General features: G+C 61.9%; 44 protein-coding genes and 1 pseudogene (1 of these 45 cut by a window edge). 17 read left to right on the top strand and 28 right to left on the bottom strand.

Annotated elements, in window-relative coordinates; all coding sequences use genetic code 11:
* Positions 1–173: 173 nt before the first annotated feature.
* Positions 174–374 (bottom strand): oxidoreductase-like domain-containing protein, encoded by a 201-nt coding sequence (locus ACYVHK_RS02290; protein WP_460527162.1) that lies wholly within the window; start codon positions 372–374, stop codon positions 174–176.
* Between the two features lie 61 nt (positions 375–435).
* Between ACYVHK_RS02290 and dnaX the strand changes: the two genes are divergently transcribed.
* The 8 genes from dnaX (at position 436) to ACYVHK_RS02250 (ending at position 7,499) form a co-directional block, all read left to right on the top strand.
* Positions 436–2,250 (top strand): DNA polymerase III subunit gamma/tau, encoded by a 1,815-nt coding sequence (dnaX, locus tag ACYVHK_RS02285; protein ID WP_460527159.1) that lies wholly within the window; start codon positions 436–438, stop codon positions 2,248–2,250.
* Positions 2,251–2,289: 39 nt separating this feature from the next.
* Positions 2,290–2,622: a YbaB/EbfC family nucleoid-associated protein gene (locus ACYVHK_RS02280; RefSeq protein WP_460527157.1), complete on the top strand. Its 333-nt coding sequence runs from the start codon at positions 2,290–2,292 to the stop codon at positions 2,620–2,622.
* Positions 2,623–2,647: 25 nt separating this feature from the next.
* A complete protein-coding gene (locus tag ACYVHK_RS02275; protein WP_460527155.1) occupies positions 2,648–3,100 on the top strand; it encodes a hypothetical protein in 453 nt (150 codons plus the stop codon).
* Entirely contained in the window at positions 3,097–3,693 is a 597-nt protein-coding gene (recR, locus tag ACYVHK_RS02270; protein WP_460527153.1) for a recombination mediator RecR, read from the top strand. The genes ACYVHK_RS02275 and recR overlap by 4 nt, the downstream gene beginning before the upstream one ends.
* A gap of 135 nt (positions 3,694–3,828) precedes the next feature.
* Complete coding sequence (gene minC, locus ACYVHK_RS02265) at positions 3,829–4,569, top strand: septum site-determining protein MinC (protein WP_460527151.1); 741 nt, start codon at positions 3,829–3,831, stop codon at positions 4,567–4,569.
* Positions 4,570–4,599: 30 nt separating this feature from the next.
* A complete protein-coding gene (gene minD, locus ACYVHK_RS02260; protein WP_460527149.1) occupies positions 4,600–5,409 on the top strand; it encodes a septum site-determining protein MinD in 810 nt (269 codons plus the stop codon).
* A 3-nt stretch (positions 5,410–5,412) separates the two neighbouring features.
* Positions 5,413–5,673 carry a cell division topological specificity factor MinE gene (gene minE / locus ACYVHK_RS02255; RefSeq protein WP_460527147.1) on the top strand — a complete coding sequence of 87 codons (261 nt, stop codon included), beginning with the start codon at positions 5,413–5,415 and terminating at the stop codon, positions 5,671–5,673.
* 89 nt (positions 5,674–5,762) lie between these two features.
* A complete protein-coding gene (locus ACYVHK_RS02250; RefSeq protein WP_460527144.1) occupies positions 5,763–7,499 on the top strand; it encodes a tetratricopeptide repeat protein in 1,737 nt (578 codons plus the stop codon).
* A 15-nt stretch (positions 7,500–7,514) separates the two neighbouring features.
* Here the strand turns inward: ACYVHK_RS02250 and ACYVHK_RS02245 are convergent, their stop codons facing one another.
* The 6 genes from ACYVHK_RS02245 to ACYVHK_RS02220 form a co-directional block, all read right to left on the bottom strand.
* Positions 7,515–8,066, bottom strand: a complete 552-nt coding sequence (locus tag ACYVHK_RS02245) for a DUF2799 domain-containing protein (RefSeq protein ID WP_460527142.1) — start codon at positions 8,064–8,066, stop codon at positions 7,515–7,517.
* A gap of 261 nt (positions 8,067–8,327) precedes the next feature.
* Complete coding sequence (locus tag ACYVHK_RS02240; protein WP_460527140.1) at positions 8,328–9,545, bottom strand: argininosuccinate synthase; 1,218 nt, start codon at positions 9,543–9,545, stop codon at positions 8,328–8,330.
* A gap of 20 nt (positions 9,546–9,565) precedes the next feature.
* Positions 9,566–9,940: a 5-carboxymethyl-2-hydroxymuconate Delta-isomerase gene (locus tag ACYVHK_RS02235; RefSeq protein ID WP_460527138.1), complete on the bottom strand. Its 375-nt coding sequence runs from the start codon at positions 9,938–9,940 to the stop codon at positions 9,566–9,568.
* Between the two features lie 144 nt (positions 9,941–10,084).
* Entirely contained in the window at positions 10,085–11,005 is a 921-nt protein-coding gene (gene argF / locus ACYVHK_RS02230) for an ornithine carbamoyltransferase (RefSeq protein ID WP_460527136.1), read from the bottom strand.
* 106 nt (positions 11,006–11,111) lie between these two features.
* A complete protein-coding gene (locus tag ACYVHK_RS02225; RefSeq protein WP_460527134.1) occupies positions 11,112–12,881 on the bottom strand; it encodes a diguanylate cyclase in 1,770 nt (589 codons plus the stop codon).
* A 59-nt stretch (positions 12,882–12,940) separates the two neighbouring features.
* Positions 12,941–14,935 carry an aminotransferase class I/II-fold pyridoxal phosphate-dependent enzyme gene (locus ACYVHK_RS02220; RefSeq protein ID WP_460527132.1) on the bottom strand — a complete coding sequence of 665 codons (1,995 nt, stop codon included), beginning with the start codon at positions 14,933–14,935 and terminating at the stop codon, positions 12,941–12,943.
* A gap of 83 nt (positions 14,936–15,018) precedes the next feature.
* On the opposite strand from ACYVHK_RS02220, the pseudogene ACYVHK_RS02215 reads away from it, so the two are divergent.
* A pseudogene (locus ACYVHK_RS02215) lies at positions 15,019–15,306 on the top strand (DUF3579 domain-containing protein); the annotation flags it as partial.
* A 214-nt stretch (positions 15,307–15,520) separates the two neighbouring features.
* On the opposite strand, the gene ACYVHK_RS02210 reads toward ACYVHK_RS02215, so the two are convergent.
* The 10 genes from ACYVHK_RS02210 to ACYVHK_RS02165 all read right to left on the bottom strand — a co-directional run bounded on the left by ACYVHK_RS02210 (position 15,521) and on the right by ACYVHK_RS02165 (position 27,876).
* Entirely contained in the window at positions 15,521–16,534 is a 1,014-nt protein-coding gene (locus tag ACYVHK_RS02210) for a DUF475 domain-containing protein (RefSeq protein ID WP_460527130.1), read from the bottom strand.
* A 75-nt stretch (positions 16,535–16,609) separates the two neighbouring features.
* On the bottom strand, positions 16,610–18,133 hold the full coding sequence (gene ubiD, locus ACYVHK_RS02205) for a UbiD family decarboxylase (RefSeq protein WP_460527128.1): 1,524 nt from the start codon (positions 18,131–18,133) through the stop codon (positions 16,610–16,612).
* Between the two features lie 102 nt (positions 18,134–18,235).
* The gene (gene dacB / locus ACYVHK_RS02200; protein ID WP_460527126.1) at positions 18,236–19,666 is read right to left on the bottom strand and encodes a D-alanyl-D-alanine carboxypeptidase/D-alanyl-D-alanine endopeptidase; all 1,431 of its coding nucleotides are present in this window, start codon (positions 19,664–19,666) and stop codon (positions 18,236–18,238) included.
* Positions 19,667–19,668: 2 nt separating this feature from the next.
* Positions 19,669–20,925: a hypothetical protein gene (locus ACYVHK_RS02195; RefSeq protein WP_460527124.1), complete on the bottom strand. Its 1,257-nt coding sequence runs from the start codon at positions 20,923–20,925 to the stop codon at positions 19,669–19,671.
* A 78-nt stretch (positions 20,926–21,003) separates the two neighbouring features.
* On the bottom strand, positions 21,004–21,411 hold the full coding sequence (locus ACYVHK_RS02190; protein ID WP_460527122.1) for a hypothetical protein: 408 nt from the start codon (positions 21,409–21,411) through the stop codon (positions 21,004–21,006).
* Between the two features lie 51 nt (positions 21,412–21,462).
* Positions 21,463–23,622 (bottom strand): primosomal protein N', encoded by a 2,160-nt coding sequence (locus ACYVHK_RS02185; protein ID WP_460527120.1) that lies wholly within the window; start codon positions 23,620–23,622, stop codon positions 21,463–21,465.
* 398 nt (positions 23,623–24,020) lie between these two features.
* Positions 24,021–25,088 carry a uroporphyrinogen decarboxylase gene (gene hemE / locus ACYVHK_RS02180; protein WP_460527118.1) on the bottom strand — a complete coding sequence of 356 codons (1,068 nt, stop codon included), beginning with the start codon at positions 25,086–25,088 and terminating at the stop codon, positions 24,021–24,023.
* 40 nt (positions 25,089–25,128) lie between these two features.
* On the bottom strand, positions 25,129–25,710 hold the full coding sequence (locus ACYVHK_RS02175) for an HD domain-containing protein (RefSeq protein ID WP_460527116.1): 582 nt from the start codon (positions 25,708–25,710) through the stop codon (positions 25,129–25,131).
* Complete coding sequence (locus tag ACYVHK_RS02170; protein ID WP_460527114.1) at positions 25,710–27,419, bottom strand: glutamine--tRNA ligase; 1,710 nt, start codon at positions 27,417–27,419, stop codon at positions 25,710–25,712. Before ACYVHK_RS02170 ends, ACYVHK_RS02175 begins: the two co-directional genes overlap by 1 nt.
* Before the next feature lie 103 nt (positions 27,420–27,522).
* Positions 27,523–27,876: a DMT family protein gene (locus ACYVHK_RS02165; protein ID WP_460527112.1), complete on the bottom strand. Its 354-nt coding sequence runs from the start codon at positions 27,874–27,876 to the stop codon at positions 27,523–27,525.
* A 75-nt stretch (positions 27,877–27,951) separates the two neighbouring features.
* On the opposite strand from ACYVHK_RS02165, the gene ACYVHK_RS02160 reads away from it, so the two are divergent.
* Together ACYVHK_RS02160 and ACYVHK_RS02155 are read left to right on the top strand one after the other, a co-directional pair.
* A complete protein-coding gene (locus ACYVHK_RS02160) occupies positions 27,952–29,148 on the top strand; it encodes a tetratricopeptide repeat protein (protein WP_460527109.1) in 1,197 nt (398 codons plus the stop codon).
* Positions 29,149–29,154: 6 nt separating this feature from the next.
* Positions 29,155–30,414 carry a L,D-transpeptidase family protein gene (locus ACYVHK_RS02155; protein WP_460527107.1) on the top strand — a complete coding sequence of 420 codons (1,260 nt, stop codon included), beginning with the start codon at positions 29,155–29,157 and terminating at the stop codon, positions 30,412–30,414.
* A 72-nt stretch (positions 30,415–30,486) separates the two neighbouring features.
* On the opposite strand, the gene ACYVHK_RS02150 is transcribed toward ACYVHK_RS02155, so the two are convergent.
* On the bottom strand, positions 30,487–31,227 hold the full coding sequence (locus ACYVHK_RS02150) for a beta-ketoacyl-ACP reductase (RefSeq protein ID WP_460527105.1): 741 nt from the start codon (positions 31,225–31,227) through the stop codon (positions 30,487–30,489).
* Between the two features lie 325 nt (positions 31,228–31,552).
* Positions 31,553–33,157 carry an ABC-F family ATPase gene (locus ACYVHK_RS02145; protein WP_460527103.1) on the bottom strand — a complete coding sequence of 535 codons (1,605 nt, stop codon included), beginning with the start codon at positions 33,155–33,157 and terminating at the stop codon, positions 31,553–31,555.
* A 159-nt stretch (positions 33,158–33,316) separates the two neighbouring features.
* Between ACYVHK_RS02145 and ACYVHK_RS02140 the strand changes: the two genes are divergently transcribed.
* Entirely contained in the window at positions 33,317–34,804 is a 1,488-nt protein-coding gene (locus tag ACYVHK_RS02140; RefSeq protein ID WP_460527101.1) for a hypothetical protein, read from the top strand.
* A gap of 115 nt (positions 34,805–34,919) precedes the next feature.
* Entirely contained in the window at positions 34,920–38,873 is a 3,954-nt protein-coding gene (purL, locus tag ACYVHK_RS02135) for a phosphoribosylformylglycinamidine synthase (RefSeq protein WP_460527099.1), read from the top strand.
* Positions 38,874–38,933: 60 nt separating this feature from the next.
* Here the strand turns inward: purL and ACYVHK_RS02130 are convergent, their stop codons facing one another.
* Genes ACYVHK_RS02130 through cutA form a run of 3 tightly spaced genes read right to left on the bottom strand, consistent with a single transcriptional unit; the run spans position 38,934 to position 41,589 of the window.
* A complete protein-coding gene (locus ACYVHK_RS02130) occupies positions 38,934–39,482 on the bottom strand; it encodes a TlpA family protein disulfide reductase (RefSeq protein WP_460527097.1) in 549 nt (182 codons plus the stop codon).
* Positions 39,483–39,502: 20 nt separating this feature from the next.
* Positions 39,503–41,254 (bottom strand): protein-disulfide reductase DsbD, encoded by a 1,752-nt coding sequence (gene dsbD, locus ACYVHK_RS02125; protein WP_460527095.1) that lies wholly within the window; start codon positions 41,252–41,254, stop codon positions 39,503–39,505.
* Positions 41,251–41,589 (bottom strand): divalent-cation tolerance protein CutA, encoded by a 339-nt coding sequence (gene cutA / locus ACYVHK_RS02120; protein ID WP_460527093.1) that lies wholly within the window; start codon positions 41,587–41,589, stop codon positions 41,251–41,253. The genes dsbD and cutA overlap by 4 nt, the downstream gene beginning before the upstream one ends.
* Here cutA and ACYVHK_RS02115 point away from each other — a divergent pair.
* Positions 41,588–42,028 (top strand): FxsA family protein, encoded by a 441-nt coding sequence (locus ACYVHK_RS02115; RefSeq protein WP_460527091.1) that lies wholly within the window; start codon positions 41,588–41,590, stop codon positions 42,026–42,028. The two genes, cutA and ACYVHK_RS02115, sit on opposite strands and share 2 nt — an antisense overlap.
* A gap of 36 nt (positions 42,029–42,064) precedes the next feature.
* Entirely contained in the window at positions 42,065–42,460 is a 396-nt protein-coding gene (locus tag ACYVHK_RS02110; RefSeq protein ID WP_460527089.1) for a RidA family protein, read from the top strand.
* Here the strand turns inward: ACYVHK_RS02110 and ACYVHK_RS02105 are convergent.
* Genes ACYVHK_RS02105 through ACYVHK_RS02085 form a run of 5 tightly spaced genes read right to left on the bottom strand, consistent with a single transcriptional unit; the run spans position 42,457 to position 45,463 of the window.
* Positions 42,457–42,750 carry a DUF167 domain-containing protein gene (locus tag ACYVHK_RS02105; protein ID WP_460527087.1) on the bottom strand — a complete coding sequence of 98 codons (294 nt, stop codon included), beginning with the start codon at positions 42,748–42,750 and terminating at the stop codon, positions 42,457–42,459. The two genes, ACYVHK_RS02110 and ACYVHK_RS02105, sit on opposite strands and share 4 nt — an antisense overlap.
* Positions 42,751–42,755: 5 nt before the next feature.
* Positions 42,756–43,340 (bottom strand): YggT family protein, encoded by a 585-nt coding sequence (locus ACYVHK_RS02100; RefSeq protein ID WP_460527085.1) that lies wholly within the window; start codon positions 43,338–43,340, stop codon positions 42,756–42,758.
* 30 nt (positions 43,341–43,370) lie between these two features.
* Positions 43,371–44,186, bottom strand: a complete 816-nt coding sequence (proC, locus tag ACYVHK_RS02095) for a pyrroline-5-carboxylate reductase (RefSeq protein WP_460527083.1) — start codon at positions 44,184–44,186, stop codon at positions 43,371–43,373.
* Positions 44,183–44,752 (bottom strand): hypothetical protein, encoded by a 570-nt coding sequence (locus ACYVHK_RS02090; protein ID WP_460527081.1) that lies wholly within the window; start codon positions 44,750–44,752, stop codon positions 44,183–44,185. The genes proC and ACYVHK_RS02090 overlap by 4 nt, the downstream gene beginning before the upstream one ends.
* Before the next feature lie 12 nt (positions 44,753–44,764).
* Positions 44,765–45,463, bottom strand: coding sequence for a pyridoxal phosphate-binding protein (locus ACYVHK_RS02085; RefSeq protein WP_460527079.1), 699 nt, complete (start codon positions 45,461–45,463; stop codon positions 44,765–44,767).
* A 65-nt stretch (positions 45,464–45,528) separates the two neighbouring features.
* Between ACYVHK_RS02085 and ACYVHK_RS02080 the strand changes: the two genes are divergently transcribed.
* Positions 45,529–46,569 (top strand): type IV pilus twitching motility protein PilT, encoded by a 1,041-nt coding sequence (locus ACYVHK_RS02080; protein WP_460527077.1) that lies wholly within the window; start codon positions 45,529–45,531, stop codon positions 46,567–46,569.
* Positions 46,570–46,608: 39 nt separating this feature from the next.
* The gene (locus ACYVHK_RS02075; RefSeq protein WP_460527075.1) at positions 46,609–47,745 is read left to right on the top strand and encodes a PilT/PilU family type 4a pilus ATPase; all 1,137 of its coding nucleotides are present in this window, start codon (positions 46,609–46,611) and stop codon (positions 47,743–47,745) included.
* Between the two features lie 73 nt (positions 47,746–47,818).
* Here ACYVHK_RS02075 and ACYVHK_RS02070 read toward each other — a convergent pair whose 3' ends face one another.
* Positions 47,819–48,126 carry the final stretch of a cyclic nucleotide-binding domain-containing protein gene (locus tag ACYVHK_RS02070; protein ID WP_460527073.1) on the bottom strand. The gene runs 1,201 nt beyond the window's last position, so 308 of the gene's 1,509 nt are visible here — the last part of the coding sequence; its start codon lies beyond the right edge, outside the window — the gene reads right to left on this strand; the stop codon is at positions 47,819–47,821.

The raw sequence follows: 48,126 nt of genomic DNA, 5'->3' as shown, positions 1-48,126 counted from the left end.
GCTCCGCGCTGACTACCTACAGCGGCGATTGAAATCAGCGCAGAAAACCCCAAAAAACCCCAAACCCCATGCAAAACGCCCCGCAAGCGGGGCGTTCCTGGTGCGATCAGCGGGTAGATTCCTTAAAGACCGCACTCGAAGACGGGGCGTAACGCTATGGGATCGAAAATTCGCTATATAAGTTTAGTGCCCTGCCTGGCTGCCTGCCGCTGCTCCCATTCCAGCAACCGCCGCCGGTATAGCTGCAGTTCGTCAGCATAGAAATCAAAGATGCAAGGGTCGCAGCCACTCCCGCAGCATGCCTCCGGCTCCGGAGAGATCGGCGCCTCCGGCGGTGGGTCATCCAAGGGCCAGTCTGTTTGCTGGTTCGACATATCTCTAGTTCCCTACTCCTAATCGCCGGATGCCGCGAGTCCTTCTGCTAGAATCGCCGGCATGACTTACCAAGTTCTCGCCAGGAAGTGGCGTCCAAAATCCTTTGCTACGCTAGTGGGCCAGGAGCATGTGGTCAAGGCACTCAGCAACGCGCTCGAGAACCAGCGCCTGCACCATGCCTACCTGCTGACCGGTACCCGCGGCGTCGGCAAGACTACCATCGCCCGTATTCTGGCAAAGTCGCTCAATTGCGAGACCGGCCTGACCGCCTCGCCCTGCGGCGTCTGTGATGCCTGCCGGCAGATCGACGCCGGCCGTTTTGTCGACCTGCTGGAGATCGATGCTGCCTCCAACACCGGCATCGACAATATCCGCGAGGTATTGGACAACGCGCAGTACGCGCCGACACAGGGTCGCTTCAAGGTCTACATCATCGACGAAGTGCACATGCTCTCCAAGAGCGCCTTCAATGCGATGCTGAAGACGCTGGAGGAGCCGCCCGGCCACGTCAAGTTCATCCTGGCCACCACCGACCCCCAGAAGGTGCCGGTGACTGTCCTGTCCCGCTGTCTGCAGTTTTCGCTGCGGCAGATGCTGCCGCAGCAAGTCAGCGGCCATCTGCAGCATGTGCTGGATGCCGAGGGAATCAGCTACGAAGCAGGCGCCCTGACCCTGCTTGGTCATGCCGCCGCAGGCAGTATGCGCGATGCCCTTTCCCTGCTGGACCAGGCCATTGCCTACGGTGCCGGCAAGGTCGAAGAGGCTGGTGTACGCGCCATGCTGGGAGCGGTTGATCAAAGCTATCTCCACCAGTTGCTCGAGCGCCTGGCAGAACATGATGGCCCGGGCCTGATGGCCGCGGCAGAAAGCCTCGCCACCCGTGGCGTCGGCAGTGATGCAGCCCTGCAGGAACTGGCGTCGCTACTGCACCAGCTGGCCTTGCTGCAATCGGTACCCAGCGCGATCGCCACCGACCATCCGCAGTACGCGGCGCTAGTTCGCCTGGTGCAACTGTTCAGCGCAGAAGACCTGCAACTCTTTTACCAGATCGCCCTGCACGGTCGCCGCGACCTGGCGCTGGCACCGGACGAGTTCGCCGGCCTGAGCATGGCGCTGCTGCGCATGCTGGCCTTTGCCCCGACCCGCCAGTCCTTGCCGGCCCTGGCCACACAGGCAGCACCAACGGGACAGGCAGGCAGCCTGCCGACCGCAACACCGGCCCAAGCGGCACCTGCACCTGCACCGATAACCACGGCCGAACCACCTGCCGCAACGATGGCCACGCCCATCGCCGCACCCGTAGCCGAAGCACCGACCCCAACAGCGCCAGCGACACCCGAACCGCCGCTCGAAACCGAAGTGGTGATGTCATCGGCCGAGGACGATATCCCGCCCTGGCATCCACCAGAGGACAGCGTACCGGCGAACAACCGGGAAACCGCCCCTTGGGAAGATGCGCCCGCCGAACCCAGCGGTCCCGTTACCTTTGATGGCGACTGGGCGGCGCTGGTCGGCCGGCTCAAGGCCGGCGGGTTCGCCGGCATGCTGGCCCAACACGCCGAGCTGCACAGCCACGATGGTCTGCGCTTCAACCTGATCGTCCCGGACGCACACAGGGTGGTTGCCGGGCCTGACTATCGCGACAAGCTGGAACAACTACTGAGCCAGCATTTCGGCGAACGGGCCCATGTCAGCATTACCGTCGGTGGATCGAGCGATGCCACGCCGGCCGCACAGCAGCAGCGTGAGCGGCAGGCACGCCTCGCTGACGCCACCACCGCCATCAATAACGACCCGTTCGTACAGAACCTGATCTCGGAATTCGACGCCACCGTCCTTCCCGACTCGATCCAGGCACGTACCGATACGGTCTAAACACGTATTTCCCCTCTCATTCGTATCAAGGAGTAGCCAATGTTCAACAAAGGCGGCCTGGGCGGCCTGATGAAGCAAGCCCAACAAATGCAGGACAACATGAAGAAGGCTCAGGACGAGCTGGCCAATGTCGATGTCGAAGGCCAATCCGGTGCCGGCATGGTCAAGATCGTCATGAACTGCCATCACCTGGTCCGCCGCATCACCATCGACCCGAGTGTGATCGACGGCGATGACAAGGAAATGCTGGAAGACCTGATCGCTGCAGCGTTCAACGATGCACTGCGCAAGGCCGAGCAAACCTCGCAGGAAAAGATGGCCAGCTTCACCGCCGGCCTGAACCTGCCACCAGGCATGAAGCTGCCCTTCTAAGCTCATGGGAGGAGAACGCTGCCAGTTGCACTTCAGTTCCACACTGGCGGCCAGCGTCCAACAGGTGCGGGCCGAGCAACTGACCGTCGCCGGGGGTAACTTCGAGCTGTCCCCCTGGCTGCGGATGCGCTTCCCCTCCCGTCATTGGCAATCCCTGCTCGAGCTACCTTGCGACGTCGTGCTCGGTCGCTACTGGTTGTGGCTGTTTGGCTGCCTGCCTGTCGACTACGACGAACTTTGCTTCGAACAGATAGGCCAGGATGGCTTCGTGGAACGTTCCAGCCTGCCGAGCCAGGTCGTCTGGCGCCACGAGCGACGCATTGTTGGCAAAGACAACACCTGTACCCTCAACGATAGTGTCAGCTTTACGCCACGACGTGGTGTGCCAGGCTGGCTGAGCCGACGTATCATCCACGCCCTTTTCCAGTGGCGCCATCGGCGGCTGCGGGAACGCTACCAGGTGCCTGCCCACGCATGAAAACCCCCTCCTCGCTCAATCAACTGGTCGATGCCCTGCGGGTACTGCCCGGCGTCGGGCCGAAGTCTGCCCAGCGCATGGCGTATCACCTGTTGCAGCATAACCAGGCCGGTGCCGCGGGCCTGGCCCACGCCCTGGCCGATGCCCTGGCCCGACTCAAGCACTGCGAGCGTTGCAATACCTTTACCGAACTGGATCTGTGCGAACTGTGCGCCGATAGCGCGCGCGATAGTGAACAGCTGTGCGTGGTGGAGATGCCGGCCGACCTGCTGCGCATGGAGCAGACACTGGCCTTCAAGGGCTACTACTTTGTCCTGATGGGTCGGCTGTCACCCCTCGATGGCATCGGCCCCGCCGATATCTATTTCGACAAACTACTGGCGCGTGCCCAGGATGGCCGGGTGCAGGAGGTGATCCTGTCGACCAACTTTACCGTCGAAGGCGAAGCCACCGCGCACTACCTGGCTGAGCTGCTGCAAGCGCAAGGGCTGCGGGTCAGCCGCATAGCACGCGGCCTGCCCTCGGGCGGGGAGCTGGAGCATGTGGACAGCAGCACGCTGGCGCAAGCCATGATCGAACGCCGCAGCCTTTAGACCCAAGAACAATTGAGTAGCTTTCGCTGATATTCAAATACTCAGCCAAAAGCATGCCAGTTGTTGAAGCATGCGCGCCGAACCGAGTAAACTCGGCAGCAATTTTGTCACTTACGCCGCCCACGAGCGCCCTCAATGACCGCTTCCGTCAAGCCGGCCCCTTCTCGCAGCAATACGCTCTTCGAAATCAAGAGCGCAGCACTCAACCTGATCGCTTTCGCGCCCAAAACCGCCAACCTCGCCGAACTGGAAGCCGCACTGGACCAGAAGCTGGGCGGCCGTGCCGATTTCTTTGGTGGCGATGCCGTCGTGGTTGATCTGGCCGACTGGCCGGGCGAGGCGACCGTGCTCGACGTCTCCGGCCTGGTGGCGCTGTTGCGCAAGGCGGGCCTGCAACCGATCGCCGCCCGAGGCGGCCAGCCGGCGGCACGCACCGCAGCCAGCGGTGCCGGCTTGGTACTGCTGCCGGATGCACCACTGCGCGAAGCCACCCCGGAGCCTGCCGACGCCAAGCCGGCGGCCCCGGCCGTTATCGCGCAGACGACACTGATCATCGACAAGCCGGTACGCAGCGGGCAGCAGGTCTACGCCCGCGGTGGCGATCTCATCGTGCTGGCTCTGGTCAGCCACGGCGCAGAAGTCATCGCCGACGGCAATATTCATGTCTATGCCCCCTTGCGTGGCCGCGCCCTGGCGGGTGCCCGTGGCAACACCGAAGCCCGTATCCTGACGCATTGCATGGAAGCCGAGCTGCTGTCGGTAGCAGGGGTATACCGCGCTATCGACGAGCCCCTTCCGGCCAGCATCAAAGGTCGAGCCGCCCAGGTGCGGCTGGACGGTAACAAACTGGTCATCGAAGCGCTGACGCTGGACTGACAACCGATTCATAAAACTCAGGAAAATACCGTGACCAAAATTGTCGTTGTGACCTCCGGCAAAGGGGGCGTAGGCAAGACCACCACCAGTGCAAGCTTTGCATCGGGTCTGGCACTGCGAGGCCACAAGGTCGCCGTGATCGATTTCGACGTCGGCCTGCGTAACCTTGACCTGATCATGGGTTGCGAGCGCCGCGTGGTGTACGACTTCGTCAACGTGATCCAGGGCGAAGCGAAGCTTAGCCAGGCACTGATCAAGGACAAGCACTGCGACAACCTGTTCGTCCTGCCTGCCTCCCAGACCCGTGACAAGGAAGCCCTCACGCGCGACGGCGTGGAGCGGGTGCTGAAGGAACTGGAAGCCGACGGCTTCGACTACATCATCTGCGATTCGCCTGCCGGTATCGAAACCGGTGCCCTGCTGGCACTGTACTTCGCCGACGAAGCACTGGTCGTCACCAATCCGGAAGTCTCCTCGGTACGCGATTCGGACCGCATCCTCGGCATCCTGGATGCCAAGTCGCGCAAGGCGGAACAAGGCCAGAGCATCAAGGCGCACCTGCTGATCACCCGCTATTCGCCAAAGCGCGTCGACGCCGGCGAGATGCTGTCGCTCGACGATATCAAGCATTTGTTGCGTATTCCGCTGATCGGGGTCATACCTGAATCGGAGTCGGTGTTGCAGGCGTCCAACAGCGGCACCCCCGCCGTCCACCTGGAAGGCTCGGAAGTTGCCGATGCATACAAGGACGTCGTGTCGCGTTTCCTGGGCGAAGATCGGCCGCTGCGCTTTATCGAGGCCCCCAAGCAAGGCTGGCTCAAACGCCTGTTCGGAGGATAAAGCATGTCCTTTCTCGACTATCTGCTCGGTAACAAGAAGAAGTCCGCCTCGGTGGCACGGGAGCGGTTGCAGATCATCCTGGCCCACGAGCGGGCCGGCCGCGGTGGTCCGGACTACCTGCCGGCCCTGCAACAGGAGCTGATCGCCGTCATCTCCAAGTACGTCTCGGTTGGCCAGGACGACATCAAGGTATCGCTGGAGCGTCAGGATGACTACGATGTGTTGGAGGTGAACATCGTGCTGCCGGAAGCCGCCAAGCGCTGATCGTTATCAAGCCGGGTTCCATCCCGGCTTTTTGCTGCCATAATCGCTGCCAAGCCCGCCACAGAGCAGGGATATAACGATCCACCACCATGAACGACACCACAGAAGCCATCACCCAGACAGAGCGTTCGATCCAGCTCGACAAATTCCTCAGCCAGCGCGACACAGAGCGCTGGTGCAAGCGTTTGTCCGCGGACTATCCGGCAGCCGACTACTGGCTCTGCCACGAGGCACGCATCCTGCAGGGTTTCCAGCGCGACCAGCGTTACGCTGCGCGCTTTGTGGGTGTGGACCTCGACCGGCGCGCGCTGGTGCTCGAGGCCGATGGACATCCGCTCACACACTGGCTGGCGACACCGGTCGGTGAGCTGGAACACCCATTCCAACGCTCCAGCGACCTGGTCAGGCTGATCCTGGCCGCCCTGCGAGCCCTTGCGCATCTGAGCCGCGCCGGACTGGTACACGGTGGCCTACGGCCCGATACCATCGTGCTGCGCCAGAACGACAAGCAGGAAATCGACTTCGACAGCCTGAAACTGATCGACTTCGGCGTGGCTCGCAGCAGCCAGCAGCGTATCGAGAAACCCCTGTTTATCGATCTGGCCAGCCCCGATGCCAGCTATTTGGCGCCGCAGATGCGCGAAGCCATACAGCGTGACTGGCAGATCTACGCCAAATTGGTTGGCGAAGCTGGCAAGAGCAGCTGGTATGAATTGTCCGACGCAGCCCGTCGCCAGTACGACAGCGTGCTGATGCCCGACCTTGCGATCAACAATCTGGACTGGCGGGTCGATCTGTACGCACTGGGGCACTGGTTCAAGCAGATTTCCCTGCATCGCATCGACTATTACAAGGATGCCCACCAGGAAAGCCTGCCCGCCCTGGTCAAGAAAATGCAGAAGCCCGTGCTGCACGGTGGCTTCACCAGCCTCGACGCCTGCATCAAGGCTTTCGAGAGCCTGGAAGTGGACAGCCGTAGCCTCGCCATTACCGAACCGCCACAGACATCGGGCGTGTTCACGATGCAGCCTAGCCCGGTCCTGCACCCGGCCGGCCATGTGCACGCCCCGTTCACGCCGCGCCTTGATGACGAATTCTCGCCCAGCCCGATCGGCATGACGGGGCGTCGTGACAGCAAGCAGGAGACGCCGGGTAGCCGCGGTAAGCTGGTGGGCATCGGCCTGGGGCTGATCGTGGTGGCCGCCGTGGGCGCCGCCCTGCTCAGCTCCAAGGAACAGCACGCCAGTCCGGGCCAGCCAGCCCTGCCTGTCGATCCGGCACCACTGCCCCAGGCGGCGGAACCGGTCAGCGAGGCCAGCGTGGCCCAGCCGGTCAGCATGGAAGCGCCGGCACCGCAGGCGCCCGATGCCAGCGCCCTGGCAGGTCTGGCACTGGCCGACTTGCGCAAGGCGGCGGAGGGTGGCGATGCGGCTGCGCAGACGCAACTCGGACTGCGCTATCGCAAGGGACTGGGGGTATCGCCGGACAATCAGTTGGCCGTCGACTGGTATCGCAAGGCGGCCGACCAGAATCATGCCGAGGCACAGGCCTACCTTGGCTTCATGTACATGACCGGCCGGGGCGTCAAGAAGGATGACAATCAGGCCGTCAGGTATTCGCGCCTGTCCGCCGAGCAGGGCAACAGCATCGGCCAGTACAACCTCGCCCTGCTGTATCTCGCCGGTCGCGGCGTACCGCTTGATAATCTTGAAGCGTATCGCTGGCTGAAAAAGGCCGCCCAGCAGGATAACGCTGCGCAAGGCCGCATGGCCGAAGTGAAGCGCCTGCTGACCCCTGCGCAACTGAGCGCAGCCGACGCTTCCTGATGCTTGCCAGGGCGACTAGTCGCCCTGGACCAGCCAGCGGGCGCGCAACACCGTCAACCTGACCTGGCCGTCGCGCCGCTGCCGCTCGTAGCTATCCCTATCCCGCCGAAGCTTGTTGCGCTCATCGTCCGACTGCGCCTTGCTGATCTGCTCGTTCAGGCGATCGATCTGTCGGCCCCAGCTTTGCAGATTGCTTTCCAGATTGGCGATGTCCTGCTGCAACTCATAGCGCACGCGACCCTGTTCATACTCGCGCAAAAAACCGTCCTGCAGCTCGGGGGCGCAGACATTGCGGTAGCTCTGGCCTTCCCTACCGACCCGGTAGCCATTGGCAGGCGTGCAGTACGCCATCAGGCCACGCTCCCGCCCACGGGAATACTCACCGGGATTGGGTAGTACACCCGTCTTCTGGCAAGCCTCTGCATAATCACCCAGCCTGTCCTTCTGACCATCCCGACCGTCTTTCTCCCCGACCCCATACCAATCCCCGGTACGACACTCTGCCTCGCTCATGGCGGCACAGCCGCCCAGCAGTATCGTCGCACCCAGCAAGGCGATCATCTTCATTTTCTGGCTCCCTGGCTCAATGTGCACTCAGTCTAGAAGTCGGCAGTTGAATCCGCCCTGAATAAGCGCCTAGCGCACGCGATTGGCGAATGCATAAGGGATAGCTGCAACGAAAACGCCCGGGAGACCCGGGCGTTGGCGAAGGGTTAGCCCCAACAAAGTGGCGCTTCCCTGATTGAATCCCTGCCCCTCCGCCCCGCCCGCCGGCGGGGAGCCTCGCTGCGCTCGTCAGCACATTGACACCGGGGTAGTGCGGGCAGATCAGCCACGTTTGGCTGCGGCAATCCGCATCCGCAGCGCGTTGAGCTTGATGAAGCCTTCAGCATCCTTCTGGTTGTAGGCGCCGCCGTCATCATCAAAGGTCGCGATGGTCTGGTCGAACAGCGAATCCTTGGAGTCGCGGCTGATCACGGTCACGCTACCCTTGTACAGCTTGACCCGCACCCAGCCGTTGACGCGTTCCTGGGTCTGGTCGATCAGCGCCTGGATGGCACGGCGCTCCGGGCTCCACCAGTAGCCGTTGTAGATCACCTCGGCGTAGCGTGGCATCAGGTTGTCCTTCAGATGCGCCACTTCGCGGTCCAGCGTGATCGATTCGATACCGCGGTGGGCCTTCAGCAGGATGGTGCCACCCGGGGTTTCATAGCAGCCGCGCGACTTCATGCCGACGTAGCGGTTTTCGACCAGGTCCAGGCGGCCGATGCCGTGCTTGCCACCCAGCTCGTTGAGCTTGGCCAAGAGTTCATGCGGCTTGGCCCGCACGCCGTTGACGGCGACCACATCGCCACGCTCGAACTCGAGGTCCACATACTCGGCCGCGTCCGGTGCCGCTTCCGGCGACACGGTCCAGCGCCACATGCTTTCTTCGGCCTCGGCCTTCGGGTCCTCGAGGTGGCGGCCTTCGAAGCTGATATGCAGCAGGTTGGCATCCATGGAGTACGGCGCGCCACCGGCCTTGTGCTTCATTTCAATCGGAATGCCCGCCTTCTCGGCGTAATCCAGCAGCTTTTCACGGCTCAGCAGATCCCATTCGCGCCACGGCGCAATCACCTTCACACCGGGCTTGAGGGCGTAGTAACCCAGCTCGAAACGAACCTGGTCGTTACCTTTGCCGGTTGCGCCATGGCTGACGGCATCAGCGCCGGTCAGGTTGGCGATCTCGATCTGGCGCTTGCTGATCAGCGGACGGGCGATCGAGGTACCAAGCAGGTATTCGCCTTCATAGATGGTGTTGGCGCGGAACATCGGGAACACGAAATCGCGCACGAACTCTTCGCGCAGATCCTCGATATAGATGTTTTCGGGCTTGATGCCCAGCTTGATGGCTTTGGCGCGGGCGGGTTCCAGCTCTTCGCCCTGACCGATATCGGCCGTGAAGGTGACCACTTCGGTCTGGTAGACATCCTGTAACCACTTGAGGATGACGGAGGTATCCAGGCCTCCGGAATAGGCGAGGACGACTTTCTTGATATCGGACATGGCGACTTACCTGCTTCGGTTCAATTCAGGGAGGGGGAAACAATCTTGGCGTAGAACGCACCGCGTATATCGAGCAGCTCGAAGCACAGCTGGCAGTCACGCTCGGCGAGCGAACGCGCATAGTGACTGGCCACGACGGGCTGAAGCACGGACAAGGCCTGGCGCTTGAAGTCGTCGGTGCGTCGATCAATCATATAAAGCTTGAGATGGACAAAGGCGTGGCTGGCACTGCCATCACCCACGTACCAATCTTCGAGCTTGATCGCACGGCTCTTGATATCGCTGAGTTTGACATCCTCCAGCGTCACCAGCGCAGCATGCAGCTCGGCAAAAAGCTGTTTGAAGTCCGGCTGATCCGGGAGGTTGTCGGTGTATTCGAGTACGAGATGCGGCATGGTACGAGGCAATCTGAGGGTAGGAAGTGCAATCTTATTCCGGTCCGGATCGATCACAAAGGCATGTGGATCAATCCAGGCAGATGGACAGCGGTGAGTGGGCGCCCTGCCTGCGCGAGGCAAATCACCCACCCCGATACAGGGTTAGTTGCTGACCTTGCCCAGCAGCAGGTACTCGACCAGCGCCTTCTGGGTATGCATGCGGTTCTCCGCTTCATCCCATACCAGCGACTGCGGGCCATCGAGCACGTCCGGATCGACTTCCTCACCGCGATGAGCCGGCAGACAGTGCATGAACACCGCCTCCTTGTCCGCCAGTTTCATCAGCTCATTGCTGACCTTGTAGCTCAGGAAATCAACACGTCGCTGCAGGCTTTCGCGCTCGAAACCCATGGAGACGCAGACATCGGTGGACACCAAGTCAGCACCGTCGACAGCCTCGCGCGGATCGTTGGTTTGCTCGAAGTGACCGGCACCGTAGTCGATCCCGTCCAGTACCTTCATTTCATAGCCCTTGGGGCAGGCCAGGCGCAGCTTGAAATTGAAGATCCTGGCCGCCTGCAACCAGGTGCGGGAGATATTGTTCGAATCCCCGATCCAGGCCACCGTCTTGCCCTCGATACTGCCGCGGTGCTCGATATAGGTGAAGATATCCGCCAGGGTCTGGCAGGGATGGTATTCATTGGTCAGGCCATTGATCACCGGTGCCCGCGAGTAGTGGGCAAAGGTATCGACGATGGTCTGCTCATAGGTGCGCAACATGACGATATCGCACATGCGGCCGATGACCCGCGCGACATCCTCGATCGGCTCACCACGGCCCAGCTGGGTGTCCTTGGATGCCAGGAACATGGCGTGGCCACCAAGCTGATTCATGCCTGCCTCGAAGGAGACCCGGGTACGGGTAGAGCTCTTCTCGAAGATCATGGCCAGGGTCTTGCCGGCCAGTGGCTGGTAGAGCTCCCCTCGGCGCAGGCGTTCCTTCAGCACTCGGCTACGGACGAACAGGTGCTCGTATTCGTCACGGGTGAAGTCGGTGAACTGGAGGAAGTGCTTGACCGTCATGCTGGGGTCCTTGTGCGTTGCGGAAAAGCTTTGAGCTTCTCCGAGCACGCCGCGCCGGTCAAGCAGGATTTTCGCCTATGCGACACCGATTTATGGAATATCGACATCAACCTGCGTCGAATACTCGGTCCCTTCCACATGCCTTGGCGCGATACAGCGCGCCGTCCGCCGCCGATAGCAGGCTGCCCGGTTCCTGGCCATGCCGGGGGTATTCGGCGATACCGGCGGAAAAGGTTAGCTTGTCGATCTGCTGCTCGCCGGCGACCACGACCAGGGCATGGAAGTGCTCAAGCAGCTCCCTGACCCGGATCTGCGCCAGGGCCAGATTCATGTCGGGCAGCACCAGGCAAAACTCCTCGCCACCGAAGCGGCAGGCAAAGTCCGAGCCGCGGATATTGCCGTGCAGCATCCTCGCCATCTCGACCAGCACCTTGTCCCCCATGGGGTGGCCGTAACGGTCGTTGACTGCCTTGAAATGGTCCAGGTCGATCAGCACCACGCAGATCGGATACTGCCGCCGTGCCGCCAGCAGGATCTGGTTGGACAGCTCTTCCTGCAGATAGCGGCGATTGTAGAGTTCAGTCAGCGGATCACGGATCGCCTGGTCGCGCAGCTTGGCCTGCAAGCGCTCGATCTCCCCCATCTTGGTGGCGAGCTGTCGGTTCAGTTTTTCCATCTCGGCGCGGGCATTTTCAGCCTCGGCCTGCTTGAGCAGGGCAAAGTCGCGCTCGCGCTCGGCCTCGGCCAGTTCACTCTGGATGCGAGTGATCTGGGTCCGAGCCCGGGCGGCACTGCCCAGGGAGCGCTGGTACAGCAACTGATGCTGCTCAAGACTATCGTAGGCTTCCTGCCAGCGCCCCAGATCGGCATAGGTTTGCGCCAGTTCACGCATGACCTGGACCGGGTAGTAGGGGTCCTTGATCTTGCCCAGCCTGGCTTCGGCTTCCTTGAGGAACCGTAGCGCTTCATCGGCCTTGCCTTGCCCTCTCGCTACCAGCCCCAACACCCAGAAGCAATGGGTGACGACCCGCAGCTCCCCTGCCGCCTCGGCCGCCGCCAGGGCGCGCTCCGCCATGCTGGCAGCCTCCGCCCACTTGCCATGGGCTGTGTAGGTGTGCGCCGCGATGGTCTGAAAGAAAGCGGCATCGGCCTTGCCGATACGGATCGTGTCGTTCTCGAGTTCCAGATAAGGTTGTATGGTCTCGTAGGCGGCTTCGTGAGCACCAATGGCAATCTGGCAGAGGGCCAGGTTGCTGGAAACCAGCGGCGCCAGCGCCGCGAGGTGCGATCTGGCGACCATCTCATCCGCCTCGATCAGGAAGCGAATGGCGTCTTCGTAGTTCCCTACCCCGTGCTGTATGTCGCCCAGGTTGGACAGGATCAGCGCCAGGTGATCGGGAGAGTCGAGCAGACGGGCCGAGGTCAGCGCCCTGTAGCAATGGCGCATGCCTTCGTCGAGCTGTCCCGCTTCGATGCTGGACAGCCCGAGGGCGTTGTAGATGACGAAGGAATCGACCGGTTCGGCGCCCTCGAGGTAGGACAGGAAGCCGATCAGCTCGGCATAGGCCTCGTCTGACAGGCCCTCCCGCGACAGCAGCACCGAAATGCCAAAGCAGGCGCGCATCAGGCCACGCAGGTCTTGCTCATCTTCGAAATAGCGTTTCAGCGCCTGGAATTCGCTGCGCGCCAGGTGCTGGTCGCCGTGCCGCATTTCAAAGCAGGCCAGCGAGACCCGCGCATAGGCAGCACCGGCGGCATCCCCATCCTGGCCTGCCAACGCCAGGGCCTGTTCGGCCAGGGCGCGCGCACGCTGAGGATCGCCATACTGGAGTAGCCACGCTTCGGCATTCAGCGTGGCTACTTCCTTGGCGTCCATTTTCTTATCGGTGAGAGGGACTTGAGCCACCCGGGTCATGGTGCACAAGCATGCGCGATTCAGGTAGCGGAGTCCAGCGGCCGCAGGCCGGCAGTGTCTTCATCGGTCAGTACCCGGATACACGGCAACCAGCCATCAAAAACCACGCCGTGCAGCTCGACCTGCTTCTGGCTGCGCAACAGGTTGACGAGATAGCTGATGATTTCCGGCGTGATGACCTGGCCGGGCACTAGTACCGGTATGCCAGGGGGATAGGGCACGATCTGGTCGGCACTAATACAGCCGGCCAGTTTCTGGTTGACCTGGTCGGCTTCGTCCAGCAGCGGTGCGAGTTGTCCACCGCAGTAGAAGGCGTCACGCGGCAGATACTTGAGGCTGGTGAAGTGCGGGATGGCCGGTGTGCGGTACAGCCGACGCGGCGCCCGCGTCTCGCGACTGATACGCATCAGGGCGTCGTATAGACGCGACACTTTGCTCTTGGTGGTCCCGATGGTCAGCAGCAGGGTGATGGTATTGAAGGTCGATTTTTCGATCTGGATGTTATAGCGCTCGAACAAGAGCTTTTGCAGCTCATCCACCGTATAACCGCAGGCGGAGATATCCACCGTCACCTTGGTCGGATCAAGCCGCACGCCGTCCTGCTTCACTTCCTCCGGCAGCAGGTCTTCGAGCTCCAGCACCCGGAACACGCCGGTCGAGTTGATCAGTTCCTTCAGTTCGGCCGCCAAGCCCAGCGTACGGCTCAAGAGCTTGTAGCCTTCCATGCTCATCTGCCGGCGCGCGACATCGAGGCTGGCGATCATGCTGTACTGCGGGCTGGTGGACGTGTGCATGTTGTAGTTCTCGCGGAACACATGCTCGTTGAACTCGGCATCGTTGACATGGATCATCGACGCTTGCGAGAACGCACTCATGACCTTGTGGGTCGACTGGGTCGCGAAGTCCGCGCCGGCTTCCAGCGCCGTCGGCCGGAACTCCGGATGGAAACGACCGTGGCCGTACCAGGCTTCGTCGATGATGACCTTGATGCCGTGCTTGTGCGCGGCTTCGATGATGGGTTTGAGATCGTAGCGCAGGCCGTCGTAGGTACACGAGGTCAGGATCATCGCCGCGGCATCGGGGTTGTCCTCGATGGTCTTGTAGATCACCGCCTTGGGCACCGGCCCGAACAGGCCGTACTCGAGATTGGTGCTCGAATCCAGGTAGACCGGCAGCGCGCCGGAGATCACAACGCCATGGTGCACCGACTTGTGGCAGTTACGATCCAGCAGCAGCTTGTCGCCCGGTGCCAGCAGCGTCTGCAGGATCACCTTGTTGGCGGTGGAGGTGCCGTTGGTGGCGAAGAAGGTGCGGCGGGCACCGAAGGCCTTGGCAGCCAGTTGCTGCGCGTCTTCGATGATGCCGGTGGGGTGCAGCAGGGAATCGAGCATGGGGACCGACACCGACAGGTCACCCTTGAACATGTGCTCACCCATGAAATCGTAGAAGTCTTCGGCCCAAGGGCTGCCGCGCAGGCTATCGCCGGAGCTGTGGCCCGGGGTATGCCAGGCATCCTTGGCCATGAAGACGTATTGCTTGAGCTTGTCGTAGAACGGCGTCTGCGCACGTTCCTGCAACTGGGCGTTCAGAATCCGGTACCAGCCCAGATAGTCCGGGTCGTCGCGATAAAAGTAGCCGTCTACCGTCTCGCAAAGCAGGGTGTTGACCACCTCGTCCTCGTCCTGCTGGGCGATCAGGACGTAGACATCCACCTCTGGCCGCAGCTCGTGGATGGCGTGAACCAGCTCCAGCGCGGACATCTGCAGCTTCTTGCTGCCGGCCTTGCCCTTGGCAGCTTCACCGAGCCGGTGGAGTTGATCGTCTACAATGACAGCTTGTATTTCGCCATCGTCACGGATGGCGGCGAGTGCCTCGCGTGCGGTCTCCACACAGGCAAAGCTAACGCCTAGCGGGTTCTCCAATTGTCGCGCTGCAGCATTTAATCCTTTTACCAGCGCTTTGAGCACCTGCTGCTCGTCGTTTACCAGTAAAATACGGCTTATCGGTTTTGGCACGGTCTCTTCCTATTCTTTTATTAGATATCGGATGGGGTCAGCATCCAAGCCCGCAAGAATAATCCAAGCCCAAGCGTACTGCGATGATTTGCAACCCATACGAAGTCATCATCCAAGGCCTTACCCGCAATGGCCGTGAATTCCGCCCGTCTGACTGGGCGGAACGACTGGCAGGCATCCTATCGAGTTTCGGTACGGACCAGAAGCTGTCATACGCACCGTATGTCCGCCCCATGGTCATGGAAAACGTCCGCTGCGTCGCCATCGACAAGCAGCTCGAAAAGATAGATCCGCGCGTGTACGGTTTTTTGATGAGTTTTGCCAAGGACAACGACCTTCGCGTTGTCGACTGCCGCCAACTACTTGAAGAGCACTACCCTAGCCAGTTCTTGGGTTAGTTCTCTGCAAACCCACCTGCCATCTGCAGGCAGTTGAGTCCCTGCGACCTCGACTGAGCAAAAGCTCCAATCCATAGTTTCATCGCCGCCTTCGGGTCGGCAAAGCCGTCCGTGGATGCGGTAACAGACAAAAGGCACGCCTCTGACGGAGCGTGCCTTTTGTTATTTGTACCTGTGGCAGGTGTGGTCAGGTGGCGACACGTTTGTTATGTCGCAGCGAGGACCAGAATGCGAGCCCGATGAAACCCGCGCCGATCAGGCCGGTCACCACTTCGGAAATCTCGTAGAAGGTACCGACGAACATGATGGTGGCGAGCGCACCGATCGCATAGAAGGCACCGTGCTCAAGGTAGCGGAACGCGTCGAGCGTGCCCTTCTCGACGAACATGATGGTCAGGGAGCGTACGAACATCGCCCCGATGCCCAAGCCAATCGCGATGATGAAGATATTGTTGGACAGGGCGAACGCGCCGATCACGCCATCGAAGCTGAAGCTGGCATCCAGTACTTCCAGGTAGAGGAAGGCAGACAGGCCGGTGCGTGCCACCATGCCGCTATCGCCATGCTCCTCGGTCTCCAGCAAGGCTGCGAAGCCATCGACCACGATATAGGTAATCAGGCCCGCAACCGCCGCCAGCAGGAATGAGAGCTGCTCATGGGCATGCAGCAGGGTGGACATGATGTAGACCACGGCCAGGCAGACAGCGATCGCGACCGACTCCATCTTGCCCAGCTTGCTCAGCGGCACTTCGATCAGACGTACCCAGTGCACGTCCTTTTCCTTGTCCAGGAAGAACTTCAGGAAGACCATCATCAGGAAGGCACCACCATACCCGGCGACCACGACATGGGCCGAGGTCAGGGTGGCGGCGTACTTCTCGGGCTGGCCGACGGCCAGCATCAGTGCCGACCAGGGATCGAGCCCGGCAATCACCGCGACGATCAGGACCGGGAACACGACGCGCATGCCGAACACGGCGATCAGCATGCCCCAGGTCATGAAGCGCTGGCGCCACTTGGCATCCATGTCCTTGAGCACGGTAGCATTCACCACGGCATTGTCGAACGACAGTGATACTTCCAGCACCGACAGGATGGCGGCGATGAAGGCCGCCTTGGGGCCGCCGAGCAGGTAGGCGATGACCAGGCCGGCCATGGTGACGATGATGGAACTCTTGAAGAATTTGAACAGTGTGGCCATGGGCCTCCCTAAATCGGTTTTATTGTCTTGCGGCTTGCGTGGGGCAAGCCTGGTTGTGGTGGTATCGGAGGCAGGCTAGAGACCCAGCTCCGTCCATATCTGGTCGACCCGGGCGCTGACCGCGGCATCCTTGGTGATCGGTACGCCCCACTCGCGGTCGGTCTCGCCCGGCCACTTGTTGGTCGCATCGAGCCCCATCTTGGAGCCCAGGCCCGATACCGGCGAGGCAAAGTCGAGATAGTCGATCGGGGTGCTGTCCACCAGGACCGTGTCGCGCGAAGGGTCCATGCGGGTGGTGATTGCCCAGATGACTTCTTTCCAGTCGCGGGTGTTGACGTCGTCATCCACCACCACGATGAACTTGGTATACATGAACTGGCGCAGGAAGCTCCAGACGCCGAACATCACGCGCTTGGAATGACCCGGGTAGGCCTTCTTCATGCTCACGATGGCCATGCGGTAGGAACATCCCTCGGGCGGCAGGTAGAAATCCGTGATCTCGGGAAACTGCTTTTGCAGGATGGGCACGAACACCTCGTTCAGCGCCACGCCGAGAACGGCCGGCTCATCCGGTGGTTTGCCAGTATAGGTGCTGTGGTAGATCGGGTCGGGACGGGTGGTAATGCGGTCCACCGTATAGACCGGGAACCAGTCCTGCTCGTTGTAGTAGCCGGTATGGTCGCCGTAGGGGCCTTCCAGCGCATGCAGGTAGCCGCCAATTTCCTTCATCGGGATGCCCGCTTCGCTGACACCGGTCCAGCCTGGCTCGGCCGGCGCGATATGGCCTTCCAACACGATCTCGGCACTGGCCGGCACCTGCAGCTCGTTTCCCAGGCATTTCACCAGCTCGGTCTTGCTGCCGCGCAGCAGGCCGGCGAACTGATACTCGCTCAGTGCATCCGGCACCGGCGTGACCGCGCCGAGGATGGTGGCGGGATCGCAGCCCAGCACCACCGAAATCGGGAAAGGCTGACCGGGATGACGAATGGCATGCTCGCGAAAATCCAGCGCGCCGCCACGATGGGCCAGCCAGCGCATGATCAGCTGCTTGCGACCGATCAATTGTTGGCGGTAGATGCCGAGATTCTGCCGCGGCTTGTGCGGCCCACGGGTGACCACCAGGCCCCAGGTGATCAGTGGCGCTACATCACCAGGCCAGCAATGCTGGATCGGAATACGGCCCAGATCAACCTGCTCGCCCTCCCACACCACATCCTGGCAGGGCGCGCGCTTGACCACCTTGGGCGCCATGTTCAGCACCTGCTTGAGGATGGGCCATTTCTCCCATGCGTCCTTTAGGCCCTTGGGCGGCTCCGGCTCCTTGAGGTAGGCCAGGAGCTTGCCGATCTCCCGCAGTGCGCCGACCTCCTCTGCCCCCATACCGAGCGCCACCCGCCTGGGGGTGCCGAACAGATTGCCCAGGACCGGCATGTCATGGCCTGGTACATTTTCAAACAGCAGCGCCGGTCCACCCGCGCGCAGTACGCGATCGCAGATTTCGGTCATCTCAAGGTGGGACGACACCGGGGTCTTGATGCGCTTGAGTTCGCCCATGGCTTCCAACTGGGCAATAAAGTCGCGTAGATCGTTATATTTCATGCAGGAGGCATCCAGGCCCACCTTGCACCAGCAAGGCAGGCCAGCTTGTCGTATCTCAGAATGGCGCCGGCGGACGCCGGCCAAAGCATAAGTATACGGTTGTCAGGATGCGGGCGCCTGCCCCACCCATTCGATCAGGGCATCAAGCGCCGCCTGACCGGCCTCGGCGCGGGCGTGATTGAGGATGCCCACCACGATCCAGTCGTGGCCGGCCGCATCGCGCACATAGCCCGCCACCGCCTTGACGTCGTCCAGCGTACCGGTCTTGATGCGGGCCGATCCGGCCAGGGCGCTATCGGTCAGGCGCTTGCGCATGGTGCCGTCCAGGCCGACGATTGGCAGACTGGCCGCATACTCCGGCGCATAGGCACTGCGATGACCGGCCAGCAGCACGGCAGCCAGGTGGCGTGGACTGATGCGGGCCGTGCGTGAGAGACCCGCGCCGTTGTCCATCACCAATTCCGGGAAAACCAGGCCGTGCCGGCCCAGCCAGTCATGGACAGCCAGATCGGCCGCCTGCTGGCTGGTCAGTGCTGCGGCTTCCGGATGGCTGCGGGCATATTCGGCTCCCAGCGTCAGGTAGACCGCCCTTGCCATCGTGTTGTTGGAGAGCTTGTTGATATCGCGAACCTGTTCGGCCAGGGTAGGCGATATCGTTTCGGCCAGCCGGCGCATTCCGGGCGGCGTACTGCCTTCCACCGTCTTGCCGGTGATCTCGCCGCCCAGCTCGGTCCAGAGGCCGCGCGTCAACCGGCTGGCAAACTCAGGCGCATCGAACACGCCCAGATAACGGCTGGCACGGCAGTTTTTCGGGAAGCGCCCCTGCAGGCTGACGCTGACCCGGCCATCGGCCTGGGTACGGATCTCCGGGCGCGCCCAGCCCTGGTTCCAGGTGGCGCAGTCGGTGTTGACGAGCTTCATGCGGCTATCCGCACTGACCCCCGCCAGCGGCGGTTCGATACGTACCGACATGGTGGCGCCATCGCTCTCCATGTCGAAGCGCAGCGCCTTGAAGTTCATCAGCAAGGCATCGGGCACCACGTTGTAGGCTCGCTCTGGTTGTTCGTCGAAACTGCCGGCAGGCTCCTCCGGCGGCAAGCGGAAATAGCTGCGGTCCAGTACTAGCTCACCGGTGATCTGGCGTATGCCACGGGCACGCAGGTCACGCAGCAACAGCCAGGTTCGCTCGAACGTCAGTTTGGGATCGCCACTGCCCTGCAGGTAGAGATCGCCCTTCAGCTTGTCGCCTTCAATGGTGCCATCACCATATAAGCCGGTACGCCATTGAAAGCTCGGCCCCAGGGTCTCCAATGCGCTCAAGGTGCTCAGTAGTTTGAGGGTGGACGCCGGATTGAACAGGCCATCCGCGTGGTGTTCCAGCCTGGCAGTTCCCCCGTCCACCGGCAGCACCATCACGCCCAGCGCGGTATCCGGCAGCTTGGCGGCCTTCAGCCGGGCAGAAACCGTCTCCGGCAAGGCGGCGTGCGCCAACTGGCAGGCGGCCAGTCCCGCCAGCATCCATCGTATTTGCATCCTCACTCCACCGTCACGGGCCACAACGGCCCCCAATCACCTGGCGCGCTGTAGACCGTTGGTCTGGCCTGCAGGCGCCACTCACCCTTCTGCTCCGGCAGAAACCGGAAGCCGTTGCCCCCACTACGCAGCGGTTCACCGGCAAATAGCACGCGGCTGGTTTGTTCCAGCCGGATGTCGTCCAGGTACCAACCGACCCGATCATCATCCGGCGGGTAGAAATCACCTTGCGCGAACTGATAGCGAAAACGCAGCTCGATCAATTTACCCGCATAGTCCCCCAGGTCCACGCGCTGCTCGCTGAACTGCTTGTCGGCATTGGCTGTCTGACCATTTGCGCGGCGCTGGTAGAGTGCCTCCCATGCGTCGCTCCCTACCACTCTCGCTTCCACTCTCGCCTCTTCGCCCGTACCTGCTATGCCGAGGCGCTGTTTGAAGCGCAGGCTGGCGCGCGGCCCGGGAGCCAGTTGTCCCACCAGCGTCAGCATTTCATCGCCGATATGGTTGTGAGCCAGCCGGAATGCCTGCTTACCGCTGGCCAGCACGCGCTGCTGCAGCACTGGATAATCATTGCTGCCGCTATAGGAAAACGCACCATACCCGGCTTCCGCGCCTTCATCGAGCGGGAAATCGGCCAGTTTCAGGGCGCGCCATTGTGCACCGGTGGCCCCCGTCGGTAGCGAGATGGTGAATGCCCCGCCCTCGACGGGAATCCGCGCGAGCCCCTGTACGCGGGCCTCCTGCGGGCCAGCGGGGCCATCCTGCGCGGGGTCGAAGACATGGACCTCGTAGGCAATCTGCCGGGGGCGACCAGCCTGGCTGATGCCGCCTATCTCCACCCGGTAATGGCTGTCCCCGCGGGGCTGCGGCCAAGCCGCCTCGGCTGCCAGATTGATCGGCCGCCAGACCAGGGTGGGTTCGCCGGCGCCACGCTCGTTCACCTCCTGCAGCAGCGGGATGCTGACGCCGTCCAGGCTGAGGCTGACCTTGGCAGCACTGAAGTCGGCATCAGGCAATGACAGGGACCACCGTGCGAACACCAGGGCATAGGGTACCCACCCTGGCGGTGGCCAGGCGACGAATTCGTCGCGAACGGGCGGCCGGTTACCTGCGTACAGCCCGTCGTAGGCGCTGAAGCCACTGGCAGCAAGGCGCTTGTCCACCTGCGGTATGTCCCCGAGGCCGACAAAGCGGGTCTGCGGATACAGCAACCAGCGCCGGTGATTGACCCCGGCATTCTGGATACCGGGATCACGCATGAAACTGGTCACCGCCTCCGGCCCGGTCTCACCCGAGCTGAGCAAGCCATTGCTGGCGCCTTCGCGCGCCTCCTCGCTTTAGCAACGCCAGTTGCCATCTATCTGGTGGACGATACGGCCATTGGCGGCGACCGCCAGTGCCGCGGCCTGCATCTTGCGACTGGTCGCCAAGTCTTCTTCGAGATCCGCCGGGACGCCAGCCATGGCGCGAAACCAGTTGATCCGGTCCAGCATGGCGTTGCGATGGCTCGGCAGAAGCTCACCGGGTTGGCAATCGGCCAAACTGCCGCGCCAGTAGCCGGAAGCCGGGCTGGCCTTGTAGCGGACCTGATAGAACAGGCGCACCGCTTCACGCTGGCTGATATCCGGCCGCCAACCCGCACGGGCGCCGGCAACGGCGCCGGGCTCGAAGGCGTCCGGCTCGGCTGGCGTGGCAGCGAACAAGGGCAGGCTACTGATCAATAACAACAGGCTGGGCAGGCGCATGGTGACGAGCAGCGGAGGTGTCTGCCCACAGGATAGTCTGAGCCGACGGCTTCAGATATCGAGCGGGTCCACATCCAGCGACCAGCGGACCTTGCCAGCCCGGATCTGTCGCAAGGCTGCCATCCACTCGGCCAGGAACCCTGTCAGCCGGGCTCGGCCATGGGACTGCACCAACAGCTGGGCGCGCTCGCGGTTGGCCAGGCGCATCATGCTGGCCGGCACCGGGTCCCATACCGTGACGGCTTCATCCAGCGGGGCCAGGGTCAGCGCCTGCCGCAGGAAATCCAGGGCGTCGTTCACGCCGTCCGCTTCAGCACGCAGGACCGCCTGGTGCAGAAAGGGCGGGAAGTCTGCCAGCTTGCGTTCATCTAGCTCGGCGCTGGCAAAGGCCGCGTAGTCATCCGCCAGCAAGGCCTCGTAAAGCGGATGTTCGGGAAAGTCGGTCTGCAGCAACACTTCACCCGGCTTATCCGCCCGACCGGCCCGGCCGGCGACCTGGGCCAACTGCGCATACAGCCGCTCACTGGCGCGGAAATCGGCCGAGTAAAGGCCGCTGTCGGCACCGATCACCGCGACCAGCGTGAGCTCGGGGAAATCATGTCCCTTGGCCAGCATTTGCGTACCGACCAGGATATCGGCCTCACCCGCATGGATGGTCTTGAGTGCCGCCTCGAAACTGCCCTTGAGCCGCATGCTGTCGCGGTCGATACGCAACACGCGCGCCTTGGGGAAACGTTCGGCCAGCATGGTCTCCAGCCTTTGGGTGCCCTGCCCCAGCGGCTTCATGTCGCTGTTGCCGCAGCCCGGACAGGCGGGCGGAAAGCGTTCTTCCCAGCCACAGTGGTGGCAACGCAGCCGGTGTTCCCGCAGGTGGACCGTCAGCCTGGCCGAACAACGGGTACAGGCCGACATCCAGCCGCACTCGCTGCAATGCATGACCGGCGCGTACCCGCGACGGTTGAGGAAGATCAGGCTCTGCTCACCTCGCGCCAGGCGTGCCTCGATGGCAGCCAGGGTGAAAGTGTGCAAGCCGTCCTGCAACGGCTGCCGCCGGGTCGGCACCAGAATCCATCTGGGTGGCTGGGCGCCGGCAACCGCGCGTTGCCGCAATGGCAGGCGGGTGTATCGGCCAGCCACCGCGTTCTGCCAGGTCTCCAGGCTGGGCGTGGCCGAGCCCAGCACGATGGGCACCGCCGCCTGCCGGGCGCGGTAGACGGCGATGTCGCGGGCCGAGTAGCGCAGGCCATCCTGCTGCTTGAAGCTGCCATCATGCTCTTCGTCCACCACGACCAGACCCAGCTTGGGCATCGGCGTAAAGACCGACAATCGGGTACCGAGCACGATGTGCGCTTCACCGCGGGCGGCGTGAACCCAGCCTCGGGCACGCTCGCCATCGGCGACGCCACTATGCAGTGCCACGATCTCCGCACCGGGAAAACGCTGATGAAAGCGCGCCTGCAGCTGTGGCGTCAGATTGATTTCCGGCACCAGCACCAGTGCCTGCCGGCCTTGGGCCAGGGTGGCGGCAATCGCGTGCAGGTAGACCTCGGTCTTACCGCTGCCGGTGATGCCGTTCAGCAGGAAGCTGCCATAACCTTCGGCGGACCGGATGGCGGCCACGGCGGTGGCCTGCTCCTCGTTCAGGTCAGGCCCTGCTGCCGGCTGCGGCGCGACGGCATGGATCGCGATGGCTCGCACCAGCCCGGCCGCCTGCCAGTCACGGCAGAGCTTCCAGGCCGATGCCGACACCGCCTTGATCTCTCCCTCGCTGCACGGCACGGCCAGCAGGTTAGCCAGTCGACGCTGCATGGCCGCCCGTCCGGACAGGCTGGCCAGCAGGGCTTCTGCATCCATTGCCTGGTAAGCACACGGAACCGGCACCTGCAGCGGTGCGATTTCCCGGAAGCGACCCGGCAGAGCGGTGTGAACCACCTGCCCTATCGGGTGCTGGTAATAGTCGGAACAGAAGCGCAACAAGGCGAGTACATCGGGCGTCAGCGCCGGCAGGTCATCCAGGATGGATTCGACCGGCTTGATGGCGATGCCGATGTCGGCCTGCTCCGCCGCCACCTCCATGACCAGGCCCACCAGGCGGCGACTGCCAAACGGCACGATGACTCGCTTGCCCACATCGTCCGAGGTGGCGTGAGCGGCTTCATAGTCGAACAACCTGGCCAGAGGCACGTCGAGCGCAACGCGGAGGTAGGGCATGTCAAGAAAACAATTTTCAGCGTCGTTGAAGCAGGCTAAAGCCGTGTCGCAACAGGGATTTTCGGGCTGTCCACAATTCCTGTGGATAACTTTGTGGGCAAGTTTAGGGAAATACGCTAAACCCCGGATACATCAGGCGCTTTATTGGCTTGCCTAAAAAACAGGCAAAAGATTTTTATTTTATAAATCAAAGGCTTAACTAAAGTGTACTGATTTCAAGCCTGTTTGCATGGCGCTTGACAAGTCAACAGACAGCACCTGCCATCTCTGTGAATAACTTAGGCTTTATTCCCATTCCAGCACTTCAAGATCAGCTTGCAAGCAGCTGTTTTTATTGGGAATTTCAAAAACGTTCCGACAGTGCCATTCCTTGCCGGAATGGCACCTGTTTGGTGCACTCAGTCGGCACTATGGTATGGACGCGACAAACGGTGCACGCTGTCCACCAGCGCCGTCACATGCTCCGGCTGGGTGAATTGCGAAATGCCGTGACCCAGATTGAAGACGTGACCGCTGCCCGAACCATAGCTGGCCAACAGACGGGCGACTTCCGTCTCGATAGCCGCAGGCTGGGCAAACAGCGCAACCGGGTCGAAATTACCCTGCAGCGCGACCTTGTCTCCGACGCGACGCCGGGCGTCCGCCAGATCAACGGTCCAGTCCAAGCCGATGGCATCGCAACCACATTCGGCGATGTCTTCCAGCCACAGCCCACCACCCTTGGTGAAGACGATGACCGGTACGCGGCGACCATCCTTCTCGCGCTTGAGGCCGGTAACGATCTGCTTCATATACTGCAGCGAGAACTCCTGGTACTTGCCATAGGCCAGTGCGCCACCCCAGCTGTCGAATATCTGCACGGCCTGCGCACCCGCGTCAATCTGGGCATTCAGGTACTCGATCACCGTCAGGGCATTGATGCGCAGGATGTGGTGCATCAGGTCGGGCCGGTCGTACATCAGGGTCTTAATGCGGCTGAAGGTATCGGTGCCGCCCCCTTCGATCATGTAGCTGGCCAGCGTGAACGGGCTGCCGGAGAAGCCGATCAGCGGCACGCGGCCGTTCAAGGCCTTGCGGATGGAGGCCACGGCATCGAATACATACTGCAGCTCGCTCATGTCCGGCACGGCCAGGGCCTTGATGGCGGCTTCGTCACGCAGGGGACGCTCGAACTTGGGGCCTTCACCCTCGGCGAAGTACAGGCCCAGGCCCATCGCGTCCGGTACGGTCAGAATGTCCGAGAACAGGATGGCGGCATCCAGCGGAAAGCGCTCCAGCGGCTGTAGCGTGACTTCGGTCGCCAGATCGGTCGACTTGCACAGATCCAGGAAGCTGCCTGCCCGCTGGCGGGTGGCGCGGTATTCCGGCAGGTAGCGGCCGGCCTGGCGCATCAGCCAGAGCGGTGTGTAGTCGGTCGGTTCACGCAGCAAGGCGCGCAGGAAGGTATCGTTCTGAAGTTCGGACATCGGGTTCTTTCAACAGCTATGGAGCATATGCCAGCGGCGCTCAGGCCAGCCAGCCGGCTTGCTGCGCGGCTTCGAGGCGCGGGTGGACGTATTGCCAGAGTGCGGGCGCGGCATCGTTGATGGGCAGGTTCTTGCGGATGACCTGCTCGTACCGGACCGCATTTTCCTGCCAGCTCTGCCCCCGGTTGGCCAGGTTCTGCAGCATGGGCAGCAGACGGTCGCAGGCATAGGCAAAGCGGCCTTCCGGCGTCAGCCTGTCCTCGTACTCCCGCCACAACGCCATGAATTCGGCACCCTGCTCCGGCGGCAGCATGCCGAACAGGCGCTCTGCCGCTGCCATCTCCTTGCCGGCCTTGGCCAGCGCCGCGGCTTCGTCGTAGAGAAAGGTATCGTCGGCATCGATCTCGACGATATCGTGCAGCAGCAGGATCTTGACCACGCGACCGACATCGACCGCCGGTTCGGCGTGCTCAGCCAGCAGCATGGCCATCAGGGCCACGTGCCAACTGTGCTCGGCAGAATTCTCGTAACGGCTGAACCCGATCGGGCGCGTGCGGCGCAGGATGGCCTTGAGCTTGTCGAGTTCAAGCAGGAAGGCCAACTGGCTGGCGAGCTTGTCCATTATTTGGTCCAGCTGTCCTTGAGCCCAACCGTACGGTTGAACACCGGGCGACCACCCGCAACATGCTCCTTGCGATCGGTCACGAAGTAACCCAGCCGCTCGAACTGATAACGGGTCTCGGGCGCCGCATCCTTGACGCAGGCCTCGACGTAACCGGTGACGGTGCGCAGGGACTCAGGGTTCACGAACTGGCGAAAATCTTCGTACTGCCCGTCGACACCGCGTACGGCATCAGGCCGCTCGACGGTGAACAGCCTGTCGTACAGGCGCACATCGGCCTCGATGGCATGCTCGGCCGAGATCCAGTGGATTACGCCCTTGACCTTGCGGCCTACCGGATTCTGGCCCAGCGTCGCAGGATCGAGGGAGCACTTCAGTTCCACGACCTTGCCGTCGGCGTCCTTGATGACTTCGTCACACTTGATCACATAGCTGTAGCGCAGGCGGACTTCACCACCTGGCGTAAGACGCTGCCAGCCTTCGGGCGCCACTTCGGCGAAATCGTCCCGTTCGACATAGATCTGCGCCGCGAGCGGCACCTCACGCTCGCCCAGCTCGGGGTGGTGCGGGTGGAAGGGCGCGCTGCGCGAACCGGTCACACCGGGCTCGAAATTGGTCAAGGTCACCTTGACCGGGTCCAGTACCGCCATCACGCGCGGGGCTTCGGTTTCCAGCATCTCGCGTACTGCGCCTTCGAGCACGCTGTAGTCGATGATGTTTTCGCTCTTGGACACACCACAACGCTGCGCAAACAGACGGACGCCGGCCGGCGAGTAGCCACGACGACGCATGCCGGACACGGTAGGCATACGCGGGTCATCCCAGCCGGTTACCGAACCATCCACCACCAGTTGGTTGAGCTTGCGCTTCGAGGTGATGGCGTGCAGCAGTTCCAGACGGGAAAACTCGATTTGTTGCGGGTGGGTCGCGATGGTGATGTTGTCGAGTACCCAGTCGTACAGCGGACGATGGTCTTCAAACTCCAGCGAGCACAGGGAGTGCGTCACGCCTTCGATCGCGTCCGAGATGCAGTGGGTATAGTCGTACATTGGGTAGATGCACCACTTGTCGCCGGTACGGATATGGTGGGCACGCCGGATACGGTAGATGACCGGATCACGCAGGTTCAGGTTGGGCGAGGCCATGTCGATCTTGAGGCGCAAGGTCTTGCTGCCATCGGCGAACTCACCGGCGCGCATGGCGCGGAACAGGCCCAGGTTTTCCTCAACCGTGCGGTTACGGTAGGGGCTGTTGCGACCCGGATTGGCGAAGTCGCCACGGTATTCGCGCATTTCCTCGGCATTCAGCTCACAGACGAAGGCCTTGCCCGCCTGGATCAGCTCCTCGGCGTAGCCATACAAGGCGTCGAAATAGTCCGACGCCCAGCGCACCTCGCCATCCCACTCAAAGCCCAGCCAGCGCACATCCTCCTGGAAGGCCAGCGCGTATTCTTGGGATTCCTTCTCCGGATTGGTATCGTCAAAGCGCAGGTTGCATTCGCTGGCGTAACCCTTGGCCTTGTAGTCTTCCTTGATGCCGAAATTGATACAGATCGCCTTGGCATGACCGATGTGGGCATAGCCGTTGGGCTCGGGCGGGAAGCGGGTGACCGTGCGCTGATGCTTGCCGGAGGCAAGGTCGGCATCGATGATGTTGCGGATGAAGTTGGACGCGACAGGCGCGTTGCTCTCGGGATTAGGCTTGGACATTGGCGCAGCGAGGCTTTGTATTTAGACAATAGGGCGATTTTACCCGATTCCCGCCCCGCCGCCCCTAACGTACGCAGCCAAGACCACCTTGATCACCGATGAACTAGGTCCGGAACATGAAGTAGACCGCCCCGAGCAGGCACAGACCGGCCCAGACGAAATCCCATTTGAACGGCTGGTTCATATAGAACACGGCGAACGGGACAAATACCGACAGGGTGATGACCTCCTGCATGATCTTGAGCTGCGCCAGGTTGTAGACCTGGAAGCCGATGCGATTGGCGGGCACCTGCAACAGGTACTCGAACAGGGCGATGCCCCAACTGGCAAAAGCCGCGACATACCAGGGCTTGGCGGCCATGTCGCGCAAGTGGGCGTACCAGGCAAAGGTCATGAATACGTTGGAGCAAACCAGCAACAGGGTGGCAAGGATGCCGGGGGGGATATTGGCAAACATGGTTTAGGGCGCAGTCCACTTAACGTATCTGATAAAATGGGAAGTTTGTATTCAAGCCCACCCACCGTCCAGTCGATGTTTGCTTCCCGTTTGTTCATGATGTTGTTGAGCACCGCCGCACTGGTGGGTGTAGAGGCCGGCGAAGCCGAGGATATTGCCGCCAGTCTTGGGCGCGGCCAGGCAGATAGTGCCTTGCAGGCGGCCGACCAGGCGTTGGCAAAAACACCGCGCGATGCCCGGCTCCGCTTGCTGCGTGGCAATGCACTGGCGCAACTGGGCAGGACGACGGAGGCCGTGCAGGTTTTTACCGCACTGACCACCGACTACCCCAACCTGCCCGAACCGTATAACAATCTGGCAGCGCTTTATGCGCAGCAGGGCCAGCTCGACAAGGCACGGGTTGCACTGCAGATGGCCTTGCAGACCAACCCGGCCTACGCCACTGCGCACGCCAATCTTTCCGACGTTTACGCCAAGCTCGCCGCCCAGGCCTATGAGAAGGCCCTGCAGCGGGACGTGGTTGAGCGGCAAAGCGGGCAATCGGTTGCTGCCGTGAGTTCCGCGTCACCGCGTCTTGCCATGGTTCAAGACCTGGTCAGCGGCCGCGGCGCGCCCAGCAGTGCCAGCAAGCCACTGGTCGTCGCGCAGGCCGCAACGCCGGCTCGCGCACCGGCGACGGCACCGCCGCCGGTCGCCAAGCCTGTCGACAAGCCGCCGGTTCCGGCCGTCGTTCCAGCCCCGGTCGCCCCTCCCGTGCTTGCCAGCAAGCCGGCCGTGAGCACGCCGCCGGTAACCGCGGCAACCAGCAAGCCCGCTGCACCACCGCCTGCCACCACCGTGGCAAGTAATACGCCGGTAGCCGGCAAGCCGGCGGTCGAGCCAGCCCCCGTTACGGCCACCAAACCCGCGGTTCCAGCCAAGGTCGAAAGCAGCAAGGAAATTGAAGCCCAGGTCGCCAAGGCCGTCAATGGCTGGGCGGACGCCTGGTCGGAGAAGCGGGTGTCGGCCTACCTCGCGAGCTATACCAAGAGCTACAAGCCTGCGGGCAGTAGCCGGTCCGACTGGGAAAAGCAGCGGCGCGAACGCATCGAGGGTGCGAAGACCATCAAGGTCAAACTGGGCAATATCAAGATCAAGCTGGATGGTAATACCGCCACAGCCCGGTTCGTGCAGGTGTACAGTTCAGACAAGACTGACAAATCAACGGTTAAGACATTGATTCTGGAGAAGAATGGTGATCGTTGGCTGATTCGCGAAGAACGGGTAGGATAAGCTTCCATGCGTCGTTCCTGGCTGAAAATCACTGCCTGCCTCATCGCAGGCCTGTACGTTGCCCCAGCGGCCAACTCCATGCAGTGGCCACGTAGCCCCACTGCCTCTGCCAACCTGACCAGCGAATTGCCACGCCTGCTGGCCAGCACCAAGCCTGAAGAAGCCATCGTCGCCGCCGTCACGGCCATACGCCAGAATCGCCTGGCCGATGCAGACCGGCTGGTTGACGCCCTGCTGGACGTCCGCCCCAACTATCGCCTTGCCCATCTGCTGAAGGGCGACCTGCTGATGGCGCGCGCCCAGCCCCTGGCCGGCATAGGTAGCGCCCAGGTTGTCGATGAGAAGCTCAAGGATCTGCGTGACGAGGCCAGCGTGCGGGTAGCGCGCTACAACGCGCCGCCGCCGGTGAACGAGATTCCCGCCAATCTGTTGCAGCTCACCAGCAGCCAGAAATACGCAGTGGTGGTGGACGCGAGCCGCTCCCGCCTTTATCTGTTCCGTAACGACAATGGCGTGCCGCGTTACGTACTCGATTTCTACATCACCATCGGCAAGCTGGGCTTTGACAAGTCCCGCGAAGGTGACCAGCGCACGCCGCTCGGCGTGTACTTTGTGACCGGCCATATGGCCCGTGAGCAACTGGACAAGAACTACGGCCAAAGGGCGGCGCTGTACGGCGTAGGCGCCTGGCCGCTGAGCTACCCCAACGACTGGGACAAGCAGCAAGGTCGTACCGGTAGCGGCATCTGGCTGCATGGCGTGCCCTACGATACCTATAGCCGCGCCCCCAAGGCATCCAATGGCTGCGTGGCCATGCCTAATACCGACATGGAAGCGCTGGGCAGCTATCTGCAGGCCAATACCCCGGTCGTGATCAGTCCCAAGGTGGAATGGCTGACCAGCGAAGCATGGCAGCAACGGCGTGAAGCCGCTCGCAGCAAGGTGGAAAACTGGCGTCGTGACTGGGAAAGTCTCGATACGCCACGCTACCTCGCCCACTACGCTGGCGACTTCAAGTCCGGCGGCCTGAGCTACAACGACTGGAAAGCACAGAAGACTGCGGTCAACGCAGGCAAGCAGTGGGCCAAGATCAAGCTGGAGGAAGTCAGCCTGTTCGACTACCCCACCGCCGATGGCAGCCTGCTGATGGCCAACTTCGCGCAGGACTACAAGAGCAGCAATCTGGAAAACCATAGCCAGAAGCGGCTCTACTTCCGCCGCCAAAGCAACGACTGGAAAATTGTCTACGAGGCATCGGCAGGCTGACCCCACAGCGCCGGCCACGATAAAAAACCCGTCACCTGGACGGGTTTTTTATTGCCTGCTACCAGTGACCGGCTAGATCACCAAGCCGCCATCCACCGACAGGACGGCGCCATTGATATAGCTGGCGTCGTCGCTGGCAAGGAACAGGTAGACCGAGGCGATTTCTTCCGGCTGGGCGAGGCGGCGCATGGGCACCTTGTCTTCCATGGCCTGGATCACCTTCTCCGGCATGTTCTGCAGGATGGGAGTGGCCACAAAACCAGGGCAGACAGCATTGGAACGAATACCCTTCTTGCCCAGCTCCTTGGCCCAGGTCTTGGTGAAGCCGATAACGCCGAATTTGGCGGCTGCATAGTTGGTCTGGCCGAAGTTGCCATACAGCCCCACGACCGAAGAGGCGTTCAGGATCACGCCCGAGCCCTGCTCGGTCATGATGTCGACCACCGCCTTGGCGCAATTGTAGACGCCCTTCAGGTTGATATCGATGACCCGGTCAAACTGCTCGTCGGTCATCTTACTCAGTTGCGCATCGGCTACGATGCCGGCGTTGTTCACGAGCACGTCGATACGGCCCCACTTGGCCTTGACGCCACTCACCATGGCGGCAATCTGCGCCTTGTCCGTGACATTGACCACATAGCCAACCGCCTCGCCACCCGCCGCCACGATCTCGCCTACCACGGCATCGATCCCGGCCGCATTGAGGTCACACACGACAACGCGCGCGCCCTCCTTGCCAAAACGCATTGCGGTCGCCTGGCCTATGCCGCTGGCTGCACCGGTGATGATCGTCACTTTCCCCGACAAACGCATGATTACACTCCCTTTCAATCCAGGCACCTGCCGGCCTGGCGACAAAACATCTTCGAACACACAAGGGGAAACGCAGCACCCCTTCCGGGGTACTGCGTTCTGTCTGCTCCATACTTCTTCTTTGTCTTTATCCTGTTGAGCGACCCTTGCGGTGGCTCGGATGACGGTGACTTTGCACCGGTATGATTGCCCGGTTTTGGTTCACGGGCGCACTGAAGATGTGCGCGCATGATAGTACGGCAGTTCTAGAGTGGCAACTCTAAGTGACGCTTTTATGGCGGACCGTGCAGCCTGTTTGCAAAATGCAACAGTCACGCCACACCCCTTATTCCAAACCCTGGCTGGAGAGATAGTCTTCATAACCACCAGCATAGTGCAAATAGCTACCATCGCCTTTCAATTCAAGCACTTGGGTAGCCAGCGACGATACGAACTGACGATCATGTGAAACGAAGACCAGGGTGCCCTTGTACAGCTCCAACGCTAAGTTCAGGGACTCGATCGACTCCATGTCCATATGGTTGGTCGGCTCGTCCATGACCAGCACATTGGGCTGTTGCAAGATCAGCTTGCCGTACAGCATGCGGCCCTTCTCGCCACCCGACAGTACGCGCACGGCCTTCTTCACGTCGTCGCCACTGAACAGCAGGCGACCGAGGATGCCGCGGATGACCTGGTCGTCGTCGCCCGGACGTCCCCATTGCTTCATCCAGTCGAACAACGTGTCGTCGCTATCAAAGTCTTCTTCGTGGTCCTGGGCGAAATAGCCGACCTCAGCCTTTTCCGCCCACTTCACGGAGCCGGCGTCCGGCTTCAGGGCGCCGACCAGCATCTTCATCAGCGTGGACTTACCCACACCATTGCCACCGATCACCGCCAGCTTCTGACCTGCCTCAAAGATCAGGTCCAGGCTCTGGATCAGGGGCTTGTCGAAGGACTTCGACAGATGGGTGGTCTCAAATGCCTGCCGATGCAGCTTCAGCTTGTCATCGAACTCGAAACGCACGTAAGGGTTCTGGCGCGAGGACGGCTTGACCTCGACCATGCCTTCCTTGATCTTGTCCGCAAGCTTGAGCCGGCTGGTCGCCTGGCGCGCCTTGGACTTGTTGGCCGAGAAACGAGCAGCGAACACCTGCAGTTCGGTAATCCGCTCCTTGGCCTTGGCGTTGGCACCCAGCGCACGTTCACGTGCCTGGGTACTGGCCAGCATGTAGTCGTCGTAGTTGCCCGGGTAGATCTGGATCGTGCTGTAGTCCAGGTCAGCCATGTGGGTACAGACCTGATTCAGGAAGTGACGATCATGCGAGATGATAATCATGGTGGAATTGCGCTCGTTCAGCGTGTGTTCCAGCCAGCGGATCGTATTGATGTCCAGGTTGTTGGTAGGTTCGTCGAGCAGCAGCACGTCAGGGTCGCTGAACAGCGCCTGCGCCAGCAGCACCCGCAGCTTCCAGCCCGGCGCGACTTCGCTCATCAGGCCGGTGTGCTGCTCGGTCGGGATGCCCGCACCCAGCAACAGCGCGCCGGCGCGTGCTTCGGCATCATAGCCACCCATCTCGCCGAACTTCACTTCCAGATCGGCCGCCCGCATGTAGTCGTCTTCGGTCGCCTCAGGATTAGCGTAAATGGCGTCCTTCTCATGCATGGTCGCCCATAGCTCGACATGGCCTTGCAGCACGACGTCGAGCACGCGATGGTCTTCGTAGCCGAACTGGTCCTGACGCAATTTACCCAGGCGCACGCCCGGGTCGAGGCTAACATTGCCACCCGTTGGTTCCAGGTCACCACCCAGGATCTTCATAAAGGTGGATTTGCCCGAACCGTTGGCGCCGATCAGGCCGTAGCGATTGCCGCCACCGAACTTGACCGACACTTTTTCGAACAATGGCTTGGCACCAAACTGCATGGTGATATTGGCGGTATTGATCACCTTGGGGGGACTCCTGGCGAGCGACCTGTGGTACGCCCGTCACAAAAATAAAAATCCGCGCATGGCGCGGTGCGGCAAAATTGCGTAATTTTACCACACAGGTCCATGCTGACAGCCTGGCGATGCGGCCACCTACCGAATAATAACGTTTAAGCAGACATGTTCGATTTCAAAGGCTTGATCGACGCACTGATGCGTCGCGCCCGTGAGGAGGAAAACAGCGGCCCCTCTGCCACTCAATTGCTGATCAACCTGCCACGCGATGAGACGTTGACGGTGTTGACCGAGATCATCAAGGCCCTGGCTGCACTCAATCGTAATCCTCGCACCGGCCTGAAAGAACGTTACCGCGCAGTGCAGGGCTTCGACGAGAAGGCCCGGCCGCTTGCTGCCGTACTGGTACGCGCCTTTCGTGGCGAAGAACCTATCGAGGGTCTCTCCCCGCGCCAGATCCTGCCCAGCCTGCTGGCCTGCTGGCGAGAGCTCGCCTCCGCCTACAAGCTTTGCCTCAAGCAGCATGCCCAAGCCCCCTCCCCCCGCTTTGCAGCGGAAGCCGAGTTGATCACACTGCGTGCGGTCAACTATTACGCCGAGCAGGCCAAATGGGCCTATTTGCGCTATTTCGAAGCCGAACCCCGGCTCTGGCGCAGCCTGAACCGGCTCTACCAGATCGCCGAAGCAGCCGGCTTTGCCCAGAAAAGCATGCACGCCTACCCGCACAGCCCGCCCACCAGCGTCAGCCAGGCCTATCGCCATGCCTTGCTGCTGAAACTGGCCGAGCCGGAACGGCGGCGCCTGGAGGACATCTGGCTGCTGGATCGTCAACTGAACGACTGGCAAGCCCAGGTCAGCCTGGAAAAGGTCATCCGCCCCCGCGACCAGACATTCGCCGTCAACCTGGACGAGCCCAAGCCACCGATGAAGTTGCGTCGCAACATGGTCGGTGAGCGTTATCGCTATCTCGATACCGAGCCACTGTCCGCCACCCTGACCGAACTCGCGAACGGGGCAAGCCGCGGGGTATTGCCCGCCAGCTTCGACCCTTGCTGCTCACAGCAGGAACAGGACAACCTGACCCGCCTGCTACAGGATCTCGCCCTGGTCTTCTCACGAGCCGGGCAAGCACGCTCGCGGCGCAACGAACGCCGCCATCGCGACAAGGAAGCCACGACCGCGATCGGCCTGCAGCGTATTGCGCGGGCACTCAATGGCAGTGCCGCGGATTGGGAGCCCTGGATGGTTGCCGACGAAAGTGCCAGCGGCCTTGGCGCGCACTACAAGGCACAGTTCGACGACAGGCTGAGCATCGGCGAACTGCTGGCTTTCAAGGAAGAATCCGGCGCCTGGCTGGCAGTCGTGCGGCGGCTGAGCAAGACGCGCGAGGGACAGGTCAAGGTCGGCGCGGAACGATTGGCCAGCCAACCGATTTCCGTAAGCCTGGTGGCGCAGGACGTGAATACCGTCGCCCTCTACTGTGCCGAATCACCGCATGGTCGCATGTTGCTGATGCCTGCCGCCCTGTATGAAACCGGACGGGAGTACCAACTGGTGGCCGGCAGCAAGCGCTTCAGCATCAAGCTGGGCTCTATCCTGGAGGCCTTGCCGGAGTACACCATCAGCAGCTTCAATGTGATCGGCAAAGACTGATTTATTACCGGCAGGCGCCGCCTCTGCGGCACCTACGGTAAACCGGCAGAGCAAGCAAACGACCTTTACGCTAAAATTACGGGCCTCATCCCCGTAAACCGCACGGTTTTTGCTCATGCCCACCCTTCTCAAGTTGCGCGGCGGAGTTGCACTATCCGCCTTCCGTCTCGAAAAACTGGTCTCTGGCCTGAAGGACGCTGGTGTCAGCGGCCTCACGCCCTACGCCGAGTTCTGGCATTTCCTTGAGCTGAATCAGGCGCTTACGCCGGATGAAGAAACCAAGCTCGCCAAGATCCTGGCTGACGATCACCCTTCCGCAGCCAATGCCGGCAAAGGCAGCATGCTGCTGGTCACGCCGCGCCTGGGTACCATTTCCCCCTGGTCGTCCAAGGCCACCGACATCCTCAAGCTCTGCGGCCTCGACAAGATCGCCCGCATCGAGCGCGGTGTCGCCATCTATGCCGGCAAGGAGCTGAGCGCTGCCGAGCAGGCCAAGCTGTCGGATCTGGTGCACGACCGGATGACCGAAACAGTCTGGTCCAGCTTTGATGGCATCGAAGCCCTGTTCCGTCACATCGATCCGCTGCCCTTGGCCAATGTCGACATCCTCAAGGGTGGCCGCGCCGCCCTGGAGGCTGCCAACCGCGATATGGGCCTCGCCCTGTCGACCGATGAAATCGATTACCTGCTGGAAAACTTCCAGAAGCTCGGGCGCAATCCGAACGACATCGAACTGATGATGTTCGCCCAGGCCAATTCCGAGCATTGCCGCCACAAGATATTCAATGCCGACTTCGTGATCGACGGCGAGGCCGAAGCGAAGTCGCTGTTCGGCATGATCCGCGACACGCACAAGGCCCATCCGGAAGGCACCGTCGTTGCCTATTCCGACAACTCCTCGGTCATCGAGGGCGCCGGCATCCTGCGCTTCTTCCCGCAGCCTGGCAGCCAGGAGTACCGCTACACTGCCCGCCCGACCCATATCCTGATGAAGGTCGAGACGCACAACCATCCGACCGCCATTTCACCCTTTGCTGGTGCATCGACCGGTTCCGGCGGCGAGATTCGCGATGAAGGCGCCACTGGCCGCGGCTCGCGTCCCAAGGCCGGCCTGACGGGTTTCACCGTATCCAACCTGAACATTCCGGGCTTCAAGCAACCGTGGGAAGTCTATTCCGACAGCCAGCTTGAATACGGCAAGCCAGGCCGCATCGTCTCCGCCTTGCAGATCATGCTGGATGGCCCTATCGGTGGCGCCGCTTTCAACAATGAATTCGGCCGTCCCAACCTGACCGGTTACTTCCGTACTTTCGAGGAAAGCCACCTCGGCGAAATGCGCGGCTATCACAAGCCCATCATGATCGCCGGCGGCCTGGGCAATATCGACGGCGACCATGTCGGCAAGCATGAGATTCCGGCTGGCGCACTGATCATCGTCCTCGGCGGCCCCGGCATGCTGATCGGCCTCGGCGGCGGTGCGGCCTCGTCCATGGATACCGGCGCCAATGCAGCCGACCTGGACTTCGATTCGGTCCAGCGTGGCAACCCGGAGATCGAACGTCGCGCGCAGGAAGTGATCGACCGCTGCTGGCAGCTGGGTGACCACAACCCCATCCTGAGCATTCACGACGTCGGCGCCGGTGGCCTTTCCAACGCCCTGCCGGAACTGGTGCACGGCTCCGACCGTGGTGCCAAGTTCTCGCTGCGCGACATCCTGATCGAAGAGAAGGGCATGTCGCCGCTGCAGATCTGGTGCAATGAATCGCAGGAGCGTTACGTTCTCGCCATTGCCGCCAAGGACCTGGACGCCTTCAAGGCCATCGCCGAGCGCGAACGCTGCCCGTTCGCCGTGGTCGGCACCGCCACGCTGGAGAAGCAGCTCGAGTTGGCTGACAGCCATTTCGGCGACAAGCCGGTCGACATGCCCATGGACGTGCTCCTGGGCAAGCCGCCTAAGATGACCCGTGACGTACAGCGCCTGAAGCCGGAACTGCCGGTCTTCGACTCCAGTTCACTGGACCTGCACGACGCCACCTACCGCGTACTGCGCCTGCCTTCGGTTGCCGACAAGAGCTTCCTGATCACCATCGGTGACCGTTCCGTCGGCGGCATGACCGCGCGCGACCAGATGGTCGGCCCCTGGCAGGTACCGGTGGCAGACGTGGCGGTCACGACCATGGGCTTCGAGACCTATCTCGGCGAAGCCATGTCAATGGGCGAACGCTCGCCGCTGGCGCTGGTTTCCGCTCCCGCCTCTGGCCGCATGGCCCTCGGCGAAGCACTGACCAACCTGGCAGCCGCACCAATCGCCAAGCTTGGCGACGTCAAGCTGTCGGCCAACTGGATGGCCGCCGCCGGCCATCCTGGCGAAGATGCAAATCTGTTCGACACGGTCGAAGCCGTGCGCAATCTCAGTATTGCGCTGGGCATCAGCATTCCGGTCGGCAAGGACAGCCTGTCCATGAAGACCGTCTGGCAGGACAAGGGCGAGAACAAGTCGGTCGTCGCCCCCTTGTCGCTGGTGGTCTCCGCCTTCGCGCCCGTCACCGATGTGCGCCGTACCCTGACGCCGCAGCTGAAGACCGACCAGGGCGATACCGACCTGATCCTGATCGACCTCGGCAACGGCAAATGCCGCCTGTCCGGCTCGGCGCTGGCGCAGGTCTACAAGCAGGTTGGCAATCATATGCCCGACCTGGAGAACCCCGAGGCGCTCGCCAGTTTCTTCACCGTGGTGCAGCAGCTGAACGCCCAGGGCAAGCTCCTGGCCTATCACGACCGTGCCGATGGCGGCCTGTTGGTCACCCTGGCGGAAATGATGTTCGCCGGCCGCGTGGGCGTGACACTGGATGTCGACGAGCTGTGTATCGAGCGTCGCCGCAACGAGCGGGAATACGGTGAGATCAACCCAGAATCGGTCGCCCGTGCCGACAATGGCCGTCTGATGGGCGTACTGTTCAACGAAGAGCTGGGTGCCGTCCTGCAGGTTCGTCGCAGCGACACCAACGCCGTGATGGCGGCATTCTTCGGTGCCGGCATCCGCAGTCAGCTTCATGTGATCGGTTCGCTCAACGATGACGACCGCCTGAAGATCAAGAAACGCAACCGCCTGGTCTTCAACGAGACCCGTACCGACCTGCAGAGGGCCTGGTCGCAGACCAGCTACCAGTTGCAGCGACTGCGCGACAACCCGGCCTGCGCCGATAGCGAATACGCCTTGCTGGGCCAGAAGCAGCGTGGCCTCTACGCCGAGCTGAACTTCGATCCGGCAGAGGACATCGCCGCGCCGTATATCGCCAAAGGCGCCAAGCCCAAAATCGCCATCCTGCGCGAGCAGGGCGTAAATGGTCAGATCGAGATGGCCGCCGCCTTTGACCGTGCCGGTTTTACCGCGCTGGACGTGCACATGTCGGACATCCTCAGCGGTCGTATCACGCTGGCGGACTTCCAGGGCTTCGCCGCCTGCGGTGGTTTCAGCTACGGCGACGTCCTAGGCGCTGGCGAAGGCTGGGCCAAGTCCATCTTGTTCAACGCCCGTGCCCGTGACGAGTTCTCGCGCTTCTTCCAGCGTACCGACAGCTTTGCGCTTGGCGTCTGCAACGGCTGCCAGATGATGTCCAATCTGTCGGAGATCATCCCCGGCGCCCAAGCCTGGCCGAAGTTCCGCCGCAACGCATCGGAGCAGTTCGAAGCACGGTTGGTCATGGCCGAAGTGGGCCAGAGCCCCAGCCTGTTCTTCGCCGACATGGTCGGTTCCAAGATGCCGGTGGTGGTATCGCACGGCGAAGGTCGAGCGGTGTTCAGCCAGGAGTCGCACCGCAAGAACGTGCTGACTGCCCTGCGTTATGTGGATGACCGTGGTCAGGCGACCGAGGTTTACCCGCAAAACCCGAACGGTTCGCCAGATGGCATCGCCGGCGTGACCACCGCCGATGGTCGTTTCAGCATCATGATGCCGCATCCGGAGCGTACCTTCCGTACCGCCAACCTGAGCTGGCACCCCGACAACTGGGGCGAGGACAGCGGCTGGATGCGCATGTTCCGCAACGCCCGCAAGTGGTTGGGATAAGCAGCAAAAGAAATGGCCCGGTTTACCGGGCCATTTTTCATGCGGGACAGCGGGGCCAACTCAGCCTGCGATGAGCATGGGCTTGAGATAAGCATCCAGCTTCTGCTGGTCCAGCCGGCCTGCGTGTACCGCCACCTTCTTGCCCTGCGGGTCGAAGATCAGCGTAAAGGGCAGGGCCCCCAGCCGGTTACCTTCGGTACGCATCAGTTCCAGCGCATCCTGCTCGCCGACCAGTACCGGATAGTTGATCCCCAGCTCCTGGACGAACTTGCTCACGTCCTTGGGATTGTCGATCGCCAGGCCGACAAAGCGGACCTTGTCGCCATGAGTCTTCTGGGTCGCGACAAACTCCGGAATCTCCTCCCGGCAAGGTGCGCACCAGGTCGCCCAGAAATTGACCACCAGCGGCTTGCCCTGCCATTGGCTGAAAGCCTGCGGCTTCCCTTGCAGGTCATTGAAGCTGGCCTGCCACAAGCCGGCGGCAGCTGCCGGGGCCGGGCTGGCAGGGGCTGGCATGACCGGCACTTGGGCCTGTCGCCACCAGGCGAAACCTGCACCAAGGGCAAGTGCGCCTGCCGCAGCCGCTGCGTAGATAACGGTTCTGTTCACGAGCCTATCCTTGTCGGTACTTATAGCTTGGCCAAACGCTGCAGGAAGGCGTCCGCGTCTTCAAAGCCAATCAGGCGCGCGCCCGTTTCCGCACCGCCCTGGCCGAAGAAGATGGTGCCTGGCGGGCCGAACAGGCCAAAGCGCTTGAGCAGCGCCTTGTGTTCATCGGTATTGGCGGTGACGTCGGCTTTCAACAGCACCAGCCCTGCCAGCTTCTGCTGGACGCGGGCATCGCTGAAGGTAAACCGTTCCATCTCGCGGCAGCTCACGCACCAGTCGGCGTAGAAGTCCAGCATGACGGGCTTGCCGTTTGCCGCTGCGATAGCTGCATCCAGCTGCGCCACGCTCGCCACCGGCTGGAAGTTCAGCTTGTGCTCGGCCGAGGCGGCCTGGCCGCCGCCCAGCGACTTGAGCGGCTGCAGTGGATCGCGTCCACCAGCCAGCAGGCCGACCAGTTCCGCCACGCCCATCAACAAGAGCACGACACCCAGGGCCTTGGCCAGGCGCTTGCCCGGTTTGACGTGCGGCGGGAGCGTATCGAGCGCCGACAGCGCCACGCCGGCACCGATCGCCAGCAAGGCCCAACCCAGCATGTACAGCCACAAAGGCAGGACCGGGCTGGCGATCCAGAGCGCTACGGCCAGCATGAGCGTGCCGAATACGTTCTTGACCACGCTCATCCATGGCCCAGCCTTTGGCAGCACATGCCCGCCGACGGTACCGACCACAATCAAGGGCAAGCCAATGCCCAGCGCCATCACATATAGCGCAAGGCCGCCGCGCAAGACATCACCACTGGCACCGATATAACCCAGCGCGGCGGCCAAAGGTGGTGCGACACAGGGGCCGACGATCAGGGCGGACAGCACGCCCATGCCAAAGACGGGCAGCCACCGGCCGCCTGGCAGCTTGTTGGACGCATCGTTGAGCCGGGACTGCAGCGCGCCCGGCAGTTGCAGTTCGAACAGCCCGAACATGGACAGCGACATCACGACGAAGAACAGGGCGAATACGCTCAGGACCCAAGGGTTCTGCAGCGCAGCCGACAACAGGGTGCCGGACAGTGCCGCCACGACGCCGGCGATCGCGTAGCTCAAGGCCATGCCCTGCACGTAGACCACGCTCAGCGCAAAACCCTTGCCCTTGCTGACACCGCCGCCTTGTCCGACCACGATGCCGGACACGATGGGAATCAAGGGGTACATGCAGGCCGTGAAAGCCAGACCAAGGCCGGCCACGAAGAAGAAGGCAAGCAGACCGGCCAGGCTGCCGTTCTTGAACAAGGCGCTGCCGTCACTGCTGCCGGCAACGGCAGGCACCGCAGCCGCAACGGTTGTCGCAGTCGGCGCCGCGCTGTCGCCCAAGGCCAGCTCGATGGTTTCCGGTGGGTAGCACACGCCCGCATCGGCACAACCTTGCGAGACAACCTTGATCTTGGCACCGGGTGCAAAAGGCGTGTCGCTGCTCAGCGGGACCTCGACGCCATGACGATAGGTCTCGACTTCGCCGAAATAGTCATCGTGCTTCTTCTTGCCGGCCGGAAAATCTGCCTTGAGGGCCCCATTGCCGGGTTGCAGCGAAAACTTGAACTGATCGCGATACAGATAATAGCGATCGGCAATTTCGAACTTCACGGTGGCAGTTTTTTCACCGGTTTTGCTGATCGAGGGCTTGAAAGCTTCGGTCGCCGGCAGCAACTCATCCGGGTTGGCCGCAGACCAGGCACTGACGCTCAGGAACCCGGCGATCAAAAAAGAGACGAAGCCTTTCATGCCGACGCCCCCTGGGTTGCATCCACCACCCAACCAAGGTAACGATCCAGGCCGGCCGTGACCGGCAGGGCGATGATCTCGGGAATGTCGTAGGGGTGCAGCTCGCAAATGGCTGCTTCCAGCGCCGCATAGGCGTGTTGGGTCGTCTTGATGAGCATGGGTATCTCGGTCGTGGTTTCAACCGCCCCCTGCCAGCGATAGATCGAACTGGCGGGTGCAAGCAGGTTCACACAAGCGGCCAGGCCGCGCTCGATCAGCGCAGCGGCCAGCATTTTGGCAGTCCCCTCGTCGGGGGCGTTGCACAGTACCACTAACACGGAATATTTTTCAGTCATGTTGCTAAGACTTCTACCTCTGTTTGGCCTGTTGTTGCTCAGCCTGCCCCTGATGGAGCTGGCAGCGTCCGTCTGGCTGGCGCAATACATAGGCTGGTGGCTGGCATTCTGGCTATTTGCCAGCGCCTTGGTCGGCATCGGCATCCTCAAAAGCTGGCGCTTTGCTACCGCCTGGGCCTTGGTAGACAGCTTGCGCAATGGCGAAGTGCCCCTCGGCCGGCTGTTCTGGGTGGCACGCACCCTGGTGGCAGCCTTGCTGTTCGTTTTCCCCGGCCCGATCAGCGACGTGCTGGGCCTGATCCTGATGCTACCCTGGCCGGGAGGTCGCAACGTGCGCTTTGCCAGCGCGACACCCGCACAAGATGGTGTCTATGAAGGCGAATTCAACCGGGTGGACGAACCTGCTCCTTCGTTGCCGCGCTCCCCGGGCGAGCAGTAAATGCCAAACCCCGCTGACACTCTTCGAGAGACCACGATGCCCTACCCGATCGAAACCTTCACGCCGCCCAATACGCCAGAGCCTATCGGTCCCTATAGCCATATCGCCAAGGCGGGACCATTCATCCAGGTGTCGGGCACCGCCGGGGTCGATCCCGTCAGCGGTCAGTTGGCCGGACCGGACGCTTATAGCCAGACACGGCAGATCATCGCCAACTTCAAGGTCATGCTCGCTTCCGTGGGCGCCGACCTGGATCGCGTCATGCATGTGAACGTCTTCCTCAAGGACGTTGCGGACTTCGAGGCGATGAACCGCGCCTACGTCGAGGGAATGGGCACCCACCGCCCCGCCCGCACCGTGATCGGTGTGCAGGACCTGCCCAAGGCAGGTGCCCGGCTCACCATGAACCTGATGGCCATCGGCTCCGATTAAGTCACGGTCTGCAGCAAGCCCTGCGGCGAGCGCTGACTTCTGCAGACCCTGATGCGCTTGTGGCGAGAAAGCTCGCCCTTCTCCAGCACCACCTGGTTCCTGGGTACGTCAAACCAGTCCGCCAGCCAGGTGATCAGCGCCTTGTTGGCCTTACCTTCCACCGGCGGAGCGTTAAGTCGCAACTTGAGCTCGCCGTCATGCAGACCAGCCGCTTCAGTACGCTTGGCGCCCGGTTGCAGATAGAGCGACAGCACCCAGTCATCCCCCTCGCGCCTGGCCCAATCGCTCATGCCGTTCAGGCGATGACGATATACATCAGCACCCGCTGCTCGATCGGTGCCAGCACGAACATCAGCACCATCTGCAGCACCAGCAGCAGGACAAAGGGGCTCAGGTCGATACCGCCGATCGCAGGCAACAGCTTGCGGATCGGGTTCAAGAACGGCCGGGTCAGCTTATCCAGCAAGGGGGCAAGTGGGTTGTAGGGATTCACCCAGCTCAGGACGGCCTGTACCAGGATCGCGCCAAACATCAGGTAGAGAGTGAGCTTCATCAGCTCCAGCACAGCCAGCGCCATCAGGCCCAGCGTCGTGGACGGATTCGACAGGTCAAACGGATAAGGCGCGAGCAACAGCAAGATCAGGTGCATCAGCAGTGCGCCGAGCCAGGCCAGCAGCAAGGTCGCCGTGTCGTAGCCTGCCACGCTCGGGATGACCCGGCGTACCGGCATGACGATGAAGTTGGTGAGCTTGACGGTGAACTGGGCCAGCGGATGGCCGAAGGGTGCTCGCGCCACCTGCAGATAGAAACGCAGCAGCAGGTTCAATATGAAAAAGCTGGCGAGATTGCGTACCAGAAAGGCCAGCGCCTCTTGCAGCATGGGATGACTCCAGATCAGGGTTAAATAGGGCTACTTTGCTTGCCCAAGCTCATCCGCCAGCTCGGCAGCGCGGGCAAAAGCGGCTTGGGTGGCCGTCACAATAGCGCCTTGGACGCCCAGTTCGGTCATCTTGTTCAATGCAGCCGCCGTCGTACCGCCTTTCGAGGTCACCCGCTCCCGCAGAACCGCCGCATCGTCCGGGCTCGACTGCGCCAGCTTGATCGCACCATCGAAGGTTGCGTAGGCCAGCTGCCGTGCCGTCGCCGCATCGAAGCCCTGTTGCTCGGCAGCACGGGTCAGCGACTCGAGGAAATAGAACACATAGGCCGGGCCGGACCCGGAAATCGCCGTGACGGCATCGATCTGGACTTCATCCTCGACCCATACCACCTGCCCGACGCTACGCAGGATGCGGTCAGCCACGTCACGATCGTCGTTACCGGTATGCGGGCCCAACCAGGCACCGCTGATGCCGGCCCGGACCAACGCCGGGGTATTGGGCATCACCCGCACCAGCCTGGCCTTGCCACCGAGCCAGCGGTCGAGGTCGGCCATGCGCACGCCAGCGGCAATGCAGACGACCAGACGGCCGGCCAGTTCCGCGGCGCGCGCCTGAGCGACCTGAGCCAGTTGCTGCGGCTTCACCGCCAGGACCACGACCTCGGCCGATACCGGCAGTGCCTCGTCAAGCGCCAGGGTCCGCACCCCGAATTCGGCCGTCAGCGCAGCGCGCTTGTCGGCATCCGGTTCCACCACATGCAGCGTCGTCGGCAGGAAGCCCTGCTGTACCAGGCCACCGAGCATGGCGGTCGCCATGTTGCCGCCACCAATGAATACGATATTCACAGCGCCTCACTCCCCTTGCCAAAGCCGATCGCCGGCCGGCGTTTTTGTAGCAGATGCTTGAGCAGGTTGCAGTAGAGCTTGTCCAGTTCGCGCTGGCCCGAAAAAGGAATGGCCAGGCGCCCGTGACGATGCTCCAGCGCCAGCAGGGTCAGATGGCCGTCGTCCATGTGGTAGGCCAGGTTGACGATATCGTCCAGTGCCAGTTCGACACTGGCTGGGGTACCCCAGCCGGCATAAGCCAGCAACACCCGCGATTCATCCACATCGACCACCGTACGCCAGAACCAGGCGCGCAGATGCCAGGCCAGAGCCGTGACCAGCAGCATGCCGAGCAGGGCAACCGCCAGCACTACGCCCGACCAGGTCAACAGCGCCTGCAACAGCAGCAGCCCGATAATCAGGCCAGCCATGCCGGCACCGAGCTTGGCGACCAGCCGATCCGGCGCGCTGGGCGGAAGCCGCTGCCAGGCGGAGGCCAGTTCCAGCCTGTCCTCTTGCGTACCTTCCTGTACCCGGACCCAACGGGCCAGATCAGCCAGACTTGCGGTATTCAATGGTGTAGTCAAATCAGTTATCCATCAATGAGGGGCAGGGGTACGGGCGCCAAACAAGGCAGTCCCCACCCTTACCAGGGTCGATCCTTCGGCGATGGCGAGCTCAAGATCGGCCGACATCCCCATGGAAAGCGTATCCAGTGGCAGGCCCGATGCGGCCAGCGCCGTTTTAAGCTCGCGCAGAATGGCGAACTGGCGGGCCAACGTGGCGACATCGTCACTGGGTTCCGGTATGCACATCAGGCCGCGCAGACGCAGGCCCGGCAGCCGAGCGACGGCCTGCGCCAGGGCGATGGCCTCCCCCGGGAGGCAACCGGACTTGCTGTCCTCGCCCGATACATTCACCTGCACGCAGATATTCAAGGCCGGCAAATGCGCCGGGCGTTGCGCCGACAGGCGCTCGGCGATCTTCAAGCGATCCACGCCATGTACCCACTGAGCAAGCTCAGCCACCTGGCGGGTCTTGTTACTCTGCAGCGGACCGATGAAATGCCACTCCAGGTCGTCCAGATCAGCCAGCTGGGCCGTCTTTTCCACCAGTTCCTGCACGTAATTTTCACCAAAGGCCCGCTGTCCCGCCGCATAGCACAGACGTACCACAGAGGCCGGAAAGGTCTTGCTGACGGCCAGCAGGCTGCATTCGCCCGGCGAGCGGCCGGCCGCCTGCAAGGCGCCTGCGATGCGTTCGAGCACTGCCTGTCTAGATTTATCGAGGTCAGCCATCCATAATGCCTTCGGAATATTGCCGCAAACCCAATCTGCGAGCGGCTTTGAACGGGGAATTATAAATGGAAATTTCGGAACTCCTGGCCTTCTCGGTCAAGAACAAGGCATCGGACTTGCACCTGTCATCCGGCCTGCCACCCTGCATCCGGGTTCATGGGGACGTGCGCCGTATCAACTTGCCGCCCATGGAGCACAAGGACGTGCACGACATGGTGTACGACATCATGAACGACGGCCAGCGCAAGACCTACGAAGAAACACTGGAGTGTGACTTTTCCTTTGAGATCCCGGGTCTCGCACGTTTCCGGGTCAACGCCTTCGTCCAGAACCGGGGTGCCGGCGCAGTATTCCGGACCATTCCCTCCAAGGTACTGAGCCTCGAAGACCTGAACGCACCGAAGGTTTTCAAGGAAATTGCCGAGACCCCGCGCGGCATCGTGCTGGTGACTGGTCCGACCGGTTCGGGTAAGTCGACTACGCTGGCGGCGATGATCAACTACATCAACGAAAACGAGTACGGTCATATCCTGACGGTGGAAGACCCGATCGAATTCGTGCATGAATCCAAGAAATGCCTGATCAACCAGCGGGAAGTCGGTCCGCATACCCTGAGCTTCGCGAACTCGCTGCGCGCAGCCCTGCGGGAAGACCCGGATGTGATCCTGGTGGGTGAAATGCGTGACCTGGAAACCATCCGGCTGGCCCTGTCCGCCGCAGAAACCGGTCACTTGGTGTTCGGTACCCTGCACACCAGTTCCGCCGCCAAGACCATCGACCGTATCGTCGACGTCTTCCCCGCAGCAGAAAAGGAAATGGTCCGTTCGATGCTGTCTGAGTCGCTACGGGCGGTCATCTCGCAGACCCTGCTCAAGACCAAGGACGGCAACGGCCGGGTTGCAGCACACGAGATCATGATTGGCATTCCCGCCATTCGTAACCTCATCCGCGAGAACAAGATCGCGCAGATGTATTCCACTATCCAGACCGGCCAGCAGCATGGCATGCAGACGCTGGATCAGTGCCTGACCGAACTGGTCCGGCGCAATATGATCACCAATGCCGAAGCACGCGGCAAGGCGATGAATCCGGATAATTTCAGGTAATCCCGCCTGGCCCGAGCGCCAGGCTGTTGGAGCAAGATCATGGAAAAGGAACAAGCCACCAAGTTCATGCACGATCTGCTGCGCCTCATGCGGCAGAAGAATGCATCGGACTTATTCATCACCGCTGACTTCCCGCCGGCGATGAAGATCGACGGCAAGATGACCCCGGTGTCGAGCCAGGCGCTCACCAGTCAGCACACCAAGGAGTTGTGCCGGGCGGTGATGAACGACCGGCAAGCTGAAGAGTTTGAAGCCACCAAGGAATGTAATTTCGCCATCAGCCCGGGCGGCATCGGCCGCTTCCGCTGCAATGCCTTCCAGCAGCAGGGCCGGATCGGCCTGGTGATGCGGACGATCACGACCGAGATTCCGAAGTTCGACGAGCTGGGGCTGCCGCCAGTACTGAAGGATGTTGCGCTGGCCAAGCGTGGCCTGGTGATCTTCGTCGGCGGTACCGGTTCCGGTAAGTCCACCTCGCTGGCTGCGATGATCGGCTTCCGCAACGAGAACAGCTACGGCCATATCATCACCATCGAAGACCCGGTGGAATATGTCCATGAGCACAAGAACTGCATCGTCACCCAGCGTGAGATCGGCGTGGATACCGACAACTGGCATAACGCACTGAAGAACACGCTGCGGCAGGCGCCCGACGTCATCCTTATCGGTGAAATCCGCGATCGCGAAACCATGGACTACGCCGTGGCCTTTGCCGAAACCGGTCACCTTTGCATGGCCACGCTGCATGCCAACTCGGCCAACCAAGCGCTGGACCGTATCATCAACTTCTTCCCGGAAGAACGTCGCGCGCAGTTGCTGATGGACTTGAGCCTCAACCTCAAGGCCTTCATCTCGCAGCGTCTGATTCCGCTGCGCCAGGGCAAGGGCCGCGCCGCCGCCGTGGAGGTGATGCTGAACTCACCACTGATCTCCGACCTGATCTTCAAGGGCGATGTGCATGAGATCAAGGAAATCATGTCCAAGAGTCGCGAGCTGGGCATGCAGACCTTCGACCAGGCGCTGTTCGATCTGTATGAAGACGGCAAGATCAGCTACGAAGACGCCTTGCGTAACGCCGATTCGGTCAACGACCTGCGTCTGAAAATCAAGCTGCAATCGAAGGAGTCCAAGGGTCGCGACGCACTCGCAGGTCTCGACCACCTCGATATCGTCTAAGACCGCAGGTAATCAGTCCACAACAGGCCATCTCAGGATGGCCTGTTTGCTTATCTTATCGGCGCCGTCAATATCACTTGATGCCAAAGAAGCGCCGTATGCGCTCCAGCAGCTCGGCCTGCGGTGGCGTCGCCGGCGTGGTATTCACACTCGCGTGCAGCCGGTTCTCCGCCAGGCGTTCGGCCAGCACCTTGGACAGGGCATCGGCCAGCGTGGGGCGGGCAGTAAGGATGGCTTCGAAGCCGGCCCGATCCAGCCGATAGCACTCCACATAACCGACGGCTACGACGGTGGCACTGCGAGGCGCCCCCGTCATCAGCCCCATCTCGCCAAAGAAGCCGCTGGCCTTGAGCCGCCCGACGTACTGAGCGGTCGGCGTAT

The organism is Chitinimonas naiadis, assembly GCF_054780835.1.
This window is presented reverse-complemented; position numbering and strand designations above follow the sequence as displayed.

What these genes read in the sequence shown, in the direction of transcription:
- ACYVHK_RS02290 (WP_460527162.1), bottom strand. Translation starts at nt 374, where the DNA reads ATGTCGAACCAGCAAACAGACTGGCCCTTGGATGACCCACCGCCGGAG.
- dnaX (WP_460527159.1), top strand. Translation starts at nt 436, where the DNA reads ATGACTTACCAAGTTCTCGCCAGGAAGTGGCGTCCAAAATCCTTTGCT.
- ACYVHK_RS02280 (WP_460527157.1), top strand. Translation starts at nt 2,290, where the DNA reads ATGTTCAACAAAGGCGGCCTGGGCGGCCTGATGAAGCAAGCCCAACAA.
- recR (WP_460527153.1), top strand. Translation starts at nt 3,097, where the DNA reads ATGAAAACCCCCTCCTCGCTCAATCAACTGGTCGATGCCCTGCGGGTA.
- minC (WP_460527151.1), top strand. Translation starts at nt 3,829, where the DNA reads ATGACCGCTTCCGTCAAGCCGGCCCCTTCTCGCAGCAATACGCTCTTC.
- minE (WP_460527147.1), top strand. Translation starts at nt 5,413, where the DNA reads ATGTCCTTTCTCGACTATCTGCTCGGTAACAAGAAGAAGTCCGCCTCG.
- ACYVHK_RS02250 (WP_460527144.1), top strand. Translation starts at nt 5,763, where the DNA reads ATGAACGACACCACAGAAGCCATCACCCAGACAGAGCGTTCGATCCAG.
- ACYVHK_RS02245 (WP_460527142.1), bottom strand. Translation starts at nt 8,066, where the DNA reads ATGAAGATGATCGCCTTGCTGGGTGCGACGATACTGCTGGGCGGCTGT.
- ACYVHK_RS02240 (WP_460527140.1), bottom strand. Translation starts at nt 9,545, where the DNA reads ATGTCCGATATCAAGAAAGTCGTCCTCGCCTATTCCGGAGGCCTGGAT.
- ACYVHK_RS02235 (WP_460527138.1), bottom strand. Translation starts at nt 9,940, where the DNA reads ATGCCGCATCTCGTACTCGAATACACCGACAACCTCCCGGATCAGCCG.
- argF (WP_460527136.1), bottom strand. Translation starts at nt 11,005, where the DNA reads ATGACGGTCAAGCACTTCCTCCAGTTCACCGACTTCACCCGTGACGAA.
- ACYVHK_RS02225 (WP_460527134.1), bottom strand. Translation starts at nt 12,881, where the DNA reads ATGGACGCCAAGGAAGTAGCCACGCTGAATGCCGAAGCGTGGCTACTC.
- ACYVHK_RS02210 (WP_460527130.1), bottom strand. Translation starts at nt 16,534, where the DNA reads ATGGCCACACTGTTCAAATTCTTCAAGAGTTCCATCATCGTCACCATG.
- ubiD (WP_460527128.1), bottom strand. Translation starts at nt 18,133, where the DNA reads ATGAAATATAACGATCTACGCGACTTTATTGCCCAGTTGGAAGCCATG.
- dacB (WP_460527126.1), bottom strand. Translation starts at nt 19,666, where the DNA reads ATGCAAATACGATGGATGCTGGCGGGACTGGCCGCCTGCCAGTTGGCG.
- ACYVHK_RS02195 (WP_460527124.1), bottom strand. Translation starts at nt 20,925, where the DNA reads ATGCGTGATCCCGGTATCCAGAATGCCGGGGTCAATCACCGGCGCTGG.
- ACYVHK_RS02190 (WP_460527122.1), bottom strand. Translation starts at nt 21,411, where the DNA reads ATGCGCCTGCCCAGCCTGTTGTTATTGATCAGTAGCCTGCCCTTGTTC.
- ACYVHK_RS02185 (WP_460527120.1), bottom strand. Translation starts at nt 23,622, where the DNA reads ATGCCCTACCTCCGCGTTGCGCTCGACGTGCCTCTGGCCAGGTTGTTC.
- hemE (WP_460527118.1), bottom strand. Translation starts at nt 25,088, where the DNA reads ATGTCCGAACTTCAGAACGATACCTTCCTGCGCGCCTTGCTGCGTGAA.
- ACYVHK_RS02175 (WP_460527116.1), bottom strand. Translation starts at nt 25,710, where the DNA reads ATGGACAAGCTCGCCAGCCAGTTGGCCTTCCTGCTTGAACTCGACAAG.
- ACYVHK_RS02170 (WP_460527114.1), bottom strand. Translation starts at nt 27,419, where the DNA reads ATGTCCAAGCCTAATCCCGAGAGCAACGCGCCTGTCGCGTCCAACTTC.
- ACYVHK_RS02165 (WP_460527112.1), bottom strand. Translation starts at nt 27,876, where the DNA reads ATGTTTGCCAATATCCCCCCCGGCATCCTTGCCACCCTGTTGCTGGTT.
- ACYVHK_RS02160 (WP_460527109.1), top strand. Translation starts at nt 27,952, where the DNA reads ATGTTTGCTTCCCGTTTGTTCATGATGTTGTTGAGCACCGCCGCACTG.
- ACYVHK_RS02155 (WP_460527107.1), top strand. Translation starts at nt 29,155, where the DNA reads ATGCGTCGTTCCTGGCTGAAAATCACTGCCTGCCTCATCGCAGGCCTG.
- ACYVHK_RS02150 (WP_460527105.1), bottom strand. Translation starts at nt 31,227, where the DNA reads ATGCGTTTGTCGGGGAAAGTGACGATCATCACCGGTGCAGCCAGCGGC.
- ACYVHK_RS02140 (WP_460527101.1), top strand. Translation starts at nt 33,317, where the DNA reads ATGTTCGATTTCAAAGGCTTGATCGACGCACTGATGCGTCGCGCCCGT.
- purL (WP_460527099.1), top strand. Translation starts at nt 34,920, where the DNA reads ATGCCCACCCTTCTCAAGTTGCGCGGCGGAGTTGCACTATCCGCCTTC.
- dsbD (WP_460527095.1), bottom strand. Translation starts at nt 41,254, where the DNA reads ATGAAAGGCTTCGTCTCTTTTTTGATCGCCGGGTTCCTGAGCGTCAGT.
- ACYVHK_RS02115 (WP_460527091.1), top strand. Translation starts at nt 41,588, where the DNA reads ATGTTGCTAAGACTTCTACCTCTGTTTGGCCTGTTGTTGCTCAGCCTG.
- cutA (WP_460527093.1), bottom strand. Translation starts at nt 41,589, where the DNA reads ATGACTGAAAAATATTCCGTGTTAGTGGTACTGTGCAACGCCCCCGAC.
- ACYVHK_RS02110 (WP_460527089.1), top strand. Translation starts at nt 42,065, where the DNA reads ATGCCCTACCCGATCGAAACCTTCACGCCGCCCAATACGCCAGAGCCT.
- ACYVHK_RS02105 (WP_460527087.1), bottom strand. Translation starts at nt 42,750, where the DNA reads ATGAGCGATTGGGCCAGGCGCGAGGGGGATGACTGGGTGCTGTCGCTC.
- ACYVHK_RS02100 (WP_460527085.1), bottom strand. Translation starts at nt 43,340, where the DNA reads ATGCTGCAAGAGGCGCTGGCCTTTCTGGTACGCAATCTCGCCAGCTTT.
- ACYVHK_RS02085 (WP_460527079.1), bottom strand. Translation starts at nt 45,463, where the DNA reads ATGGCTGACCTCGATAAATCTAGACAGGCAGTGCTCGAACGCATCGCA.
- ACYVHK_RS02080 (WP_460527077.1), top strand. Translation starts at nt 45,529, where the DNA reads ATGGAAATTTCGGAACTCCTGGCCTTCTCGGTCAAGAACAAGGCATCG.
- ACYVHK_RS02075 (WP_460527075.1), top strand. Translation starts at nt 46,609, where the DNA reads ATGGAAAAGGAACAAGCCACCAAGTTCATGCACGATCTGCTGCGCCTC.